The organism is Thalassospira sp. MCCC 1A01428 (assembly GCF_002115825.1).
Classification (GTDB): Bacteria; Pseudomonadota; Alphaproteobacteria; order Rhodospirillales; family Thalassospiraceae; genus Thalassospira.
Genome location: NZ_JFJZ01000016.1, coordinates 1 through 57,671, shown reverse-complemented (window position 1 = coordinate 57,671; position 57,671 = coordinate 1). Strand labels below are relative to the sequence as shown.

The following is a 57,671-nucleotide window of genomic DNA, read 5'->3' as shown; positions in this document are numbered from 1 at the left end:
GTTCTCGATATCATGGGGCGCGAGCCGAACCTGACAGAACTTGGCATTTTTTCGGTCATGTGGTCCGAGCATTGCTCGTACAAATCATCGAAAAAATGGCTAAAAACCCTGCCGACCAAGGCGCCCTGGGTTATTCAGGGCCCCGGTGAAAATGCCGGTGTCATTGACATTGGCGACGGCCAGGCTGCCATTTTTAAAATGGAAAGCCACAACCACCCGTCCTTTATCGAACCCTATCAGGGTGCGGCAACCGGTGTTGGCGGCATCATGCGTGATGTGTTCACCATGGGTGCGCGCCCGGTTGCCAACCTGAATGCCCTGCGTTTTGGTGCCCCCGAACACCCCAAAACCCGCCACCTTTTGTCGGGTGTGGTTGAAGGCATTGGTGGATACGGCAACTGCATGGGTGTTCCGACCGTCGGCGGAGAAACCAATTTTCATCCGTCCTATAACGGCAATATTCTGGTTAATGCCATGACCGTTGGTCTGGCTGACACCAACAATATTTTCTATTCCGCCGCTGCGGGTGTTGGTAATCCGGTGGTTTATGTCGGCTCGAAAACCGGGCGTGACGGCATTCACGGGGCGACCATGGCCTCGGCGGAATTTGATGATGATTCGGCCGACAAACGCCCGACCGTTCAGGTTGGCGACCCGTTTACCGAAAAACTGCTGCTTGAAGCCTGCCTTGAACTGATGGCAACCGACATGATCGTCGCCATTCAGGATATGGGCGCTGCCGGTCTTACGTCATCCTCGTTTGAAATGGCATCCAAGGGCGGCGTCGGTGTCGAGCTGTGGCTGGATAAAGTACCGATGCGCGAAGAAGGCATGACCCCCTACGAGCTGATGCTGTCAGAATCGCAGGAACGCATGCTGATGGTGCTTAAACCCGGTTGCGAAGATGCCGCCAAGGCCATTTTCGACAAGTGGGAACTGGACTTTGCCGTGATTGGCAAACTGACCGACAGCAAACGCATGACCCTGATGTGGCATGGCGATGTTGCCGGCGACCTGCCGATTGATCCGCTGGCCGAAGCCTCGCCGGAATATGACCGTCCGTGGGAAGAAACCCCGAAACAGGACCGCATTTCAGCCGACAGCATCGAACAGAAAATGCCGCACAGCGAAGCCCTGAAAACCCTGATGGGCTCGGCTGATTTGTCGTCGCGGCGCTGGATATGGGAACAGTATGACCATATGGTGATGGCCGATACGGTTGTCCGCCCCGGCGGTGATGCCGCTGTTGTCCGGGTTCACGACACCCGCAAGGGCCTTGCCGTCACCACCGACTGCACCCCGCGTTATGTTAAGGCCGACCCGGTACAGGGCGGTATGCAGGCCGTTGCCGAAGCCTACCGTAACCTGACAGCTGTTGGCGCAACCCCGCTTGCCATCACCGATAACATGAACTTTGGCAACCCCGAACGCCCGCGCATCATGGGCCAGTTTGTCGGGGCCTGTAAGGGCATTGGCGAAGCCTGTATTGCGCTGGACTTTCCGGTGGTTTCGGGCAACGTATCGCTTTACAACGAAACCAACGGCGAAGGCATTTTGCCGACCCCGGCAATCGGCGGCGTCGGCGTTATTCCCGATGTGGGCCGCATGGCAACGATTGCCCTGAAAAGCAAGGATTCGGTTCTGGTTATGCTGGGGTCGCCCACGGGCGAACTGGGCCAGTCGGTTTATCTTAAAAACATCGAATGCCGCGAAGAAGGCGCACCGCCCCCCGTTGACCTGAATTCGGAAAAACGGGTTGGCACGCTGGTGCGTGGTCTGATCACGGCCAACGTGGTCCGGACCTGCCACGACATTTCGGATGGGGGCCTTTTGGTTGCCGTTGCAGAAATGTGCCTGGCGGGCAATATCGGTGCCGATTTGCACCTGCCCGAAAGCGGTAGCGAAATTGCATGGCTGTTTGGGGAAGACCAGGGCCGTTACATTGTTGCCACCCGCGACCCTGACAGCGTGATCAACGCCGCAGCCAATGCCAATGTCCATGCCGTGATTATCGGCAATGCCGGTGGCACCGCCATCACCATCGAAGGCGAAGACCCGCTGGAACTCGATGATTTGCGCGACGCCCACGAAGGCTGGATGCCTACCTATATGGCAGAAACCATCAACTGATCATCGGTGATTTCACCAGTGTCAGACCAAACGTCAAACCCCGCCGCGGCATCGCCCGGCGGGGTTTTTCTTTACCCCTTTTAGAGCACGTCGCGTTTAATCTGCGCCATTTTGTTTGTTTTTGGCGAACCGTTTGGCAAGGCACAGCGTGCAGAGCGATGCGGCGCATCGGTCAAAAGGTGTAACGCCGCGAAACGTCGCCAAAATCAAACCCTTCGGGCCGAGACAGTCTTCTGTCGCACAAGGAAAGATCCGCAGAGCGTAGCGGGGCTACGGTCAAGGATCCTGACGTAGTGGGGCGGAAGACTGTCTCCGGCAAAATGGTGCAGATTAAACGCGACGTGCTCTAAACCAGCCCGCTGGCGACCTTCGCAGGAAAGACATCTGCCAGCCAGTCAATGAACACACGCAGGCGTGGCGTCACATACCGGTTTTGCGGGTAAACAACATGAAAGGGATAGGATGCAGGTCGCCAGTCCCTTAAAATCTCGACAAGGTTCCCGTTTTGCAAATCTGCCCCGGCGGCATAGGAAAACGTTTGAATAATCCCCAGCCCCGCCACCACGGCGGCAAGATGGGCGTTGCTTTCGTTCACACTAAAGCGGCTTTCAACCTTGATCTCCACCTTCTCGCCGTTCTGCAAGAAGCGAAATGGAAACGGCCTGCCGTCGCGGGTCGAATTATAACTGATCAATCTGTGCCCGTTCTTTAGTTCGTTCGGATAAGCCGGAATGCCATATTTTTTCAAATATGCCGGCGCGGCACAGGTGATCATGGGGGCCTTGCCGATCTGGCGTGCAATCAGCGACGAATTTTCCAACGGCCCACCGCGAATGACACAGTCAACATTATCGCTGATCATATCGACCGTGCGGTCGGAAACGCCCAGTTCTATTTTGATATCGGGGTAAAGATCAAAAAATACAGGCAGCAACGGAATTAAAACATCACGCGCGGTTGACCCGCCAATATCAATTCGCAGCTTGCCGCCGGGATTGCTGCGTGATGCGTTAAACGACGAATCAATCGCCTCCAGATTCCGTAATATACACAAGGCCTTGGCGTAATATTCGTCGCCTTCCGGCGTCACGGTAACCCGGCGCGTTGTCCGCTGAAGCAGTCTGACACCCAGATGAGCCTCCAGCTCCTGAACCAGTTTGCTCATGGTGGCATTGGGCATATTCAGTGAATCTGCCGCGCGGGTAAAACTGCCCGCCTCGACCACGCGGGAAAATGCCCGCATTGCCAGTAACTGGTCCATTCCGGATTTCCCTTTTGTTGTGTCCTTTATTATACACACAGGTGAATAGTCATTTCAATTTTAAGGGATTTATCAACAAACATTCCCCCTCTACCTTCTGGTCATTCACCGAACAACAGGCCGCAGGCCAAGGGCACATCCCCCGCTTGATGCGGTTGCCCGACCCGGCCAAAATTGAAAAGGAAATGACCATGACCAACCAGCTTGAAGGAAAAGTCGCACTTGTAACGGGTGGCAGCACCGGTATCGGTCTTGCTTCTGCACAGGAACTGGCGCGACAGGGGGCGCGCGTTTTCATTACCGGCCGTCGCGAAGAAGAACTGAACGCCGCCGTCAAGACCATTGGCGCAAATGCCACCGGTATTCGTGCCGATGCCGCAAACAACCAGGACCTTGATGCGCTATATGCGCAAATCGCCAAATCCGCTGGCAAACTCGATATTCTGTTTGCCAATGCGGGTGGCGGCGACATGCTGCCACTGGGTGCCATCACAGAAGAACAGTTTGACCGCATCTTTGGAACGAATGTACGCGGGGTTCTTTTTACCGTGCAAAAGGCATTGCCTTTGCTGACAAAGGGGGCATCGGTAATTTTAACATCCTCGACAACCTCCATCAAAGGTACTGAAAATTTCAGCGTCTATAGTGCAAGCAAAGCCGCCGTTCGTAACTTTGCCCGTTCCTGGGCCCTGGACCTGAAAGACCGCCAAATTCGCGTGAATGCCATCAGCCCCGGCCCGGTACGCACCCCTGGTTTAGGTGGACTGGTGCCCGACGATGCGCGGCAGGGCCTTTACGACTCCCTTGCCGCACTGGTGCCGCTTGGCCGTTTGGGTGAACCCGAAGAAATCGGCAAAGTTGTCGCGTTTCTGGCGTCTGACGCCGCAAGTTTTGTAAACGGTATCGAAATGTTTGTGGATGGCGGCCAGGCACAGGTCTAACGCCCGAAACGCCCCTCTCCAGGCACCCTCGTCAAACCCCGCCGCGTCATCGCCCGGCGGGGTTTTCGTTGGATGGCGATCTGTTGCAGGCACGCAAGAAAAAAGGCCGGTCAGCAAAACTGACCGGCCTTTACCTGAATTAAAAACGGCAATTCGCACGCCTTACAGCGTATTATCAACGAAAGCTGATTTTCGGAAACAGACTTTTCTTCGGCTTGGTTTTCGGGCCAACCTGTTCGTCAATTGAAGCAGCGATCTGGCGTGCGATGTTGGCGTAGGCCTTTGAGTGCGCGCCGTCGGGGTCGGTTTCGATAATCGGTTTACCCTCATCGGCCCCAAGGCGAATTTTAAGGTCCAGCGGGATTTCGCCCAAAAATGGCACACCCAGTTCATCGGCTGCCTTATGTGCGCCACCATGGTCAAAAACATGGTCCACATGCCCGCAATTGGGGCATTGATAATAACTCATGTTTTCGATCAGGCCGAAAATCGGCACATTGACCTTGCGAAACATGTTCAGACCCTTGCGTGCATCAAGCAAGGCAACATCTTGCGGGGTGGAAACAATCACCGCCCCGGTCACAGGTACGCGCTGCGCCATGGAAAGCTGAATGTCGCCTGTGCCCGGTGGCATATCAACCACCAGTACATCAAGTTCGCCCCAGTCAGTATCGCGCAATAATTGCTCCAGCGCGCCCATCGCCATCGGGCCCCGCCATATTACCGGCTGCTCTTCGTCAATCATAAAACCGATCGACATGATCTTTACGCCAAAGGCCGAAGGCGGCGTAATTTTGCCTTCCTTTTTCGAATGCGTCGGCTTGGCTGTGCGCAGCCCCATCATGCGTGGCAGTGAGGGGCCGTAAATATCGGCATCCAGCAGCCCCACCGACAGCCCCTGACGGGCCAGTGACAGTGCCAGGTTCACGGCTGTTGTCGACTTGCCAACACCGCCCTTGCCCGATGCCACCGTAATAACAGACCGGATCGCCCCCAGATCTAGCGGGCGTTGTCCGCCGCCGGGTCCGGCTGCCCCGGCAGATGGTCGCGTACCAATGCCCGGCGATGCGGGTTTATTGGCCGGGTCGTGGCTATGATTATGACCGTGATTATGACCGTGCGAATGTCCCGTATGGGACGGCGACGCGGGGGTCGAGGCGGCTTTTGCCCCGCCGCTGCGCTCTGCCGTCAGGGCGACGCGGGCTGTTGTGACCCCGTTCACACCATTTACGGCGCGCTCGGCGGCCTGGCGTAAATCTTCCAGTGACGGGCCACGCTCGGGATCGACACCGATCATAACTGTTACATTTTCACCACTTATATCAATGCCTTGCACCATATTTTTATCAACAATGCCTTTGCCATCAATCGGGTCCTGAACCTCGTTTAAAGCGGCAAGTATTGTTTCGCGTGTGGGGGAAGTCATATTGCGGTCTCCGATTTTTGGCTTATGTCCTTGATCAGTTGGGACATATGGGTGCCTATCGTTGTTTTGCGCGGCTAGCTGTCATATAAGGCGGAAGAGCAGCGTAATCAAAGAGAAACACGGAACGGCAAGGAGGGGAAGACACTCGATGCCATGGAATTCGCAAGGGGGCGGTGGCCCTTGGGGTAACGGCGGCGGCAATAATGGCGGCCAAAACCCATGGGGAAAACGCCCTTCAGGCGGGAACGGCGGCGGCGGAACGCCCCCCGATCTGGATGAAATGATTCGCAAGGGCCAGGACCGCCTTAAACGGCTGTTTCCTGGTGGCGGCGGCGGTGCCAAGGGTATTATCCTTATTGGTCTGGCCATTGTCGGTATCTGGTTGCTGACCGGTTTTTACCGTGTTCAACCAGGCGAACAGGGTGTCACCCTGTTATTTGGCAAATGGGTCGGCACGACGGGGCCGGGTTTGAATTATTTTCTGCCAGCCCCGATTGGCGAGGTCATTACCCCGAACGTCGAACGCACCAATCAGATCGAAGTTGGCTATCGCGGGTCAGGCATGGGGGCAAATTCCACCCGTGACGTCCCCGAGGAAAGCCTGATGCTGACCGGTGACCAGAACATTATTGATATCGATTATGTCGTTCAGTGGCGCATCCGCGACGCTGGCGCGTATCTTTTCAATATTCGTGACCCGGAAACCACGATCAAACTGGCCTCTGAAAGTGCCATTCGCGAAGTGGTTGGCAAAACCGATCTGGAAGCGGCGTTAACCATTGGCCGTGTTGAAGTTGAAGACCAGACACGGACATTGCTGCAAAGCATTCTGGATGGTTACAAATCCGGTATTTTCATTTCCGAAGTGAAAATGCAGAAGGTTGACCCGCCCAAAGAAGTTATCGACTCGTTTAACGACGTTCAGCGGGCCCGTCAGGACCGTGACCGTTCGCGCAACGAAGCCCTTGCCTATCGCAACGACATTATCCCGCGCGCCAAAGGTAATGCTGAACGCATGATCATGGAAGCCCGTGCCTACAAGGATCAGGTTGTGAAGGATGCACAGGGTGAAGCCGCACGTTTTGACTCGGTCTATAATTCCTATCTGACCGCCAAAGACGTGACCAAGCGCCGCCTGTATCTTGAAACCATGCAGGAAGTGCTGAAAAGCTCGACCAAGGTTATTCTGAACCAGAAAGATGGCAGCAACGGCGTTGTGCCGTATTTGCCACTGCCTGAAATTCAGAAAAACACCGCCAGCCAGAACACCGGAGGCGACAAATAATGGCCAGTACAAAACTTATTATCGCCGCTGTCGTTCTGGTCATTGTTGCGATTGTCGGCTCGATGTGCGTGTTTACCGTCCGTCAGGACAAACAGGCACTGGTGCTGCAGTTTGGTAACCCGGTTCACGCAATTTCCGAACCGGGCCTGCATTTCAAACTGCCGATCCAGAATGTCGAGTACTACGAACGCCGTATTCTTGACCTTGACCCGCCGGTACAGCAGGTTTTGCTGTCTGATCAGAAGCGCGTCAATATTGACAGCTTCGCGCGCTGGAAAATCGTTGATCCGCTTCAGTTCCGTAAACGTGCGCTGAACGCGGACCAGTTTGTCCAGATTTTTGGTCAGCGCCTGAATTCGGTTATCCGGGGTGAACTGGCGCAATCGCCGCTCATCGCCCTGTTGTCCGATAACCGGGCCCGCATCATGGAAAAAATCCAGGCGGCTCTGGTTGAACCGGCCAAGGATTTTGGTGTTCAGCTGATCGATGTCCGAATTGGCCGGACGGATCTTCCTCAGGAAACATCGCAGGCGGTTTATAACCGTATGCAGTCCGCCCGTATTGCCGAAGCCTCCCAGCTTCGCGCAGAAGGCGAGGAAATCAAGTCCAAGACCCAGGCCGACGCCGAACGTGAAAAGGTCATTCTTTTGGCCGAAGCACGCCGCCAGTCCGAAACCCTGCGTGGTGAAGGCGACGCGGAACGGAACAAAATCCTGGGTGAAGCCTATAACAAGGATGCGAAATTCTTCGAGTTTTATCGCTCCTTGCAGGCATACCGTGAAGCCCTTTCAAACGGGACAACCATGGTGTTATCGCCGGATTCTGAATTCTTCAAATATTTTAATCAGTCAGAACCCGACGCAAGCCGCTAGACAAATTGATAAGGCGACCGGCATACTCTGCCGGTCGCCTTTTTGATTCATAAATAAAAAACGGGAACGTCCGCCCCCATGAAAGAACTCGCCACAGCCATTCTTCTGGCAATCGCGCTGGAGGGAATGTTTTATTCGCTGTTTCCGCGCGGGGCGAAACGGGTCATGGAGCTGATGCAGGAAATATCCGAAACCCAGCTTCGCATCGGTGGTCTGGTTGCAGCTGTTTTATGTGTGGCGGCAATTTGGGCAATGCGCCAGTTCTGGCAATAATTCCCTCGTACAAACCTGCCATTACCTGCTTTCTGGTCACAAACAGGCCGGTTGACACAATATCCCCCACAGAAAACAGACTTCCACCTTACACTTGCCCTTTTTTCGCCAAACTCCCCCCTAATTTGGGAGAGGTGCGATGCAGTCCCTTGCATCGTCTGCTGCATAAATCATAAAAATCTCCGTGAACGCGGCAACAAACAGGATCAGAAACCATGCGAAAAGCATTTTACAATCCGGCCCGCAAGCTGTCTGCGGCGCTCGTGATTGTGTTATTCGGTGTGACCAGCATCGCGCAAAGCGCGTATGCCCGCGGCGCACCCGACAGTTTTGCCGATATGGCTGAGCGACTGCTGCCCGCAGTTGTCAATATTTCCACCAGTCAGCTTGTCGCTGATCGCCAGGGACCGGACTTCCAGTTTCCTCCCGGCTCGCCCTTCGAAGACCTTTTCCGTGATTTCATGGAACGCAACGGTCAGGGTAAAGGCGACGATCAGGGACAAAATGCGCCGAAAAAACACCGTGCCACCGCATTGGGTTCGGGCTTTATCATTTCGGCAGACGGTTACATCGTTACCAACAACCACGTGATTGATGGCGCGGATGAAATTTCCGTCACCCTGCATGACAACGAAACCCTTCCGGCAAAATTGATCGGCCGGGATACGAAAACCGACGTTGCCCTGCTGAAAGTCGAACCGAAAAAAGACCTGCCCTTTGTTAAATGGGGTGACTCGGACAAAGCCCGCGTTGGCGAATGGGCCATGGCCATTGGCAACCCGTTTGGCCTGGGCGGCACCGTTACCGCCGGGATCATTTCGGCACGTAACCGTGACATCAACCAGGGCCCGTATGATGACTTCATCCAGACAGATGCCTCGATCAACCGGGGGAACTCCGGCGGGCCGCTGTTTAACATGGATGGTGACGTGATTGGCATTAACAGCGCCATTTATTCGCCCTCTGGCGGGTCTGTCGGCATTGGTTTTGCCATTCCCTCGGCGATTGCCGAATCCGTTGTTGACCAGATCAAGGAATATGGCCGTCCGCGTCGTGGCTGGCTGGGTGTTCACATTCAGACCGTCACCGATGACATCGCCGATTCCGTTGGCCTTGATGAAGCCTATGGCGCGATGGTTGCCGGTGTCACCAAAGATGGCCCGGCCGAAAAAGCCGGCATCAAACAGGGTGACGTCATTTTGAAATTCGACGGTAAAAAAGTCGAAAGCATGCGTCGCCTGCCCCGCATTGTCGCCGAAACCAAAATTGGCAAATCGGTTGATGTGGAACTGTGGCGTGATGGTGCGAAAAAAGACATCAGCGTTGACCTTGGCGAAATGAAAGAAGACGCCACGGCCGACAGCAGCACCGATGACCAGCAGGAACAGGCACCGGCACAAACCTCAAGCGAAGCCACCATTGATGCGCTTGGCCTGAAAGTTGCCAATGTCGACGACGAGCTGCGTCAGCGTTTCAACCTGACCGCTGATACCGAAGGTGTGGTTGTGACCGATGTTGATACCGCCAGCTTCTCGGCTGAAAAGGGTGTTCGCCCGGGCGATATCATTCTCGAAGCATCGCATCAGTCGGTTAATACGGTTGATGAAGTTCAGAAAGCGGTTAAATCGGCACAGGATGATGGCAAACGCACCATTCTGATGTTGATCGAAACCTCCGCTGGCCCGCGTTACTTTGGCCTGACCCTGGACAAGCAAGACAAAAAAGACAAATAATCTGCCGGTAAATTCGCAGATTTAAACAATAAGGGGCGGCCTGAACAGGCCGCCCCTTTTGCATTATGGGCATTTATAAACCGGAAACAGACAGGTCTGCTGCGGGTCACCCGCCAACAAACTGATCGCGTGCATAACCTTGCAAATATAACAAAGCCGTCAGATCCCCATGGTTAATGCGAATGCGGGCCTGTTTTTGCACCGATGGTTTGGCATGAAAGGCCACCCCGGTTCCGGCAATCGAGATCATTTGCAAATCATTGGCCCCATCGCCAACGGCAATGGCATCGCGTGCCGTAATCCCGTTTTGTGCGGCCAGCATTTCCAGCGCGTCCACCTTTGCCTGGCGGTCCAGAACCGGTTTTTGCACCTTGCCCGTCAGGGTGTTGTCGTCGTTGGTTAACAAGACATTGGCCTGATCAAAATCAAAGCCAAGGTCTTGACGTACAGCGGATGTAAAAAAGTCAAACCCGCCCGACACCAGGGCGGCATAAGCCCCGTTTGCCCGCATGGTGGCAACAAGCACCCGGGCACCACCGGTATATTCAATGCGCTTCCAGGCTTCGTCCAGCATTGCGGTTGACATCCCGGCAAGCAAACCAACCCGTTCGTCAATCGCTTCTTCAAAATCAAGTTCGCCGTTCATGGCGCGTGCTGTAATGGCGGCAACACGGTCTTTAACACCGGCAAAATCGGCAAGTTCATCAAGGGTTTCGCCGGTTACCATTGTACTGTCCATATCGGCTATCAACAGTTTTTTGGCGCGTCCAGCAGCTTTCTGCACAACCTTGTCTGCAGAAAAAACACAATTTCCCAATGCCTTTTCGGCTTCCTCAAGCGTTATATTCTCAAAGGCAATATCGCAGGCTTCATTTTGTGCAAGCCAGCTTGTATCGCCAACCCTGGCCCCGGCCTGCGTTAGCGCGGCGGTTGCCTCGTTAATCATATCATGGGTCAGGGCGCCGGAATTTGGCGCGGTGATCAGGGTCAACACCAGATCCATTTAATGCAGGCTCCTTGCTGGCTGTATTGGGGGATTATTGCCGTCTTTATCCTGATTGCGCGCCACAAAGACAAGAAAAGTTTCGCCAAAGACGGAACATCACCGGAGTAGAAACATTGATACAAGTAAGACACCTGCTATTTTGACGTTCGTTTTGCAGCCACGAATAACAGAAAGCCCATCATGGAGATCAGCACATTCACCGCCCGCGAGTTTAACCAGGATACCAGCAAAGCCAAAAAGGCCAGCCATAAAGGACCGGTTTTCATCACAGACCGGGGCAAACCCGCTCATGTTTTGCTGTCGATTGAGCAATACCAGAAAATCCTGGGCCTTGCGCCGTCGATTGTCGACCTGCTGGCAATGCCGGAAACCGTCGAAATCGATCTGAACCCCCAACGCATAGAAAATATGTCCGACCTGACGGATTTTAAATAATGTATCTGCTTGATAGTGACGTTATCGTTGAACTGCGTAAGGCAGGCAGCGAAAAAGCCAACGAAAATGTTGTCAAATGGGCCAATTCTGTGCCCACGGCAGGAACATTTCTGTCGGCTATTACCATTCTGGAACTTGAAATTGCCATTCTGGAATTTGAATGGGAAGACGAGGACCGCGGGCCGCTCATGCGCAAGTGGCTGGATGACCACGTAATTCCCGCCTTTGATGGGCGTGTGCTCCCCATCAACGAAAAAGTCGCCCGCAAATGCGCCCAGTTTCACAGCCGCGCGCCCCATTCCGAAGGGGCAACCCTTCTTGCTGCAACTGCCCTTGTGCATGGCCTGACCGTGGTTACCCGCAACACCGACGAATTCAAACCAACAGGTGTCACCATTTGCAACCCGTGGGATGCCCCGGAAGAAGCCCCGTGCAACCCCGAAGGTTAGAACATTTCGGGCCTTTTTGGCCGAAACCGGCAGGTAGTGGTGTGCCTGCCTGCTAACTTCCTTTCACGCATAGCGCCAACAACGGGATAACGCCCCATCCATCGCAAAACATAAAAAGGCGGCAAACAGAATTGGCTAAACAAAAATCATGCCCTCAGGGCGTTAGGTAAGCCCGGGTCTGTTTCACTTAATAACGGGTTTTCTCGCATCACCTGCCACCATGCCGCCAACCTTGGAAATGTGGCAATCATCGCCTGGCCTTCAGAAGCGGCGGTAAAATAGGCAATCATTGCCCCTAAATGCAAATCGGCCAGGCTTAAACCGCCCCCGATCAGAAATTCCCCACCACTGGCAATATCCTCAAGCGCATGACAAACCTGACGAGAGGTTGCCAATCCCGCCTCAAATTCCGCATTATCGGGTGTCCCGCCCTCGGCCACTCTGAACACTCCCTGTGAAAAGACCTGCCGCACCATAGGCCAATAGCCATAATTATCCGTGATTGCGATGATCTGATTCATCCGTGCGCGGTCACGCGGGGCTTTGGCGCATAATGTTACCTTGCCTGAAACATCATCCAGATATCGGCAAATCGCCGCGGTTTCGTATAAAACAAAACCATCCTCCTCGATCACCTGCACCCGGCCAAACGGATGCAGGCCGCACCGGGCGTGATCGGATGTCTCGGTAAACGGATCAATTTCAACATAGCGATACGCAATCGACCTGGCGGCCAAGACCATTCTTACAATCCGCGTATAAACGCTATATTGATAACCGTGCAAAGTGATGAACATCTTGTGGCTCCGGTTGTAACTGCCCTCGGCCAAAGATCATAACATACGCCGCGTTACCCCGATGATGATTTGCCGATCTGACACCAAACGAAAGACGTTACCTTGACCCTGCCAGCACCATCCCCCAGCCAACCTGTCGTTATTGTTGCCGGCCCTACGGCCAGTGGCAAATCAGCCTTGGCGCTGGATCTGGCGCGGGAATTTGACGGTGTTATCATTAATGCCGACAGCATGCAGGTTTACCGCGAACTTCGCGTGCTAAGTGCCCGACCGGATGACGACGAGTTATCACGCGCGCCCCACCGTCTCTATGGCGTGCTGTCAGGGCGCGAGGCGTGTTCGGCAGGCAAATGGCGCGAAATGGCCCTGGCCGAAATTGCCGCCTGTCATGCCAACGGGCAGTTGCCCATCGTCACTGGCGGAACCGGCATGTATTTAAACGCCCTGACCAACGGCATTGCCCCTATCCCCGATATTGATAAATCAATCCGCGAAACCGTCACCGCCGAACTGGCCGAGCTGGGCCACGAGGCGTTTTTTGCCCGCTTGCAAAAAGACGACCCCGCAACGGCCGCAACGCTGGATTCTGCCAATACACAGCGGCTGATTCGCGCAGCCGAGGTTTTACGCGCCACCGGACACGGTTTGGCGCACTGGCACGGCGCTGCAATGCTGCCTCCACCAAATGGCATGGCTTTTCTGAAGTTCTGTTACATGCCGCCCCGCGACATTTTATATGACCGCTGCAACAGGCGTTTTGACCTGATGATCGAACAGGGCGCGATAGACGAGGTTAAATTTCTGATTGAACAAAAGCTGCCGCCCGAATCCCCGGTAATGAAGGCCGTTGGCGTGCGCGAGCTTGCATCCTGCCTGGCCGGGACGCTCTCGCTGGACGAGGCAAAGGCCCTGGCACAACGCGAAACCCGCCGTTATGCCAAACGCCAGTTAACGTGGTTTCGCCATCAAATGACTGACCGCGAGACCATCGACACGCAATATTCGGAAAGTCTGGAAGGCAAATTGCGTAATCTTGTTCACCAATTTCTGTTGACCGCGCCAAAGTGAGGCGATAGGTTGGCCTTTCCGCCGGTGAAATGGCGGAAAACCGCCGTTTCGGCGGCTTTTTCAACCCCAATCACAGGGTAGATCGATCATGTTTCAATCACGCGGTTATCACGCGACACGTTGTTGTCGCTAAACAAGAGGCTCGGAAAATCATGGCAGAACGTATTATGAATGGTTCGGAAGTAGTGTTGCAGGCCCTGACAGACCAGGGTGTGGAAGTCGTATTCGGCTATCCCGGCGGCGCCGTCCTTCCGCTATATGACGAAATATTCAAACAGAATCACATTCGTCACGTTCTTGTCCGCCATGAACAGGCTGCCGTCCACGCTGCCGAAGGCTATGCGCGCTCCACCGGCAAGGTTGGCTGCGTACTGGTCACCAGCGGCCCGGGTGCGACGAACGCCGTTACCGGCCTGACCGACGCGTTACTGGACTCGATCCCGATCATCTGCCTGACCGGCCAGGTGCCGACCCACCTGATCGGCAACGACGCCTTTCAGGAAGCTGACACCACCGGCATCACCCGCCCTTGCACCAAGCACAACTATCTGGTCAAGGAAAGCAGCAAGCTGGCCCGCACCATGCACGAGGCCTTTCATGTTGCCACCCATGGTCGCCCCGGCCCGGTCGTGATCGACCTGCCCAAGGATATTCTGGTTTCGCCAGCCCCGTATATTGACCCATCCCAGGTTCAGCATCGCACCTATAACCCGCCGGTGAAGGGGGATCGGTCCGAGATCGAAAAGGCAGTTGAAATTCTGGCCTCGGCGAAAAAGCCGGTTCTGTATTGCGGCGGTGGTGTTATCAATTCCGGCCCGCAAGCCTGCAAATTGCTGGCAGAATTTACCCGTCTGACCGGCGCACCGATTACCCTGACCCTGATGGGGCTGGGTGCCTATCCGGCATCGGATAAACAATATCTGGGCATGTTGGGCATGCACGGAACCTATGAAGCCAACCTGGCGATGCATGATTGTGATGTCATGGTTGCCATTGGTGCACGCTTTGACGACCGTGTGACCGGCAATATCGATTTCTTCTCGCCCGGCTCAACCAAAATCCAGATCGATATTGATCCCAGCTCGATCAATAAAAACGTTGCTGTTGATGTGGGCATTGTGGGCGATGTCGGCCATGTCATTGAAGACATGATGAAAATCTGGAAAGCCAAACAATACAGCATTAACCAGGCTGCATTGGATTCCTGGTGGAGCGAAATTGAAGGCTGGCGCGAAAAACGTTGCCTGTCTTATGTTCAGCCTGCCGATATTATCAAGCCACAGCATGTTATTCGCCGTATGCATGCGCTGACACGCGATCGCAAAACCTTCATCACCACCGATGTCGGCCAGCATCAAATGTGGGCCGCCCAGCATTTCGGGTTTGAACACCCCAATGAATGGATGACATCGGGTGGTCTTGGCACCATGGGTTATGGCCTTCCGGCTGCCATGGGCGTTCAGGTTGCCCATCCCGATGCGACGGTCATTTGCTTTAGCGGCGATGCCTCGATCATGATGAACATTCAGGAATGCGCGACGCTGACCCAGTATCGCCTGCCGGTAAAAACCATCATTCTGAATAACCGCTATATGGGCATGGTTCGCCAGTGGCAGCAATTGCTGCACGGATCGCGCTATTCCGAAAGCTATAGCGAAACCCTGCCCGACTTTGTCAAACTTGCCGATGCCTTTGGCTTTACCGGCCTGACCTGCAAGGACCCGGCCGATCTGGATGCCACCTTGCAGAAAATGCTCGATATTGACGGCCCGGTGATTGTCGACATTGCGGTGGATGACAAGGAAAACTGTTTCCCGATGATCCCGTCTGGCAAGCCGCACAATGAAATGTTGCTAGGCCATGAAACAAGTGGCGACCAGGCCATTGATTCCGATGAAGGGATGGTACTGGTCTGACCGGCCTGCTTTGTAAAAAGCACAGCCGGAACACCGATATTTTCATTATGACAGGTGGGGCTGGTTGCGATGGTTCATCGCCCGCCCCGACCGCAGCGGAGCAAGACCGTGAAAGAAACCGAAATTTCAAAACACACCATTTCTGTTCTGGTGGACAACGAAGCGGGCGTTCTGGCCCGCGTTATTGGCCTGTTTTCGGGCCGTGGCTATAACATCGAAAGCCTGACCGTGGCCGAAGTTGACGCCGGTTCGCGCCTGTCGCGCATTACCGTTGTCACCTCGGGCACCCCCATGGTGATCGAACAAATCAAGGCCCAGCTCGGGCGTCTGGTTCCGATCCACAAGGTCAGTGATCTGACCTTGGCCGGCCCCAGCGTTGAACGCGAGCTGGCATTGGTCAAGGTCATTGCGACCGGTGAAAAACGTGTTGAATCCCTGCGCATTGCCGATATTTTCAAGGCGCGTGCGGTCGATGCAACCAACACTTCCTTTATTTTCGAAATCATCGGCAGCCCTGAAAAGATTGATGCCTTCAATAAATTGATGGAACCGCTTGGCCTTTCGGAAATTTCCCGTACCGGTGTTGCCGCCATTTCGCGCGGCACCCTGATGATGTGAATTTGTCCCTCCCGGCATGGGTCGGGCGGCAAAAACATTTCAACCCTTTTAATCCAGCGGCCCTGCAAAATGATAAAAAAGCAGGGCCCCACGTCCAGAGGTATCGAAAGATGCGTGTTTATTACGACCGCGATGCAGATGTTAACCTGATCAAAACCAAAAAAGTTGCCATCATTGGTTACGGCTCACAGGGCCATGCCCATGCCCTTAACCTGCATGATTCCGGCGTTGCCGAAGTTGCAGTTGGCCTGCGTGAAGGGTCTTCTTCGCGTAAGAAAGCCGAAAAAGCAGGCCTGAAAACCATGACCCCGGCCGAAGCCGCCGCATGGGCCGATGTCGTCATGATCCTGACGCCGGACGAAAACCAGGCGGCCATTTATGCCAACGAACTGCGCGATAACCTTAAAGAAGGTGCCGCGCTGATGTTTGCACACGGCCTGAACGTTCATTTCGGCCTGATCGAAGCCCGTGCTGACCTTGATGTCATGATGGTTGCACCGAAAGGCCCGGGCCACACGGTTCGTTCCGAATATGCGCGTGGCGGCGGGGTTCCTTGCCTTGTTGCTGTCGAACAGAACGCATCGGGCAATGCCCTTGAACTGGCCCTGTCCTATGCCTCTGCTATTGGTGGCGGTCGTTCCGGCGTTATCGAAACCACCTTCCGCGAAGAATGCGAAACCGACCTGTTCGGCGAACAGGCTGTTCTGTGTGGCGGCCTGACCCAGCTGATCAAATACGGCTTTGAAACCCTGACCGAAGCTGGCTATGCGCCGGAAATGGCCTATTTCGAATGCCTGCACGAAGTGAAGCTGATTGTTGATCTGATGTATGAAGGCGGCATGGCCAACATGCGTTATTCGATCTCGAACACTGCTGAATATGGTGACTATGTTACCGGCCCGCGCGTGATCGATGCTTCGGTTAAAGAACGCATGAAAGATGTCCTCAAAGACATCCAGGAAGGCAAATTCGTACGTGACTTCGTTCAGGAAATGCATTGCGGCCAGCCGATGTTCAAGGCAACCCGCCGTCTGAACGCCGAACACGAAATCGAAGAAGTTGGCACCAAACTGCGCGCCATGATGCCGTGGATCGCTGCCAACCAGCTGGTTGACAAAGAAAAGAACTAATCTTTTCGATTTGAATTAAAAATGGCCGCCCATTTTGCAACGGGCGGCCATTTTTTTATAACTACGCGCTGCAATGTGCGCGGGCGTTTAGTGGGTTTTGCACCCACCATACATACAAAAATGGCCGCAGATATGGGGCTGTTAATGCAAGCCGGGTGCATGACGCATCCGCTTCAAAGGCATGCGAAATTCCGTCACGGCCCAAAACAGGAACGAAACCAGCGATACGGCAGCGCCGATCATGCAAACGCCGCTCCACCCTGCGATACCATAAAATGTTGCCGACAAAGCCGAACCAGCCGCCCCGCCCAGAAAATAGCAGGACATATAACCGGTGGTCAGGCGGCTTCGGGCATCGGGGTTCAGGCGGTAAATTTCGCTTTGATTGGAAATATGCGCGCCCTGCACACCAAGATCGAGAAACACGACCCCCAAGCCAAATGCAATGATTGACCATTGCCCGGAATATAACAGCCACCAGCTTAGTGTCGTCATCAGGATAAAGCCGCCAGTCCCCAACCGGGCCCAGCCCCGGTCAGCCAGCCTTCCGGCAAATTTTGCAGTCAACGCGCCAACGGCCCCTAACAGGCCGAACATGCCAATCACGCCTTCGCTGTAATGAAAGTTTTTGGCCAGCATAAAGGCCATCGACGTCCATAAAATGCCAAAGACGGCATATTGCATCCCGCCCAGAAAACCGCGCCGACGCAATACCGGTTCATCGCGAAACAGATGCAGGATCGAGACATAAAGCTGGCGATAGGTGGTATGGGACGTTGGCGCGATATGGGGCAAAAAGCGATAACAGGCGAGGGAAAACATCGCCATCAAAATGGCCGCAACCATATAAACCGCGCGCCAGCCGCCCCATTCGGCCACCAGCCCGGCAAATGTCCGTGCCAGTAAAATGCCAATCAAAAGGCCACTCATAACTGTGCTGACTGTGGCCCCCCGTTTGGCCGGGGTGGCAAGGTGGGCGGCCAACGGCACCAGAATTTGCGCCGTCACACTGGTCAGCCCCACCACAACCGCCACTGAAAGCAGGATGCCAAAGCTTTGTGCAAAAGCCATTCCCATCAGCCCGGCGGCGGTAAGGGCGGTTGTTAAAGTCAGCAGTTTGCGGCGTTCGTGATGGTCCCCAAGGGGGACGATGCAAATCAGCCCGGCGAGATAACCCAGTTGCGATACCGTCACAATCAACCCGGCCTGGGTGGAAGACAGGGCGAATTCCTGTGACAAAAGGTCAAGAAGGGGCTGGACATAATAGTTGCTGGCAACAGAAAGCCCACTGCCAACAGCCATTAATGCGATCAGTCCCGGGGTGAGTTCGGGTTTGCGCGACATATTCGGATGCCTGAAAAGTTTAATTGATCGTGATAACGATAGGGCTTTGGCACTTGCGGAACAATCGGGCAGGATGCACAGTATCTTTGCAATAACTGCAAAGAAAATAGTAAAAATGCCCCTGCCATGAATGATGAAATTAGTGATCTTCGACTTTTTTGCAAAATTGTCGATGCTGGCAACCTGTCCGAGGCAGCCCGCCAGTGCGACAGTTCCCCCGCCACCATGAGCCGACGCCTTTCAGCCATGGAAAAGCGCTTGTCCATCAGGCTGTTTCAACGGTCATCACGGCGGTTTTCGCTGACGGATGAAGGCATTTTATATTACGAACGCGCCCAGAATATATTGGCACAGCTTGATGCGGCCGAGGCGGAAATTACCGCCAAAACGGTAAAGCCCAGCGGCCTGTTACGCATTAGCGCGCCGATGCAGATCGGTCGCACCCTGATCACACCGATCATTGCAAAATTCAGTGCGCTTTACCCCGATATCGATATTCGCTTTACCCTGTCGGATGACCAGCCCGTTGTGAATGACGCCAATATTGATGTTTCCATTCGTATCGGCCTGCCCGAAGCCCCCGACATTGTTGTGCGCCAGTTAATCACCAGCCGCCGTGCCGTGTGCGCCACGCCGGAATATCTGGCAAAAAATGGCACACCCCAAACCCCGGAAGATTTGCTGACTCACCACTGCATTTGCCTGATGCGCAAGAACCGCAAGTTTGACCGCTGGGTATTTCAGGAAAATGGTAAAAAGCGCCACATACAGGTGAAGGGCCAACTGGCAACCAGCAGCGGCGAGGTTTTGCATGCCCTGATCCGGGCCGGGCGTGGCATTGGCCTGAAAGCCATGTGGGACATTGCCGATGACATTCAAACCGGGGCCCTGGTTGAATGTCTGGGCGATTATGCCTGCGATGACATTGCCCTTTACGCAACCTTTGAAAAACACCCGTTTTTGCCGCCACGCATTCGTCACTTTCTGGACGTTTTGAGCAGCGAATTACAACACACACCCGCAATGTAAGTCACACGCCGCAATACGAACCGGCCAACAATGACATGATGCCGACAAACTGGTCTATCAGCCCAAATCCTCGATCAGACGAAAGCGTTCCCATACGATTTGCATGTCCGGGGAAAAACCGCCATTACGCTCAAAATAGGCGCTGTGCCCCACCCGCCATTCTTCAAGGCTGTCATCCTCGCCTTCGGCCAGGGCCATTTCTTCGCTTATCTCGTCAAATCGGCACTGAATGATTTCAACGGTTTCAATGACAAGAGCGGGCGTATCATCCCAGTTAAGGGCAATATCCCGGCGGCCAACTTCCGGCATGGCCTCGCCGTTCTGATAATCGCGTAATGCCCCGCAGGTCGCGACTTTTTTCCCCGCACGCACCAGTCCAACAAGAGACGCACACAAACCGGCACTATCGCCAAATTTAAAAGTCGCAGCCGTCGGATAACGCTGTTTCAGGCATTTCAAGGCCTCGGACATAACGGCCATTCCCCTTTCTTCGACCCAGTGATTGGTCAGAACGCTTTTCGGCACAAAACGACCGCCAACCTGATTACAGGCTGCCCTACCTTACATCAAGCCACCTATCCGGAATTATAGCTGGCAAATGCAGAGCTCTTTATCTAATCCTGAACCTTAAAACTTTAACCGTGATATGAGCATGAGAATGTCCGAATTTATTGATCTTGCCCCCGAAGTTGCCGAAGCCTTTGCCAGCGGCGCGCCGGTCGTTGCCCTGGAATCAACGATCATTTCGCATGGCATGCCCTATCCGCAAAACCTGGAAACCGCACAGGCCGTTGAACAGGATGTGCGCGATAACGGTGCCATTCCGGCCACCATCGCCGTTATTGGCGGGCGCTGCAAAATCGGGCTTTCCCCGGCTGAGCTGGAATATTTCGCCAAAGGCAGCGATATTTTAAAATTGTCGCGTCGCGATATTCCCTATGCCATTGCCAAAAAATGCGACGGGGCAACCACGGTTTCCGCCACCATGATTTTGGCAGAAAAAGCCGGAATCAAGGTTTTCGCCACTGGCGGCATTGGCGGCGTTCACCGCGAACTTGCCACCAGCTTTGACATTTCGGCCGATTTGACCGAATTGGGCAAAACCAGCGTGGCCGTTGTGTGCGCAGGGGCCAAAGCGATTTTGGACATTCCCATGACGCTGGAACATCTTGAAACGCTGGGCGTGCCGGTTATTGCCTATGGCACCGATGAATTTCCGGCGTTTTACACGGTCAAAAGCGGGCAAAAAGCGCCCTTGCGCCTTGATACACCGGGCGAAATTGCCGCATTCCTGGCATCGAAATGGGAATTTGGCCTTGAAGGCGGCGTTGTGATTGGCAACCCGCCACCTGCCGACAAGGCCCTGGCACTTGAAGCCATTGAACATGCCATTGACTCGGCCCTGGTCGAAGCCAAGGGGCTGAACATTCACGGGCGTGATGTAACCCCGTTTTTGTTACAACGGGTAACGCAGCATACCAAAGGCAAAAGCCTGGAAGCCAACATTGCGCTGGTGCGCAACAATGCCCGGCTGGGCGCGCAAATTGCTGTTGCAATGGCGAAATAACGCCACCGCGACAAATCACAAATGCAAAAAATGCGGGCCACACGGGTCCGCATTTTTTTATGAAAATGGCGCAGGGCCAGCCGGTTGAGAGCAACCCTGCGCCAGTTCGCAGCTTCTAGGCAGGGGTGGCATCGCCTAAAATGCTGCGGTCAAGCCGGCTATCATCTATCGGCGCATCCCAAACAGTGCGACAGGGCAAAACCCCGGCCCAAACCGGCAAGGCATAATCTTCTTCGTCATCAACAGGGTCGCCCGCACGAATTTTCGCCGAAACTGCTTCCATGTCGAATTCCAGGAACATGGTCGCCTTTAGTTCCTGCGGGTTCGGATGGCGAATTTGCTCCCAGCGCCCCTTGGCCAGTTTTTCAATAAACAGGGCGGCCTGTTCCATTTTCGACGCCGGATCCTCAATGACACGTGCTTTGCCATACATCACCACCGAACGATAATTGGCCGTATGATGCATGGCGGCACGGGCCATTACCAACCCATCAAGATGGGCGATGCAAATGCAGGCCTCCGCCCCGTTGGCAAGCGCGGTCAATATGCGATTTTTTGACGACCCGTGAATATAAAACTGTTCGCCCACCCGCCAGTGTGCGGTGGGGATCATTACCGGGCGCCCATCCAGCACCGTGCTGACATGGCAAATGATTGCTTCATCAATAATGCGGTGCACCGCTTCACGATCATAGCTGGCGCGCTTGGCACCCCGAACCACTTTGGTATGAGGCTGAGTATCATAATTGGTCGCGCTCATTGCTCTCTCCCTGGCTGTCACGGGCCCACCGATATAAATTGCTTTGCCCGCATCATCGCCAAAATTGGACTTTTCATAAGAACCGATATAAGAAAATTGATAGAACCAATTTTGCAAAGCACAGCCCGGCATGAGCACCGTTTTCTCCTGGATATTCGCAAGCCGCCCTGATGAGGCCAGCCAACCGGCATATCGGCGGCTTTACCTGGGCATTCGCGCGGCCATTTTGGACGGCCGATTAAAACCGGGCGAAAAACTGCCTGCCACCCGCGACCTGGCGCAACAATTGCGCATGTCCCGCAATACCGTGGTCAATGCATTTGATTTGCTGATGTCGGAAGGCTATCTGGAAGGTCGTGTGGGCGCGGGCAGCTTTGTTGCCGCCAGCCTGCCTGACCGGTTATTTAATATGGGTGAAACGGTTACCCCACCCCGCACCGACGCAGCCGCCCATGCAAACCCGTTAAACACCCAAATTCCGGCCATCAGCCCGGCGGCAACCGGCACAACCGCCCCCCACCCCGAACACGGTAATAGCAAGGCCCCGCCACGGCCGCTTCGGATCAGCAAAAGTGCCCTGCGCAGCCTTGCTTACAACCGTCATCACCCGCATTTTCCCACATCAAGGCCATTTAACCCCGCCACCCCTGATTTATCGGCGTTTCCGTTTGATATATGGGCGCGGTTATTACGCCGGACGTGGCGCCTGCCCAAACAGGCCCTGTCCACCCCGACGGACAGCATGGGACTGCACGGATTGCGCAGCGAAATCGCGGCTTGGTTGCGGCAGTCACGCGGGGTGAATTGCGATGCCAGCCGCATCATGATTGTATCGGGCGCCCAACAGGCGCTTGATCTTATCGGGCGCGCCCTGATTGACCCGGGCGATGTGGTTGCCCTTGAAGACCCCGGATATGAAGGCATACGCGGGGTACTGGCCGCCAATGGTGCGGTTATTCACCCCATTGCCGTAGATCAGGAAGGCTTGCAGGTTAGCGCGCTGACAGCCGAAACAACCGCCCCCGTCCGCATGGTTGTCACCACGCCATCCCGCAACTACCCGATGGGCACCACATTGTCGCTGGCACGGCGATTATCGCTGCTACAATGGGCGCGCGATGTTGATGGCTGGATCATCGAGGATGATTACGACAGCGAATATCGTTATGACGGCCCGCCTTTGTCATCCCTGCAAGGGTTGGACCGGGATAACCGTGTGATTTATGTTGGCACGTTTTCACGGGTTCTGTTTCCGGGCATTCGACTGGGCTATCTGGTATTACCCCCCGATCTGGTGCCGGTTTTTCGTGGTTTGCGCGGCTTTGCCGACGGTGTTCCGGCCCCCACAGCCCAGGCAGCCCTGGCCGCATTTTTCACCGATGGCCATTTTGGAAGCCACGTTCGCAAAATGCGCCAGCTATACGGGGAAAGACGCCTGCATCTTTTATCGTTGATCACAACCCGGGCCCCTGACCTGCTTGATGTTGTGCCAACCGATGGCGGATTGCACGTTTGCGCCCGCCTGGTTAATGGCAAAGCAGACCAAACCTATGAACAGGCCCTGCTTGCCAGGCAAATCGACTGCCGGTTTTTATCGTCCTATTTCCATAACAGGGCAGCCCCTGTTAACGATCCTGCACGTCAGGGGCTGATACTGGGATTTGCCGGGTGGGAGAAAAAACTGCTGGACGAAAGTTTTCGTGATCTGGTTACGATTTTACGCCGTAAATCTTAATGTACCCCGAGCCAGAGCACGAGCGCGTCATATACTTCCCCTGGTATTGATAAAGTGACGCGCTCTGCTCGCCTTTGGACCCGCGATAACAAGAGGCCCGGATGCCCCGCCCCCCGATTGCCATTATGTGGTTTCGCAATGATTTGCGGTTAACCGACAATCCCGCCTTAGATGCTGCCATAACATGGGCCAAAGAGAACGATGGCGTTGTTCTGCCCGTTTATATTCTTGATAACGTTATGGAAAACCAGCTAGGTGGTGCGACACGCTGGTGGCTGGAAAAAAGCCTGACCGACCTTGAAATGGCCATCGCCACGCTAGGCGATCAGCCTGCGCCACAAACGCCGGGTAAAATCCTGCATCTGTTTCGCCAAAATGCAAAACAGACCCTTTCAAAACTATGCCACGACCACGATATCGCGGCGATATTCTGGAATCGCTGCTATGACCCGCAATCGGTCAAACGCGATACTGCCCTTAAAAACCATTGTCGCGATACGTTAAACCTGCTGTGCGACAGTTTTAACAGCCACTTGCTGTTTGAGCCCTGGGAAGTCAAAACCGGCGCGGGCACATCGTTTAAGGTGTTTTCCCCCTTCTGGCGGGCCTGCCTGAAAATGCCGCCACCCCGGCAGCCCAAACCGGCCCCCCAAAACATGCCGTTATCGGGCATCACGCCAGATGACGCGATGGCGCTGAGTGACCTGGACCTGTCGCCCGTACCGGTGAATTGGGCAGGCGGACTGGCCGAGCGATTTACCCCTGGTGAAAAATCCGCCCGCCAGAAATTACATGACTTTATCGACGATCGTCTGGTTGATTATGCTGACCTGCGCGACCGGCCCGATCATTTGGTGACATCCGAACTTTCTCCGCATTTACGTTTTGGTGAAATCAGCCCGCGCGAAATATGGCACGCGCTAACCCACCATGCCGAAGCCGAGCCCGGGCACGGCAAAACTGCATCAAAATTTTTATCCGAACTGGGCTGGCGCGAATTTGCCCATCATGTGCTGTTTCATGCCGATGATTTGCGCCACACCCCCCTGCAGGCGCAATTTGCCCACTTCCCGTGGCGTGACGACAAAGCCGACCTGAAGGCATGGCAACGCGGGCAAACCGGTTACCCGATTGTGGATGCCGGCATGCGCGAACTTTGGCATACCGGCTATATGCATAACCGGGTCCGCATGATTGTCGGGTCGTTGCTGGTCAAACATTTGTTGCAACACTGGCACCATGGGCTGGAATGGTTTGATGACACCCTGGTCGATGCCTGCCCGGCGGCGGACCCGTTTTCATGGCAATGGATTGGCGGTAGCGGGGCAGATGCAGCACCGTATTTTCGCATTTTCAACCCGGTTTTACAGGGTGAAAAATTTGATTCAAACGGCGATTATGTGCGCAGGTGGGTGCCGGAACTTCGCGAATTGCCAAACACCCACATCCATAAACCGTGGGAGGCCCCTGCCCTTATCCTACACGGGGCGGGTGTTAAACTGGGGCACACATACCCCGAACCGATTGTCGATTTAAAAGGGGGGCGCGACCGCGCTATGAATGCCTATCGCGACATGAAAGCCGCCAGCACCGGGGACGATACGCATTAAAGGGAAAGTGCTTTGGCCCCTACCCGGCCTGTCTCGATCTGACAGGACCGGGATGAATTGCCGGTTTGGCGGAACCAGACACCGCAAACAGCGAAAATCAGCGGTTCTTTAACGCCAAAACGGCTTTTGTTTATCAAAGGCTTTCCACGCGGCGGCTATTCCCTGCAACCGGTAATCGGCCCGCGCGCCATACCAGCCCGCAATTCGCCCGACGCCGATCAAACCTGCGGCATCAAGGTCGGGTTGCAGTACCGATAGTCTGGCTTCGGCAACGGCAGCATCATTTAACTGACCCAGAATATCCTGCAATTCGGCCAGGCTGCTGCGAAATTTTTTAACCGATTTACCGCCATAGATTTCATAGAAAAAATCACAGGCATAACGCATCTGTTTTACATCCAGCCGCCAGGCATGCAGGCCGGTGATGCTAAGTTCGGTCAAATTATCGCCGCGACGGGCCATGCGCTTGCGCGCTTTTTCCAAAAGCGGTGCGGCCAGTTCGCCAATCGGGGCGGACATGGCCCGCATTTGCGCCGCACTGGCCCCCGATGCCCAGCGCGAATAGCTCGACCATGCACCAAGCAGCAAACAAAGTTGCTGATAATCTGACGATTCCAGCATTGCAATTGCAGCCTTGAAGGCCAGCGCACGCTGCCCTTCGGCGGCTTTGCGCAATTCGGCATTCGGGCCGTGTTCGGTTTTGTCAGGAAACCGCAGCTCAATGGTCGGCAGGGTTTCATCCAAAAACACATCCCAGTCGCGCAAGGCATCCAGCCCCTTGGCGCAGGATTTTAACAGGCGGCGAATTAAAACAGCTTCGCCCGCCGGCAGGTTATGGCGAAACAGGCTAAAGGCAACACGCAACCTGCGCATTCCGACGCGCATCTGATGGCACCCTTCGGGGTGCAGGTCTTTGCGCACACAGACTTCGTTGCCCAAAATCATGGTTACACCCTGGGCAATCACCGCGCGAAAGGCTTCTTCCGCACTCATATCGGCCTGCAAACCAACCGGATCGGCACGATAAAATGTTGGCTGTTCATCAAAATAAAGCGACCGACCGCGTGATGCCTTGGAACGCAAACTTAAATACAGCGGCACGGTGCGCTGCAATTCCAGCGCCAGGTCAAACAGGGTGGCAGGGTGGCCTTCCTTTAATTCCAGTTCAACTTCGGAAATCGGGGATTCGCGGTTTCCGGCACGCACCACACCCTGGTCAATTGCCAGTTCCATCACCGCATCCCGATACCCCAGATCAACGCTGGTGCGCGCAAGATCGGTTTCAAAAATGCGTTCGATTTTCTTGCTTTTAACCATCTTGTCGAGCAAGGCGAGAACGTCCTGATCGCTGAATTTTGACAGATCAAGTTCACCGTTTTCAAGTTCGACCGTCCATTCCTGTCGCTCTGGCAGGGCGGCGCGCAGTCCGTTGGATGCCTTAACCGTCTGCTCCCATCCGGTGGCACCTTTTTTTCGCACCCGAATCGCAAGCCCTTTGCGTGACAGCGATAATTTCGGCGTATCGTAATAGATCGACACCAGTTGCGTTGTCGATAAACGCCGCCCTTCTTTTACTTCGCGCAGAACCGGCGCTTGTTTAAGACGATTCACATGCTTCGGATCGATCCGCATCTTTAGCTCGATCTCGATCTGTTTCTCCGCCATGCCGGATCCTTCTAATGCAACCTGTTTCTGATCAAGCGTCTAACGCCGCATCACACGGTTCGCTCAAACAGCTATTCTATCGTGAAACATATTTCAGCAATTTGAAATGATATCGCTCAAACATGCATCAATTCTTTGTAATATTCCTGTAAAAATCAGGGTAAATCGCGGAAATGCAAGCATTTTTACGCCAAAACACCGGTATGTGAAGCACGATGTTCATCTGAATATCGAACCCGGCCAAGTCATGTTCATACAGTCACGACTCCGGTCTGTTTCGCACATTTTCTACCCTGTTTTACGCAGGATAAAAAACAGGCCGGGCTATGACAAATCCCGAATGGCGGATTCTTGCAAACAGATGCATCGTTGCAAAAGAATAAAGTATTGTGGAAATTGCCCCTGAAAAAAGGCACAAAAAAACCCGGCCAAAGCCGGGTTTTTTTTGATCTTCAAGTGGTGCCCGGAGGCGGATTCGAACCACCGACACGCGGATTTTCAGTCCACTGCTCTACCAACTGAGCTATCCGGGCAACCTTGAAGCGTTTCCGTTTCCGGAAGCGTTCCCTGCGGAACGAGCGGGGTTATACAAGCTGGCTTTCACCTTGTCCAGCCTGTTTTCGCATTTTTTTTAAACTTAAAATTCGTCTTCATCTTCAAGGTCTTCAAGATACTCTGGCGGCTCGGTCGCGGGGACGGCATAGCTGGCGTTCAGCCATTTGCCCAAATCCAGATCCGCACAGCGTTTTGAACAGAACGGTTTGTATTTTTCCACCACCGGGGCGCCACACATCGCACATTCCGTAATCTTCGATTGCGCCTTGCTGGTTCCCGAAGCCGTCATTTTACCTGCCATACCCTAAACCCTTTCAATCACATATTGATCCAGTGCCAGATCGGCATCTGCCACCCGTTGCGGCAACACACCAAACAGGTCGGTTAAAATACGCTGGCAATTTTCCTGTTCGTTAAACATCCGGGCGATAACCGGATGCAGGCGCAAGCAACATTGCCCCATCGGCTGATGGCGCAAGGCACCTGCAATGCCACGCAAAACGGTGTTTTTGGCTGCGTCGTGCCCGGGCACACCCCATTGGGTTAACGAACCACCTTTATCAAACATCAGCGATGCCAAATCGGCCCCGCTGCGCTGGCGCGTCAGCTCATATAAACCTAACCGGGTGAAACCGCCCATTTGCACCGCACCATCCATTTCGGCGCCAAACCGGGTTCGCAAGGCTGCTTCAAACGCATCACGGGCGGCCCGGCCCGGCATGCGGATCGGGTCGATCACCACCAAACCGCCAATATTGCGTAAAATCACCTGATCAACAATTTCAGATGCCGCAGCCAGATTAACATCCAGATTGCGCCGGTCGGCATTTGCCCCGGTTCCGGTTTGCGCGCCGCCTGCATTAACATCGATGGCGCAAAGTGCTGTTGTTTGTTCAATTGCAATCCAGCCACCGCTAGGCAAGTCCACCCGCACCCCCAGCGCCTCGTCCAGCGCCTTTTCAACGCCTTGATGGGTAAACAGCAATGAATTGCCCTTATGTGCGCTCAGTGCCGCATCATCGGCCCCATGTGCGCGCAAAAGACCCCGCAGCCGGATATATTCAGCCATACCATCCACGATACATGGCACACCGGCCATGACATGGCGTTCAATCACCTGATCAACATCGGACAAGGCCCGAAAAACCTGCCGGGGTTTTTCGGCATTTTTATGCGCCGCCACCGCCTGTTTCCAGACCGATTTAAGCCGGGCAAATTCACCACGCAAGGCATCATCGCTCCAATCGGCGGCAGAACTGCGCAAGGTCAGGCTTTCGCCCTGTTGGGTCAGCGATTTTAAAAAACCCGCCAAATGGTCACGTCGTGCCGGGTCATTTATCTTGCGGGGAATATCAATAACATGGCCGGCGGGGCGAAAAATCATCGCCATGCCTTCAATGGCAATACGCCCGGTCAGTTTGGGGCCTTTGTCGTCAAATCCCAGGCGCGAGACCTGCACAACAACCCATTGCCCTTCATGCAAAGGGCCGTCTATCCGGTCAAGGGGCAACAATCCATCGTCGCCCCCCTCCAATACCACCATTGCAGCGGCCATTTCGGGCATAACGCGCGAAACCCGGCCAATATGAATATCAAACCGGCGCGGTCCGCCCCGATCCAGCCAAATACGCCTTACACGGTCATCGGCAACCAGGGCAACCCGGCGCTCATCGGCCACCGCATCAATCAGTAACAGCCTGTCGCGCCAGTTTGCCTGATCGGGCATTTATTCTGCCTCCGGGTAATATCCCAAACCACGTAGTAATGCATCGGCATCATACAGCGACAAACCAACCACGTTGCTATACGACCCGGAAACATGGCGAATAAAAACCGCTGCCTGCCCCTGGATGGCATAGGCACCGGCTTTTCCCTGCCATTCGTCCCCGGCAAGATAACGATTGATGTCGCCTTCGTTCAGGCCGCGAAAAATAACCTGTGTTTCCACCACACGTGATCGCAAGGTGCCATCAGGGGCGATCACACAAATGCCGCCATGCACCCGGTGACGCCGCCCTGACAACATACGCAAAAACTTGCGCGCCTCGGCGGCATCTTCGGGTTTGCCTAGGGCGCGCTGCCCGCAGGCCACCACGGTGTCAGCTGCCAAAACAAACGCCCCCTCGTGATTTTCCGCCACGGCACGGGCTTTTTCCTCGGCCAGGCGCAGGGCAAGGCGGCGCGGGCTTTCATCACGCTGCGGTGTTTCATCGATATCGGCAGGCGAAATCGCATCGGGTGTAATGCCGATCTGGGTCAGCAATTCAACACGCCTGGGCGATGCCGAGGCCAGAACAAGTTTGGATGAAACAGTCGTGGACAAAGGATGGCTCTCCGTTTGCAAAATGCGGTGCAAAGTCGAACCATAGCAGGACAAACGCCCCGATAAAACCGGCCCGGTTGCCCTTTGCCGTAAACAAAATGCGATTTAATAAAAAGGGCTATAAACAGACAAATGCCGCCAGATCAAAGATCATGCGGCATTGCGTCGGTTCGCGCAGGATAAAGACTGTTCCAGTTTTAACGGGGTGTTTGACACACCCCTAGCCGCCCTGTGAACAAGGCGGCAACAAACCGGAACTTCTGCTGCGGATTATTTAAAGCGGAAAGTGATCCGACCTTTGGTCAAATCATACGGCGTCATTTCAACGCTGACGCGATCGCCAGCCAGAACGCGAATACGGTTTTTCCGCATCTTGCCCGAAGTATGAGCGAGAATTTCGTGGTCATTGTCCAGCTTCACGCGGAACATCGCGTTGGGCAAAAGTTCTGTGACTGTGCCCTGAAACTCGATAACGTCTTCTTTAGCCATGTGACTCCTAAACTTTCGTGCTGCAACACCAACGACCGGTTGGCGCAAACTGCGCTGTTCACGCGAAAAGGTCAAGCCCTTTCGCATGTCGCACAGTGCGCCCCGGCAATGCGGTACGTGCATGTTTCGTTTAATATAGGTAACATCCCTGCACAGGGCCACCCCCGCCTGCGTTATTTATGCCAAAAGATGGATGTTTGATGAAAACGGTTCTAACCCCCGATCAATTCCCCAAAATTCGCCCCGCCACCGCCAAGGATGCCGGGCACATGCACGCCATGCTTAGGGAAATTGCCCGGGTCACCGACAGCCTGGATAAATTTACCAGCACAAAAGAAGACATCATCCGCGACGGATTTGGCAACATCCCCGCTTTTCATGCCCTGATTGGCGAAACAGATGCCGGAATGCCACTGGCGATGTGCCTGTATTTCGACAGTTATTCAACTTTTCGCGGCAAGGCCGGCATTTATATTCAGGATTTATATGTGGATTCGTCCCTGCGCGGCGGCGGATTTGCCCGTTACCTGTTTGCCCATGTCGCCGCCCACGCCCGGCAAAACAATCGGCATTACATTCGCCTGTCGGTGGATGCCGAAAACATGACCGGGCAAAAATTCTATCGTAAAATTGGAATGAAAAGTGCCGTCAATGAGCGCATTTTTGTTCTGGATGGCGATGCCCTGAGCAACCTTGCCAGCGAGGCCGAGATTCTGGAGTAAATATCCAGATAATCGGCAGGTCTTAAACCTTGGGCGGCGGAGCCAGCGGAAAACGTTCAAGAATGCGTTTTTTAAGCTGATCGCGCACCTGACGATAGGCTTCCAGCCGGTTTTCGCGCGATCCTTCGATCAAGGTGGCATCGAAGGTATTCCAGAACTCGACATCGCACGCCATGGTACGGGTCATCTCCATCGCCCGGTGCTGGGCTTCGGGCGACAGGGTGACAATCAAATCAAAAAAGCCGTCTTCAAGTTCGTCAAAGGTTTTGGGCTTGTAGTTTGAAATATCAAGGCCGATTTCATCCATGACGGCCACGGCAAAACCATCAAGGTCGCCCGCCCGCAACCCGCAACATTCAACATAAACCCGGTTACCGTGAAAATGCCGCATCAATGTTGCTGCCATAATGGAGCGAACGGCATTGTAACTGCAAGAAAACAGCACGGCACCGGGAATATCCTGCGCCACCTGCCCTTACCCCCGAATATGCAAAACACAAATCAGGGTAAACAGCCGCCGGGCTGTGTTTTCGTCCATCACAACCTTTTCCGACAGCACATCACGCAATTGTTCCGACCCCTCATTATGCAAGCCACGCCGTGCCATATCGATGGTTTCAATTTGCGCCGCCGACGCCTTTTTGATTGCATCATAATAGCTTTCGCAAATCATGAAGTAATCCTTCACGATGCGACGAAACGGCGTGAGCGGCAAAACAATGGTTGTCAGGTTTTCGCTGTCGTTGTCGCCGCGCACATCCATATAGATGCGGTTATCCTCGATGCGCATATGCACAGAATAGGGACCGGTAAAATCACCCGCCGGGGCAAAGTGATTTTCTTCCAGCAAATCATAAATCGCAACCGCCTGCTCGTGTTCCACTTCCGGGCGGCGGCGTATGGTATATTTCTGGTCAAGATATATACCGGCGATACACTGATTGTTTTCGGTGCGTGCCATCATCTTTTCCCCTATCCCCGGTGGGTGCATGTCATGCTGTGGTGCACAACCTTACATGCGGTTGGAGCGGATCGCTACTGAAAGTCCATGCGCATGCAAACCTTCGCTTTCGGCCAGGGCAATTGCCGCCGGGCCAATTTTAGCCAGGCTTTCGGGTGTGCATTTGATCAGGGATGACCGTTTGATAAAATCCAGTACCCCAAGCCCCGATGAAAACCGTGCCGAACGCGCCGTTGGCAACACATGGTTCGGCCCGGCAACATAGTCGCCAATGGCTTCAGGGGTATATCGGCCAAGGAAAATTGCCCCGGCATGGTGAATTTTATCGGCCAGCGCATCAGGGTCGTCGACCGCAAGTTCAAGGTGCTCGGGTGCCAAACGGTCAACCAGAGCCGGGGCCTGGTCAAGTTTTTCCACCACAATAATCGCCCCGAAATCGCGCCAGCTTGCCCCGGCAATTTCCGCACGCGGCAAGGTTTCCAGATGAACATCAATGGCTTTTTGCACCGCTTCGGCAAAATCGGCATCATCCGTAATCAGAATCGACTGTGCCACCGGGTCATGTTCCGCCTGCGACAGCAAATCGGCTGCCACCCACGACGGGTCATTGCTGCCATCCGCCACCACCAGAATTTCCGACGGTCCGGCAATCATATCAATGCCGACCTGGCCGAAAACCCGGCGTTTTGCCGCCGCAACAAAGGCATTTCCGGGACCAACAATTTTATCAACCGGGCGAATGGTTTGCGTACCATAAGCCAGCGCTGCCACTGCCTGCGCCCCGCCAATGCGGTAAATTTCATCAACCCCGGCAATGCGGGCGGCAGCCAAAACCAGCGGATTCATTTTATTATCCGGTGTTGGCACCACCATTACCAGCCGTTCCACCCCGGCAACCTTGGCCGGAATCGCATTCATCAAAACCGATGACGGATAGGACGCCAACCCGCCAGGCACATAAAGCCCCGCCGCACTAACAGGACGCCAGCGCCAGCCCAGTTCAACACCGGTTTCGTCAGTATAGCGTTCATCTGCCGGCAATTGCCGGTCATGATAGGCGCGAATACGCGCGGCAGCCGTTTTTAACGACTCCAGCAACGCCGGTTCAATGTCGGATAATGCCAGATCGACTTCTTCCGGCGTTACCGCCATGCCTTGCGCATCAATCGATAAACGGTCAAAGCGATTGGTATATTCCACGACCGCATCGTCGCCACGTTTGCGCACATCGGCAATGATATCGGCAACGGCAGCGTCAACATCGGCATCCGATTCGCGCTTCATCCCCAGAAGTTTGACAAACTCTTCTTCAAACCCGGCATCGGTAATCGACAGCTTAATTGGCATTGCGCACCTCGGAAAAACGGTCGATCAGGGGCTGAATTTCAGTCGGGCGGGTTTTAAGGGCAGCCCGGTTTACAATCAAACGCGATGAAATATCAGCGATATGTTCAATTTCACGCAAGCCATTGGCCACCAGCGTATTGCCGGTCGATACCAGGTCAACAATACGGCGGCACAGGCCCAGGGTCGGGGCAAGTTCCATCGCCCCGTTCAGCTTAATACATTCAGCCTGCACACCGCGCGCGGCAAAATGATTACGCGTAACATTGGGGTATTTGGTGGCCACCCGCACATGCGACCAGCGCGACGGATCATCCCCCTCGATCATATCTTCGGGTTCAGCCACGGCCAGGCGGCAATAGCCAATGCCAAGATCCAGCGGGGCGTAAATTTCGGAATAATCAAATTCCATCAGCACATCGTTGCCGCACACCCCGATATGGGCCGCGCCAAAGGCAACAAAGGTTGCCACATCAAAGCTGCGCACCCGAATAATATCAATATTTGGATGGTTGGTGGTAAAGCGCAACGCACGCGATTTGGAATCATCAAAGGCTGCTTCAGGCTCGATGCCCGCCGCCCGCACCAGGGGCATTACCTCGTCCAGAATGCGTCCCTTGGGCAGGGCCAGCACCAGCTTTGCGTCGTCAGTCATTGATCAGTCGCCTTGCGCTTTGTTATCTTGTCATATCCCGAACCGGGCCGGGCGAAATTACATATCGTTCCCACCCCGCAACCCGGGGCGGGTATCACATTTACGGGAAAATTATTCGCTTACCCGTTCAATTTTGGCCCCGCAGGCCGCCAGTTTTTCTTCCAGCCGTTCATAACCACGGTCCAGATGATAAACACGGTTAATCACTGTTTCGCCCTCGGCGGCCAAACCGGCCAAAACCATTGAAACCGACGCACGAAGGTCGGTTGCCATCACTTCGGCACCTGAAAGTTTGGCACTGCCACGCACAATGGCCGAACGGCCATGCACATTAATGTCCGATCCCATACGGCTTAGTTCGGGGACATGCATGAAACGGTTTTCAAAAATGGTTTCCGTAATCATCGATGCACCATTGGCGACCGTCATCAAAGCCATAAACTGGGCCTGCATATCGGTCGGAAAACCGGGATAGGGTTCGGTCATCACATCAACCCCTTTCAGGGTCGCACGATTACCGCGCACGATCATGCCGTCTTCGGTTTCGGTAACTTCAATACCGGCCTCGCGCAGGGCATCAATCAACGAACTGACCAGCGCAATCCGCGTCCCCACCAGTTCAATCTCGCCGCCGGTAATGGCGGCAGCAATGGCATAGGTGCCGGTTTCGATGCGGTCGGGCACCACCGAATATTCCGCGCCGTGCAGCCGCGGCTTACCGGTAACTTTCAGGGTATCGGTGCCAATACCTTCAATTTCGGCCCCCATCGCCACCAGGCAATGAGCCAGATCGGCAACTTCGGGTTCGCGTGCTGCATTGGCAATGGTCGTGACACCATCGGCCAGTGATGCCGCCATAATGGCATTTTCAGTCGCACCAACCGAAACCTGCGGAAACAAAATATGCCCGCCCTTAAGGCCACCGGGCGCACGCGCCTCGATATAGCCCTCGGTCAAATGAATTTCGGCCCCCATGGCTTCAAGTGCCTTTAAATGCAAATCAACCGGTCGGTTGCCAATGGCACAGCCACCGGGCAGCGAAACACGGGCAATGCCACACCGTGCCACCAACGGCCCCAACACCAGCACCGATGCGCGCATTTTGCGCACCAGATCATAAGGAGCGGTTGTCGAGGCGATTTCCTTTGCCTGCATATCCAGCACCCGGCCGGTATGCCCGCCATTGGGTGCATTACCGTTCATATGCAGGGCAACCCCGTGCTGGCCTAACAATTTCGCCATCGATGTAATGTCATCAAGATGGGGCAAATTGCTAAGGGTCAGGGTTTCGTCAGTTAACAGGGCTGCAGCCATCAGCGGCAGCGCCGCATTTTTGGCCCCGCCAATTGCGATTTTGCCCTGCAGACGACGACCACCGGAAATCTTGATTTTGTCCATTCAATCCTCGTTAAACCGCACAATGGTGCGGCATATATATTTTCAGGAGTGCGCCCCGGTCTTAAAGACGCGGCAGGGTCACACCTTTTTGGCCCATATATTTCCCGGCGCGGTCGGCATATGACGTGTCACATTCTGCCTCGGCCTTTAGAAAAATAAACTGACACGCCCCTTCATTGGCATAGATCCGTGCCGGAAGCGGGGTGGTATTTGAAAATTCCAGCGTCACATGCCCTTCCCATTCGGGTTCAAGCGGCGTGACATTGACGATAATGCCACAACGGGCATAGGTCGATTTTCCCAGACAAATCACCAGTGTGTCGCGCGGAATACGGAAATATTCCACCGTGCGCGCCAGGGCAAAACTGTTGGGCGGAATCACACAAACATCGGTTTTGCGATTCACAAATCCCTGATCGGAAAACTCCTTGGGATCGACAATTGCCGAATCGACATTGGTGAAAATCTTGAATTCATCGGCAACACGCGCGTCATAGCCATAGGAACTAACCCCGTAGGAAATGACACCATCGCGCTTGATACCATCGACAAATGGCTCAATCATGCCATTTTCTCGTGCCATCTGGCGTATCCAGTGATCCGGCCTTACCGACATATCCTCACCTCCGCCAAAAACATTACAATCGTCACCAAGGTTTTACCCGCCCCGGCCCTGCAAGATCAACCAGACGATGCCAACAAAGCGGCCTTTGCCTGCATTTTTATGCCGATCAGCCCCTACACATAACACACAAGCCGTTAATCAGGCGTTTGGGCCATGTTTTCAGGCCTTGTCATTTCCCGCATCCGGGGCTTCGTCCGTTGAAACATTATCGGCTGTGTCAGCAATATCGTCCGACTCATCATCCTTACGCCCGCGTTGCTGTTGCTTGCGTCGAGCAAGATTGGCCCGCAGGGCTTCTGCTTCACGTTTCAGACGTTGCGGCGAGGCAACGGGCTTGGCCTGTTTTTTCTTTTCACTCATGGTCACTTCTGATGTTTGAATTTCTCTGAAACAAGCAGGTCAATCCGCGCGAAACATACACGATAAGGTGGCAAAATCACGGCTATCACCCTGCCGATTTAAAAGGTGCATATTTCGGGCTTGACCAGACGCTAGGCAGTAGCCTATAACCCGCCCGCACCGCAAGGGTTCTTGCTGCCGTAGCTCAGGGGTAGAGCACTCCCTTGGTAAGGGAGAGGTCGAGAGTTCAAATCTCTCCGGCAGCACCATTTGCCCGAAATCGGCCTGTTACAGGCTGCCGTAGCTCAGGGGTAGAGCACTCCCTTGGTAAGGGAGAGGTCGAGAGTTCAAATCTCTCCGGCAGCACCATTTTCCAGACATTGCTGATCTTCAAAAAACATTTGACCCTGGCTTTAACAGTCAACCGGGTTTTATGCTGCGTGCCTTCCGGCAGCTTTTTCCTACACTTTTGGTCGGGCCGGTAATTTCGCCCCTCCCTTTTGTGGCCTTTGCCCTGTTTTACCCCACACCAACACGCGCAAAGCACTGCAAAACCGGCATATTCTTTGCTTGTTCCTATCAGTTTCACTGTTTGGGAAAGGCAGGATCATGTCAGGGATCGAATCTGCAACCAGTGCCTATTATGCCACCACACAATCCGGTAGCGGGGCCGGTGCCACATCGGGCAATGATGACAGCTTTGCTGACAATTTTGATTTCAGCGAGGCAATGTATTCAGACCCGGCGATGCGTCCCTATCTGGAAAAATATTACGAAAAAGCTTATGCCCCGATGCGCGAGCGGATCGCTGCGATGCGCGACAGCGATTATGAACCTGTCACCGTGACAGGGCCGGACGGATCAACCGCAACCGAGCTTTCCGCCGATCAATATGAAAGAATGATTCCCGGCTTTGACAAATGGCTGGAACTCCAGCAGCAATTTTCGCCGTTTGATTTCGAGCAACAACAGGCTGCGATGCTGGAACATGCCAAGCAATCGGTGGCGACACTCGAAGCAAGAAGTCCTGATTCACCATCTGACGTGCGGGTGGTCTTTTCCAATGGCGACCAGATTTTGGGTTACATGGATGAAGCAGGCGGTGTTGCATCCCATAGCGGTGGGCATGCCTTACAAAGCGTCGTCCAAAAGGCCAATGAATTAGGGCTGCGCGGCCAGGCCCGCGAAGATTACATCACCCGTGAAGGCACCAAAGCCCTGTCCGGGCAATATCCGAACTTGACCGTGAACCACTATAGCGACGAAACCGCCCCAACCCGGCGCGAATTTTCGCAAAAATGGTATCCAAACCACGATATTGACCAGAACTATGCCACGGCCCTCGCCGACGCACGCGAACATCTGTCCCAACAACAAAGCCAGTATGACCGTATGCAGTCCAACATGCGTGACATGCAGACTTTTCTGCTCGGCCTGATGGAGCAAAATGCGGCTTAAATTTACCGGCCAAAACCGCTTTAAAACACATCAGGCACGATTGCCTTATGTGCAATCGTGCCTGAAAGCCATTTAACCGGATTAAACCGTTACCCGTAAAATTTGCGATACCATTCGACAAAATTGCCAATGCCGGTTTCAATCGATGTTTCGGGTTTGAAACCCACCGCATCAATCAGGGCATCGACATCGGCATAGGTGGCGGGCACATCACCCGGCTGCATTGGCAACAGATTTTTTTGGGCTTTCTGGCCCAGTTTATCTTCCAGCGTTTCAATCATGTGCATCAGCTCTACCGGGCTGTTATTGCCGATATTAAACACCCGATACGGGGCGGAGCTGCTGGCCGGGTCCGGGTTGGCCGGGTTCCAGTTCGGGTTCGGCTGGGCGATGGTGGAAATGCAGCGATAAACGCCTTCGACGATATCATCGATATAGGTGAAATCGCGGCGCATTTTGCCTTCGTTAAACACATCAATCGGCCGGCCTTCAAGGATGGCCTTGGTAAACAGAAACAGTGCCATGTCCGGGCGGCCCCACGGGCCATATACGGTGAAAAACCGCAAACCCGTTGTCGGCAAACGATAAAGATGGCTATAGGTATGGGCCATCAATTCGTTGGCTTTTTTCGATGCAGCATACAGGCTGATCGGATGATCAACATTGTGATGCACGGAAAAAGGCATTTCCGTATTCATGCCATAGACCGAACTGCTTGAGGCATAAACCAGATGCTTCACACCATTGTGGCGGCAGCCTTCAAGAATATTGGTAAAACCAACCAGATTGGCATCAATATAGGCATGGGGGTTGGTCAGCGAATAACGCACCCCGGCCTGTGCGGCCAGATTCACAACATAGGTCGGCTTTTCAGTGGCAAACAAATCGGCGATACCGTCGCGATTTTCCAAATCCATGCGGACGAACCTGAAACCATCACGACCTTCCAGCCGGGCCAGGCGGGCTTCTTTCAACGTCACATCATAATAATCGTTAACATTGTCCAGCCCGATAACCTGCGCCCCCTGATCCAGCAGCTTGTGGCTAAGATGCGAGCCGATAAAGCCCGCGGCCCCGGTAACCAGCACAGTTTCATTGGCAGGAATAACAAACGACGTCATATGGATTGCCCTGTTCAAGCTGTTTTGCTGCGACCATCGCCCGCAGACCAATAACTTTACCCGTTTCACAGATGAGGGCGTATAGCATAAGCAAACGCCCCCGGAATGACCATGATCTAGCAGCGGACCATACAAGGTGCAAGCCTTTGCCCGGTGCACACATAGTGCGTTCTGTGTTCACCGTCACAAGACTCCCGGGCAAAAATGCGTTATGATTTCGCTGTTCAGTTTTTAAAACAACGCATGAAGGCTTTTAGACGGTCATGATCGGACCCGGTGGTGTGGTAACAAATGCGGCCAAAGGCAGTTTGGGAGTTATCCTGAATGTCCGCGAGATCGCACGCACGGCCAGTGGCGATATTCTGACTGAATATGAAGCAACCGAAATCCCGTCGCAAGGCAGTGGCAGCAGCAGTGGCACAGGTGCCTATGGTGGTATTGAAGCCAAACGAACCCGGCTGGTCGATGCCAGCAATCTGACGGCGGCACAGGCCCGTGAAGGCGGCATTTCAACAGCCGAATATCAGGAAGCCCGCGACGCGGCGACCCAAAAGGGGGCGGGCGCAGCCAATGACGCGGCAAAAACGCCTGCCGAAATGACAGACGCCGAACGAGCCGAACTTTCCCGCCTTCAGGCCCGGGATTCGGCAGTGAAGCAGGAAGAAAAGGGCCACGCCGCAGCCGCAGGGCAATATGCATCTGCCCCGCAATATCAATATGAAATCGGCCCGGATGGCAACGCTTATGCCGTTGGCGGCCATGTCGATGTCAGCATTGCCTCGCAAGGTGGCAGCGATACCAGGTCGGCCCTGGCAGCCTTGCAAAATGCGGCTCTGTCACCCAATGCCCCATCGGGGGCGGATATGGCAGCTTTTCGTCAGGCGACGATGTTGCTTGGAATGCAGGACCAGCAAAGTCCCCCCACATCCGACGCCAAGCCCGACATGGAACCAGCACAAATTGCCTTAAATACCAACAATACCCCGGCGTCGGCGCAATCCCTCGTTAATACGGCATTATCTGCATATGCGGCAGCAGGCCAGAAGCCGGATGCAGATGAAAACGAATCCCCCTTTGCCAGTTTGGCAGGCACGGCAGCGCAAGACCGTCAGCAACGCGGCAGTTTTTTCAACTCAAAAGCGTAACCCCAGCCAATCAAACGCATTTTAGGGTTTTAAATTGCGACTCCCCTATACCATTACATTATGCTGATGTTGAGGAAGCCGATTTTGTTTAGGATTGCATGCCACCCACCCGTATAATCATGCTAACACCGTAATCTTCATCCGTTTGACAGCGGTTCGGTTTTATTTAATTCTACGGCCACACTTAGTGAAAGTGTGGTTTGGGAAAATGTACAATATCGCGCTGCAATGCACTTTTCCCGGTGCGGCAGCGCCAGATGTGTGAATGTAATGTATGTTCACACGTCAAAGAAAGAATATGGCAAATAACATGAACATCCTGCTTGCGGACGACCACGATCTTGTCAGGGATGGCATCACGTCATTTCTGCAAACTGCGGCACCAGATGTAACAGTTGCCCAGGCGAAGGATTTCGCCGAAGCACTGGCAATTGTAAATGGTGAACGATCAATCGATTTGACCATCCTTGACTTGAACATGCCTGGCATGAACGGGCTTTCGGGCCTGACTGTTATGCGTCAGAAATACCCGGATGTTCCGGTGGTCATCCTTTCAGGGTCGGTTAAACGCAGCGATGTCTTGAACGCACTGGAACATGGCGCATCGGGTTATCTGCCCAAAACATTGTCTGGTAAATCGCTGATCAATGCCTTGCGACTGGTTTTGTCGGGCGAAAAATACATTCCGTCGGCTCTGCTTGAAGATGACGGCGGCACCATCCGCCCCGGCGAGATTGACCTTGACGGCCTTGAACCTGATAACCCCCTGCGTCAGTTGACCAACCGCGAACGCGAAGTTCTGGCATTGTTGACCAAGGGCCTGTCAAACAAGGAAATCGCCAAACAGCTTAGTGTGCGGGAAATTACCGTTAAGGTGCATTTGACCGGCATTTTCAAAAAGCTGGGCGCGGCAAACCGGACCCAGGCGGTTAAAATTGCCATGCAGTTAGGCTGGGAAGCCTGATCATCACAAGCTATCGGCAAGTTTTGGTACTCGCTTAACCTGTCGTACCTTACTTGCCCCCTGACCGGTTCGACATAACAGGCGCCTTTGTGCGCCTGTTTGTATGTCCGGCCCTGGCCAGGTTGATCTTTTCAAAATCAACTTAATTCAGTCCTGCCTGCCCATCAGCTGCCATACAGGTTCTTGTCTGGCGGGGCCTCAATGCGACAATTTAAAATCGCCCCTCAGCCACCAATATCAAGTGCCAGTACCAGTTCATCAATAATCGCGTGCAATTCCTTAAGGTCCAATGGCTTGGCCATAACCATGACCGGCGCATCCTCGCTGGTATCATGCGGCATTTCGGCATCCCCCGGGTGCCCCGTCATCACAATAACCGGGATCATCGGGTTGCGCTCGCGAATGGACCGGATCAACTGGTTTCCATCCATCTGGGGCATCCGAATATCGGTAATTAAAATATCCGGGGCAATAATACCGGCAATGGCCAGGGCATCTTCGCCGTCATTGGCCGCACTAACCGCGTATCCCTGCCCTTCGAGATAGGCCGATATAATTTCCATCGCATCGATTTCGTCATCCACGACCATAATGCGAATATTGCTGCGCCGTAAAATCTGGTCCGGGTCTTTGTGGTATTTTTCACGCGCGGTTGCGTCAACATCAACCGCAGCCGGTGCTGCAATTTTCTGGCCGATATTTACCGCCGGCAAAATAATTTCAAAACAGGCGCCATCGCCTTCGTTCCGGGCTTCAATTTCACCGCCCATGCCTTCGACAATGCCATAACTCACCGAAAGCCCAAGGCCCGTGCCCTTACCCACATCCTTGGTGGTGAAAAAAGGATGAAAAATCAAATCAATGGCGTGTTGAGGGATACCTCCCCCATTATCATTAACCGCAATGCGTAAAAGCTCGTTTTCCTCATCCACCGTGGCGGTCACCCGGATCAAACCATCAATATTGCCCAGATCCTCGTGACTTTCGACAATGGCATCGCGCGAATTGGTCAGCATATTGACCAAAACCTGTTCAAGCTGCACCAGCCGCCCTGACACCTGACAGGGGATGGGCGATATCACCACATCCACATTAATTCCGGCCAGGTGGCAATCATGCTCCACCATGTTTACAGCCCGCTCAATGGCCTGCATCGGCTCAAACAATTCGAAATCGTCTTCATCCGGGCGGCTATAAACCCGCAAATGGCGAATAATTTCAGCCATGCGTTCGGTTTGCCCGCTAATCAGGTTCAGCTTTTCGCGTTGAAACGCAGGGGAAACGCCGTCCATGTCATATTGCAATGCACAGGTATCAGCCGCCATACGAATAACATTCAATGGCTGGTTCATCTCGTGGGCAACGGATGCTGCCATTTCACCCAGGGTCGCCAGTTTTGATGTTTGCACCAGCTGGCGTTCAATTTTGCGTTTTTCCGTCACATCCTCGGCCACGATCAACATCGCCGGGTCGCCTTCGTGGGTAAAGGCGATGGCCGAAACTTCCAGTTCCACCGTCACGCCATCGCCACGACGGCACAAAATCACAAAATCTGCCCGGCCATTATACCCGCGCGCATAACGCTCGATATGTTCCTCGGCAATTTCGCGGCTATCAGGCAACAGCAATTCAAAAATGCTTTTACCAATCAGGGCGTCGGTATCTTCCACCCCTAAAATGGTAAGTCCTTGCTGATTGACATAGGAAATACGATCCCCCGTCAGAACCGCAATCAGTTCCGGGGCCAGTTCCACCAGCTTGCGATAACGCTCTTCACTTTCCTTAAGGGCCTGTTCCGAGCGCGAACGCTCGATCGCATACCGAATAGAACGGCGGATCATTCGGCCATCGGGAAATTCCTTGGTCAGGTAATCTTCGGCACCATGCTGAAGGGCATCAAATGCCAGTTCTTCGTCTTTATGTCCGGTTAAAACGACAATCGGCACGCGGCTATCTGCGTCACGGATGCGGCTAATGGTTTGCACCCCCGATGAATCGGGCAATGTCAAATCCAGCAAAACCACATCGAACCGCGGGTCTGTTCGCTGGCGCGATAACAGTTCCAACGCGCTGGCCAAATTAATCCGATGTTCAATGTCAAAGGTTTCGCCGGCTTCTTCCAGCAAGGTTTTCACCAGAAATGCATCACCGGGATTATCCTCGACCAGCAATATGCGAAAACGGTTCTCGTTCATCTGTTCTGGCACCCAACCAACGAATATGCACAACCGGCACCCCGGTTTGCCAATAACAAAAGACCTGCCCGGTCAAACCGGCGGCAGGCCATATTAATTCATTTTAATTTTCTTGCCACAAAAGACAACTCAACCCAACCGGGTAGAACCACACATACAACAACACCATCGTCAAAAATCCACGACCCGGTTTCGGGTTTATTCACCCCCAAAACACCCCGGATATCGATGATCGGACCAGATCATGTTTCCGCACGATCCTGTGCGGAAACAACAATATTGATCATGGCATTAAGTCTGCCTGGCGGATGGAGCCCCAACGGATGCGATAAAACTTCCAGCCGGCCATTATCCCTCAACCCTAGCAGGCTTTAACATCAATCACCAGACGCCCGCGCACTTCGCCTTTCAGGATTTTTTCGCCGTAAGGTAGAATATCGGCCAGTGCTACGATCTGTGTGGCTTCGGTTAACCGCTCCTTTGGCAGGTCGGTTACCAGTCGCTGCCATGCACGTACCCGCTTTTCATAGGGGCACAGAACCGAATCAATCCCGATCAGGCGAACACCGCGTAATAAAAACGGAATAACGGTGGCAGGCAAATCCGCCCCCCCGGCCAAGCCACATGCAGCGACAGCCCCATGATATTTCATTTCAGCCAATATATGTGCCAATGTTGTGCTGCCAACACTGTCAATCGCGCCCTGCCAGCGTTCGCTTAACAATGGACGCGAAGACGGCTCTGCCAGTTCGGCACGATCAACAACACCACTGGCACCCAGATGTTTTAAATAATCGCTATTTTCCGGTCGCCCGGTCGAAGCCACAACCCGGTATCCCAAATGGGCAAGAATGGAAATTGCAACCGAGCCAACACCTCCTGCTGCACCGGTTACCAGTATTTCGCCATCCAGTTGTGGTGAAATACCCTGTTCTTCAAGGGCCATGACCGCCAGCATCGATGTAAAGCCAGCTGTGCCAATTGCCATTGCCTGTGCTGTGGTCAATCCCTCGGGTAACGGCACCAGCCAGTCGGCCTTGACCCGCGCCATTTGCGCATAACCACCCCAATGGCTTTCACCGACCCGCCATCCCGTCAGAATCACCTGGTCACCTGCTGAATATCGATCATCGGACGATTCAACAACTTCACCGGCAAAATCCACTCCTGGAACATGCGGATACTGACGCACCAACCGACCCAATCCGTTAAGGATCATGCCGTCCTTATAATTCAGGGTGCTGTGGGAAACACGGATCAGAACCTCACCCTCAGGCAAGTCATTAACCGATAATGTTCGAAATTCCGGGGTGACTTTTTTGCCGTCATCTGACGCATTTAACATCAATGCACGAAAATCGCTGCTCATTGTCGCCTCCCGGAATGAATAACCAATCGGGCAAGGTAGGAAGCATGAACAAGGTTTGTCAAACACGAACCCCGTCAATACGACTTGTTACTAAGACACCGATGAAACCGGCACAACAGATGCAACCCGCACCGCGATTCCGTCGCACATATGCGGTAAAATGATAAAATTTGAAAATCAGACGGGTAAAGAATGGATATTGCGAGGGTAAAGCACGCTTAACGTCACGAAAGATTAGTCTTTTTTCATGTCGTTTTGAACAACAGGTGGCAAAACCCGCCAGGAAAACCAGCCCAGCAACGGCACAATCACCAAATCGTCAATCCAGCCCGCACCGACAATAAAATCCGGTATCAAATCAACAGGACTGACCAGATAAACCAACCCGGCCAATAACAGGGCTTTGCTACGCATCGGCACATCCCGACGCACCAACCCTTTAATCAGATTTGGAACAATTGCTAATCCGCTTCGCGCCAAAATCGGCCCCTGTTGTTAAACCTGATCTGGCAAAACACCACCACAAAACCGCGAACCAGGCTTTCTGCACGGATCTTTTATTTAACCTGAAAATCGGCCTTCACAAGATCTGACGACATTGACAGGGCCGTTTCTGTGCCATCCTGCTGCGCACGGCGTACCACCATCATCTCACAACCTGCAAGACACGCCTGCGTCGAACTTCTGTGCAGCTTGTCAAAGTTATACATGCTAACGCCGCTGGCGCGTGCCATTGACGGTGCCAAATTCGGGTCTTGCATCATATTGCTGGCTGCCAGCAGGGAAACAGTAGCGGCAAAAACCAGAATGCCGCCCAAGGCGAAATGCTCTATCCACGACATCATTGTATCCTCCGGCCACGTTCTTTAACAAAACATTACCAGATAAACATTTGGGAATTAGAAAGGTTCCCAAACAGATGCCACATAGGTTTTATTTTAAAAACAACACCCTGGATCGCAATACCGACGTCTATACAATCATATCCCTACGGATAAGAATGCATTATTTTCCCGGAAAAAATCTATACGACATACCTTCATCACCTTCCTTTGGTGACACATTCCTATTTGGGAATAAGGTTGATAAAAGCCTGCGCCGCATCTTCCCAGCCCCAATTGCGCTGCCGTGACAGGGCGGCCTTATGCTGCTGCAACCACAAACTGTCATCATTCAAAAGTTCTGCGGTCCGTGCCGCAAAAATATCGTCCGTACTGGCAACAAACCCTGTTTCACCATCGACGATACGCTCCGCAACGCAGCCAACATCCTGAATAACACAAGGAATGCCCATTGCCTGCGCTTCGCCCAGGGCCAGGCAAAATGTTTCGCCCACGTCTCCGCGATAAGGCATCACACGTGCGGCCTGCATTTCATCAAGCAACCGGGCCTTTGGCACCGGGCCGCGCAACACAACACCGCGATCCGCCAAAGTTGCCGCATGGTCCAGAATTTTCTTCATCACCATTGCCTTGCGGTCGCCCGCGGCACCATATGTTTGTGGCCCGGCAAACACGTGCAATTCCGCATCGGGTGCCAGCGGGTGAATTTTTTCTGCCCACAAATCCACCAGCCAATCAAGTGATCGCAAAGGGTTGGATGTGAAGATTGCCCGTTTGGGGCGTATGTCGTCCGTCACGTCGGCATGAAGAAACCGGTTTTCGATACCGCACGGTATGATCACTTTTTCACCAGACGGCACCCACCCGGGCATTGTTGCCATATGATGCTGTCCTGAAAAAACAATTGTCGGGCGCTTAACCAGAAGGCGGCGAAAAAAACGCCATTTTTTTAGAAATCCGGCCGGGTTATGAATCCAGAAAACCGTCCGTCGCGCCCCTGGCATTCTGGTAATCAGCTTGTCGCCACGATTGGCGATATACAAATCTGCCGTTGCCGGAAAATCATGGTCCAGCGGCTGCCAGTTGACACCATTACGATGATGTGGCGCATCGCATCGATTACATATTGTCACGTCATGGCCAAGGGTCGCCATGCTTTCGGCCAGTGAAATAACCGCTGTTTCTGCCCCGCCAAGTGCCTTTTGATCCAGCGTATAGGCGTCGAACTTTATGCCGTCATCGGCCAGTACAATTTTCGCCATGTCGTTAGTTGTCCTCGTACCTGGCCTTAAGATAGGAAATCATGGGAAACAGTGCGGCGCAAATCGCCACCAAAAACCCCATTCCCCCTTCCCTGTATCCTTTGCGTCGGACATAACATTTAAAAAACCGCGAAAACATACGGCGCAAATTATTTGAAAAACTGCCGATATTTCCACTCTCTCGCAAATCGGCGGCACGGGCTGTGCTATAACTGTCTAGCCGGCGAATCATATCGGAAATATTGCGATCAACGTAATGACGCACCCGATATTTCAACTCGAAGCCTTTGCGACCCTGGAATTTAACGGCCGGATGAACCCGTTGAGGCCCCCAATGTTTCGCCCCCCGGCGAAACAACCCGGCATAGCCCGGCTTGCCAAAGGACGCGCCCCAGCCATATCGCACCAAACGATCCCCGATATAATTATCTACCAGCAACTGGTGATAATCATAGTTGGTAGTGGCAATTACCTGACGAATTTCATCGGCCAGTTCCGCCGAAACATGTTCGTCGGCATCCACTTCCAATATCCAGTCACCGCTGGCCTGGGCCAGGGCAAAATTGCGCCGTTCACCTTCGATATGCCAGCTTCCGGCAAATGTCTTTGCCCCGGCATCAATGGCAATCTGTTCGGTTTGATCATTGCATTTATCGCAAACAACAATGATTTCATCGACAAAAGCAACATGCGTCAAACACGATGCCAGCCGGTCTTCCTCGTTATGGGCGACAATAACGGCGGACAATTTTACCGCTGGGGTAGAAATACCGGTTTTGACAGCTTCGGTCTGTACCATGCAATCAGCCCCTTTCCCGGCGCAGCAGTTCGGATGCAGCGGAAATAACCTTTTCAACAGCCAGGTCGTACATTTCGCTATCCCGGGCCCGATAATTCGCTGTTGACCATATTTCGTCGTAACTGCGATCTGTGCTTACATAAGCCGTCATTTCGCCAAACGGGCCATAATTTTCCACCCGCGACGGCCCAAACAGGCCCAATGTTGGTACGGCTGCCGCGGCGGCCATATGCATCAAACCGGAATCATTGCCGACATACAAACTGGCGCGCGACAAACAGGCCTGTACGGTTAACAACGAATGTTCACCAAACAAAACCGTTCTTTCCGTTTCTGCCACACACTCAATCACCGGCATAGCCGCCTCACGTTCGTTCGGGGCCCCGGCAATCAGCACATGTGCATTGGGCAACACCCCATCGGGTGCACGTAGTTGTTTCACCAGGTCAACAAACCGCTCAACCGGCCACATTTTGCCCGGCCAGTTGGCCGTCGGCCCAATCGCAAGAACCGGGTGGGGTGCCGCTGGCAACAGGGTGTTTGCCTTGGCAATATTATCCGGTCCTACCCAGATATGCGGCTTTAACGGCGGTGTAACACCAATCAACCGTCCCAGTTGTTCGACCCGATGAATGCTGTCATCGTTGCCTGAAAGAACAATGCGTTTACGCCCGGGCAAGACAAATGCCGTGGCACTGCCGCGCAAATCGATAATCACGTCCCACCAGGTCGTCACCACCGATTTCCATAAACGCCACCAATGCCCGCCGCGTTTTTGCTTGGGCATTGTAATAACACGTTCCAGGTTGGGCACGGCTTCAAATATCGGGGCGGCAACCGGGCCACAGGCCACGGTAATGCGTAATTCGGGGCGGGTTTCAACAAAGTAACGCAAAACCGATGTGGAAAGCACCGCATCGCCCAGCCGGTTTGACGTAATGAACAGCAAACGCACGATTAGATCTTCTCCAGATCAGCGGCAACATTTAGCCATTCGCGCCGCCCGTTTCGCGCCGCTTCCGATTGTGTTGCGAAAAACGCATCATCGCCCAGCATTTGCGCCACCAGGTTACCATAGGCCGCATCATCGGGCACGATATAGCCATTGCGACCATTCTCAATCCGCGCTTCGGCAACCCCGCCAAAGGACACAACCGGTGTCCCGGCAGCCAGGGCATCACATAGCCAGGTACCCGCATGGTCCCGTGTGGTTTTTGTTGTGCCGTGGTGCATAAACACCCGCGCCGTGGCAATTTTTTCTGCCATTTCATTTTCGGCCAGCGGCATGCACACCCGAACACCGTCAGATAATGCATCGCGCACCAAACTCACCAGCACATCGGGCACCGGGCTATCCAGACCGGCCAGTGCATTGGACAGGGCGGCTGAATATATTTCAAACCGGGCGTTAGCCGGTTTAACGGGCATTTCTTCACACCACACGCGGATCAACTGGTCGATGCCATCTTTCCAGCCCGCCACACTGATCGCCAGCGGCTCACGGGTATCCACCGCGATATGATCATTCCCTGCTGCAACAAACGCCGGACACGCCCCCGGTGCAATCATGCGCGGGATAAAACCCAGATCATTATGATAATGCTCGCGCTGGCGGGGGTCGGTAAAAACCAGTCGGGCAAGGCTGCTCAGCAATGCCATGCGGGCGTCGTTCTGGTCCAGTCGCAACACATCACCGTCATACCACAACCAGCGCAGCCCATCCTCGGCCACGGGGCGTTCATCAAGCAATAACGGATCGCGCCATGCCAAAATCCGGTCTGGCAACGCATCGCCAAAGGCAGGTGCGCTATCATCAAGTCGGCCCCAGCGAACGCCATTATGTGTAACATATGCGCCGCTGCTGCGCCGTGCGACCACATCATGGCCACGCGCAACAAAGGCTTCTGCCAGGGCAATAAAGCCTCTTTGGCGCGCCCCAAGCGGGCGTGCGGTAATATCGTCGGGTTCAAACCCGATAGAACGATCAAGCATTAATATTTTCATAGCTGGGTTTTATCGCGTTGTTTCGGGTTAATGAAGGGTTTTCTATAAAGGCACGGTTAAGGTGATACGCCCCAATCAAGTTTTTGACCTGTCAGAATAGCAGACCCGCAAAACACCTCGGACCTTGCTAAACCATCGCACTTGCCCCACATTCCGGCAATGAATTCCGACATTACGGAGCCACCCTGGAAATGAGCGAAACTTTATACACCCCCCTGCCCAATCGCGCCGTGATCCGCGTTAGTGGTGCAGACCGCATCGATTTTTTACAAGGGCTTGTTTCAAACAACGTCGAAAAAATCAGCCCGGATCACTCGGGCTATGGGGCTTTGCTAACCCCGCAGGGTAAATTCCTGTTTGATTTTTTCATGTATCATCAGGATGACAACAGCTTGCTGATCGACGGCGAAGGCGGGGATCGCGCTGAAAACCTTTTTAAAAAACTGCGCATGTATAAATTACGCGCCAAGGTCGAACTAACAGACGTTAGTGCCGAATACGACGTGTTTGCGGTTTTTGGCGACAACGCCCTGGCATCCCTTTCCCTGCCGCAACAATCGGGCGCGACGGCGCCCTTTGGCAATGGCATCAAAGCCGTTGATCCGCGTCTGGCGGCTATGGGCGCACGGGTATTGTTACCACACGGCGAAGAATCCACTCTGGCAGGCATCGGCGCAACCCAAAGCACGCCAGACGCCTATCACGCGTTGCGCGTCCGCCTGGGCCTGCCCAATGGCAGCGAGGAGCTTGAGGTCGACAAAGCCATTCTACTGGAAAACGGGTTCGAGGAGTTGAACGGCGTTGATTTCAAGAAAGGCTGCTATATGGGCCAGGAATTAACCGCACGAACCAAATATCGCGGACTGGTGCGCAAACGCCTGCTGCCCATCGAAATTGACGGCCCCACACCGGAAATTGGCAGCATCATCATGAATGATGACCGCGAAGCAGGCACCATCAAAAGCATCCACGGCACGGCCGGGCTGGCGATGATCCGCCTCGAACGCATTTCAGACGATGCCAGCTTAAAAGCCGGGGATGCAACCATCACCGTCAAAGTACCCGATTGGGTCCAGTTGCCCGCCGCTGAATAAGCAATGGTTACGTAATTACGATTTATCCCCCGAATGACATATTCGGGGGATTTTGCGTTTAAAACGATAATTTATGCCGCTGCAATATCAAGGGACGCCGCATCCAAATCCCCTAGTGCCAGTCGGGCATTTAATCGTTGCGCCCCTTGTCCCGCCGCGAACCATGGCTTTGCATGATCAATATCGAAGCGTGCACCGGGTTTTTCCGTTAGCTGTTGCGTAAGAACGCCAAATATTTCCGTGACGCGATAAAGCCCGTGCGTTACCGGCTGTGGCATCGGGCGTTTTTGTAAAGACTGGCGTTTAATTTGCAGCCGCCCGGCCACATCGGCCAAGCTTACCAGATCAGGGCGAACTTCACGCAACCATGAACCTGCTGGCAAGTGCGGCAATATTGCACGCGCGGCCTGGCGAATGACAGTTTCGGCGTCCTCGCCCTCGCATTCCAGCGAAGCGGCTAAAAGTCCAGGCTGCCCTGTTCCAATTACGGCGTCGTCAAAGCCTGCGGCATAGATGCAATCAGCAAGAGCAAACGCATCATGCGTGCTGCCTTCAGGAAGGGAAAAAACAAGATCAAATTCAAACAATTCCATCATCTTTTTCCTTTTCATCTCGCAGGTAAATACAGCTCAAAGCCTTGTTTTCAAGTTTCGCCGCGTGGCTTGCGGGGTTTTGCGGTGTAGAGGAAATTGACATCTGACAGAACTCACCACACCGGCAATCTCGATCATTATTAGGGCATCGTAAAAGACCCCACGCATGTCCGCTGCTATGGCGAACTTCAACAACCCAACCAATGGATTCCAGATGTGACAAAACCTTTTCCACATCTTTCTTAGGATGTCGTTTCCTGCTCACACTGATACTCCCCGCCAAAGAAGTTGTCAAACGACAACTTCTCCAAAGCAAAACCTGAAATCGAAAAATGCCCGCCCCGATCCCTTATAAGGATCAAGGCGGGCATCAATCAATACAGTCGTCAAAGCGAACCATACCGGCGGGGCGTTATTTCTTCAAAGCGGCCTGTGCTGCGGCCAATCGCGCGATTGGCACCCGGTAAGGCGAGCAGGAAACATAATCAAGGCCCTGTGCTTCACAGAACGCAATTGATGACGGGTCGCCGCCATGTTCGCCGCAAATGCCCAGTTTGATGTCAGCCCGGGTTTTGCGGCCGCGTTCTGCCGCCAGCGCAATCAACTCGCCCACCCCTTCCTGATCAAGCGATACAAACGGGTCGCCTGCGAAAATGTCCTTGGCGATATAAGTATCAAGGAAGCGCGAAGCATCGTCACGCGACAAACCAAAGGTGGTTTGGGTCAAATCGTTGGTGCCAAAGCTGAAAAATTCGGCTTCCTCGGCAATATCGCCAGCACGAAGGGCCGCACGCGGCAATTCGATCATGGTGCCAACCAGATAAGTCAGTTTCGCCGATTGTTCGGTTTCGACTTCACCGGCAACCTTAATAATCGCGGCCTTCAGGATTTCGAGCTCCTTTTTGCCAACCACCAGCGGAATCATGATTTCGGGAATAACAGGATCACCCCCATCCTTTGAAACCTCGATTGCAGCTTCAAAAATAGCGCGAGCCTGCATTTCATAGATTTCAGGATAGCTAATCCCAAGGCGGCATCCACGATGACCCAGCATCGGGTTTGCTTCGGCCAGATCCAGCAACCGGCGGCGAACAATGCTTTCCGATACGTCCGCAGCCTTGGCGACCTCCGCAATTTCATTGTCGCCATGCGGCAAAAATTCATGAAGGGGCGGGTCGAGCAACCGAATGGTAACCGGCAGGCCCTTCATGATGCGAAACAGGTCGATAAAGTCCTGACGCTGATAAGGCAGAAGTTTGGCCAGCGCGGTGCGACGCCCGGCTTCGGTTTCCGCCAAAATCATTTCGCGCATAGAAATAATACGCGCCGGATCAAAGAACATATGTTCGGTCCGACACAGGCCAATACCTTCAGCACCAAATCCGCGTGCGGTTTCGGCATCGTCCGGGGTTTCGGCATTGGTGCGGACTTTTAAGCGGCGCACATCATCGGCCCATTCCATCAATTGCGAAAAATCGCCTGACAGATCAGGTTTCAGAGTGGCAACCTCGCCCAGCATCACTTCGCCAGTGCCGCCATCAATGGTGATAACGTCGCCTTCTTTCAGCATTACCCCGCCGGCATTCATGGTGCCGCCGCGATAATCAATCTTGATCGCGCCTGCCCCGCAAACACAGGGTTTTCCCATACCGCGGGCAACAACGGCTGCATGGCTGGTCATGCCGCCGCGCGCGGTTAGAATGCCTTCAGCCGCGTGCATACCGGCAATATCTTCGGGGCTGGTTTCAATACGCACCAGCACAACCTTGCGGCCCTTGTTATGCGCCCAGTCTTCGGCGACCTCGGCGGAAAACACGATCTGGCCCGAAGCAGCGCCCGGCGATGCCGGAAGCCCCATGCCAATCACCTGCTTTTCCGCATCCGGGTCCAGCGTCGGGTGCAACATCTGGTCAAGCTGGGCCGGGTCAACGCGCATCAGGGCATCGTCACGGCTAATCACACCGTCCTGGCACATTTCAACGGCAATGCGCAAAGCAGCCTTGGCCGTCCGTTTGCCCGACCGGGTTTGCAGCATGTATAAACGGTTGGATTCCACCGTAAATTCCATGTCCTGCATATCGCGATAATGCGCTTCCAGCTTGTCGCGCACCGCCACCAGATCGGCAAAAACCGCCGGCATCGCTTCTTCCATCGACAGAAGGTCCGATCCCGATTCTTCACGTTCAATTTTGGTCAAAGGTGCCGGGGTGCGAATACCGGCAACCACATCTTCGCCCTGCGCATTGATCAGATATTCGCCGTAAAAACGGTTTTCCCCGGTCGAAGGATTGCGCGAGAAGCAAACACCGGTGGCGCATTCATCGCCCATATTGCCAAAGACCATCGCCTGAACATTCACCGCCGTGCCCCAGCTTGCGGGGATGTTGTGAAGACGGCGATAAGTATTGGCCCGCGCGTTCATCCAGCTGCCAAAAACGGCACCAATGGCACCCCACAACTGTTCACGCGGGTCTTGCGGAAACGGGCGGCCCAGTTCTTCGGCAACCTTGGCCTTGAAACCTTTGACAATATCCTGCCAGTCATCGGCCGACATTTCAGTATCAAGGACATAACCCTTGTCTTCCTTGTGGATCTCAAGGATCTCTTCAAAATTGTAATGATCGACACCCAAAACGACGTCGCCATACATCTGAATGAACCGACGATAGCTGTCATACGCAAAACGGCGATCCCCAGAGACCGCCGCCAAACCTTCTACCGTGTCATCATTGAGGCCCAGATTAAGAACCGTGTCCATCATGCCCGGCATCGAGGCACGCGCGCCCGAACGGACAGAAACCAGCAAGGGGTCGGCACTATTCCCAAATTTGCGCCCGACCAGGTTCTCAACCGCCTTTAAGGCGGTTTCAACTTCATCATTCAAATCCGCCGGATAATTACGGTCGTTGTCATAAAACGCCGTGCAAACCTCGGTTGTGATGGTAAATCCTGGTGGAACCGGAAGCCCGAGATTGGACATTTCGGCAAGGTTTGCCCCCTTGCCCCCCAACAATTCGCGCATATCCGAACGTCCCTCGGCGCTACCGCCACCGAAGCCGTACACCCATTTGGTCATCTTGCCTGTTCCTCATCTGGCATTGGTATTTCAGTCCGCAGCCTTATTCACGATTCGATCTTTGAAAAATCCGCAATGTCATGCAAAGCAGCACGGATCTGCGCAAGAAGCTTCAAACGGTTGGCCCGTTCATCGGCATTGTCGCTATTGACCGTTACTTTTTCAAAGAATGCGTCAACCGGTCCGCGTAACTCTGCAAAACCGGCCATCGCCGCGGCATAATTCTCGGCCCGCATCAGCGGCAAAGCCTTATGCCGGACGTCGATGAGCGCCTCATACAAACGGCGTTCCTCGTCTTGCGAAAGAAGCGCGACATCCACTGTCGCGTCATAGGAAACATTGTCCTTTTTCTCTTCGATCCGCAAAATATTGGAAGCCCGCTTATAGCCAGCCATAAGGTTGACGCCGCTTTCGCCCGATACAAAATCGGCAAGCGCGTCAACCCGGGCCAGCAGGCGTACAAGATCGTCCTCGCCATCCAGCGCAAATACGGCAGACACCAGATCATGGCGCACGCCCTGTTCACGCAGATGAACTTTCAAACGGTCAGCAAAGAAGGCAAGAAGTTCTTCAACTGCCGCATCCCGGCGAATAGACGCCGGGTATTGGGACACCGCATAGGCAAACAAACGCCGCAACGGTAAACGCAGGCCGTTCTCCAGCACCAGGCGAATAACGCCCAATGCCGCACGACGCAGCGCAAACGGGTCTTTCGACCCGGTAGGTTTTTCATCAATGGTAAAGAAACCCGCCAAAGTGTCGAGTTTCTCGGCCAACGCCACGGCCACCGAAACCGGGGCCGTCGGGCAGGTATCAGACGGACCGGCGGGGGCATAATGCTCGGCAATGGCCTGGGCCACTTCGGGTTTTTCGCCGTCATTTTCGGCGTAATATTTCCCCATCAGGCCCTGAAGCTCGGTAAATTCAAACACCATGTTTGACACCAGGTCCGCCTTGGCAATTTCTGCCGCGCGGTCTGCCAGCTTCACGTCACAATCGGGAATGGAGGACGACACTTCACGTGCCAGTCCACGCATGCGCAAAACACGTTCGGCAACCGTGCCCAATTTGGCATGGAACACAATGGTTTCAAGTTTGGGCAAACGGGATTCCAGCGTAACCTTGCGGTCCTGATCCCAGAAAAACTTGGCATCATGCAAACGGGCGCGCAAAACGCGTTCGTTCCCGGCAATGATTTGCGCATTGCGGTCCATCGTTAGCATATTGGAAATGGTAATAAAGCGGGCCGCCAGCTTGCCACTGCTATCTTCGAGAACAAAATATTTCTGGTGTTCGCGCATCGAGGTTTCCAGAACCTCGCGCGGGACATCCATAAAATGATCGTCAATTTTGCCCATGACCGGCACCGGCCATTCCACCAGCCCGCACACTTCATCAAGCAAGCCCTGATCATCGACCAGTTTTAGCCCCGCATCACTTGCCAGTTTTTCGCAACCTTCAGCAATCACACGTTTGCGTTGTTCGCGATCCAGCATCACCTTGGCAAAGTTCAGCTTGGCTTTGTATTCACTGGCATTTTTAACCGCGAAAACAGCCGGGGCCAAAAAACGATGGCCACTGGTCACATCGCCTGCCGTCACCACACCGTAGCTTGCCGGGATGACTTCGCCGTCAAACAGGCACAAAATGCGATCAAGCTGGCGCACCCAACGCACCTTGTGATCCGCCCAGCGCATGGATTTCGGCCAGGGCAGCTTGTTCATCGCATCTTCAATGATGTCTTTTAACACGACCGAGGCCGCACGCCCTTTCTGTTCGACAATTGCGAAAAGGAAAACACCTTTGGGCGTTTCGCGCTTTTCACACTGTTCCAGCGTCACGCCATTGCCTGCCAAAAAGCCGTTAATCGCCTTTTCCGGCGCATCGGCGCGCGGACCACGGCGCTCTTCGCGCAGGTCAGGCTGTTTATCGGGCAGGCCATCAATAATCAAAGTCAGACGACGCGGGGTGACCAGGCTTTCAACCTTATCGAAGCCAAGATCAGCAGCCTTCAAGCCATCGGTGACCAGTTTTTCAAGGTCAGCACTGGCACGGGCCTGCATCCGGGCCGGAATTTCTTCGGAAAACAGTTCAAGCAGTAATTCGGCCATGTCTTATGCCTCCTCTTTCAGATGTCCGCGCGAACGAAGCCACGCCTCGCAGCAGGATTTGGACATCTCGCGCACACGGCCGATATAAGCGGCACGTTCGGTAACAGAAATTACACCGCGCGCATCAAGCAGGTTAAAGATATGGCTGGCCTTCATCGCCTGCTCGTAAGCAGGCAGTGCCAATCCGCGTTCAATATTCACCAAACATTCCGCCTGGGCATCCTTGAAATGGCGGAACAGCATTTCGGTATTGGCAACCTCGAAATTATAGGTCGATTGTTCCTTTTCATTTTGCAGGAACACATCGCCATAGGAAACGCCATTGCCGTTGTAATCAAGGTCGTAAACATTTTCGACACCCTGAATATACATCGCCAGACGTTCCAGCCCATAGGTCAGCTCGACCGGGACCGGGTCACATTCAAACCCGCCGACCTGCTGAAAATAGGTAAACTGCGTGACTTCCATGCCATCGAGCCACACTTCCCAGCCCAGGCCCCAGGCGCCCAAAGTCGGGCTTTCCCAGTCGTCCTCGACAAAGCGGATGTCATGTTCCATCGGGTCGATCCCCAGATGCGCCAGCGACCCCAGATACAGATCCTGGGCATTGGGCGGCGAGGGCTTCATCAACACCTGAAACTGGTAATAATGCTGCAACCGGTTGGGATTTTCCCCATAGCGACCATCGGTCGGGCGGCGCGATGGCTGCACATAGGCAGCATTCCAGCTTTCCGGGCCTAACGCGCGCAAGGTGGTTGCGGTATGAAACGTACCGGCGCCAACTTCAAGGTCATAAGGCTGAAGAATGACACATCCCTGATCAGCCCAATAGCTTTGCAGACGAAGGATAATTTCCTGGAATGATGGAGGACGTTGCGACCCGTCAAGCGCCATTGCGCAAACTCTCTGTAAATGTTGGCGGTAAATTCAGAGCGGCAAGCTACCGTCCCACCCTGCCGCGGTCAAGCAGTCAAACCCGCAAACGGCAGCCAAATATCAGCTTTTGGCACCTGCCGGAATGTTTTACACCGCACCGCAACACAATTGTTTCACCATTTACCCGTCGTTTCCATGCAAATCTGCGCTCTCATACGAATGGCCTGCTTTGGGGCCGCCCCGTATGCGCGTCGAAAACGGCAGGACAAATTGCTTTTATAAACACCCAAAACAAAACCCC

53 protein-coding genes and 3 tRNA genes (1 of these 56 running past the window's edge) are annotated in these 57,671 nt (G+C 54.0%); 23 read left to right on the top strand and 33 right to left on the bottom strand.

Annotation, left to right across the window (positions count from 1 at the left end; translation table 11 throughout):
• A protein-coding gene (gene purL, locus THS27_RS13810; RefSeq protein ID WP_085591812.1) for a phosphoribosylformylglycinamidine synthase subunit PurL crosses the window boundary here: on the top strand, positions 1-2,130 show its 3' portion. 63 nt of this gene lie to the left of the window's left edge; the window shows 2,130 of its 2,193 coding nt (coding positions 64-2,193); its start codon lies off the left edge, out of view; the stop codon is at positions 2,128-2,130.
• A gap of 346 nt (positions 2,131-2,476) precedes the next feature.
• Here purL and THS27_RS13805 read toward each other — a convergent pair whose 3' ends face one another.
• Positions 2,477-3,391: a LysR family transcriptional regulator gene (locus THS27_RS13805; RefSeq protein ID WP_085591810.1), complete on the bottom strand. Its 915-nt coding sequence runs from the start codon at positions 3,389-3,391 to the stop codon at positions 2,477-2,479.
• A 191-nt stretch (positions 3,392-3,582) separates the two neighbouring features.
• Between THS27_RS13805 and THS27_RS13800 the strand changes: the two genes are divergently transcribed.
• A complete protein-coding gene (locus tag THS27_RS13800) occupies positions 3,583-4,332 on the top strand; it encodes an SDR family NAD(P)-dependent oxidoreductase (RefSeq protein WP_085591891.1) in 750 nt (249 codons plus the stop codon).
• Between the two features lie 175 nt (positions 4,333-4,507).
• Here THS27_RS13800 and THS27_RS13795 read toward each other — a convergent pair whose 3' ends face one another.
• Positions 4,508-5,758 carry an Mrp/NBP35 family ATP-binding protein gene (locus THS27_RS13795; RefSeq protein WP_085591808.1) on the bottom strand — a complete coding sequence of 417 codons (1,251 nt, stop codon included), beginning with the start codon at positions 5,756-5,758 and terminating at the stop codon, positions 4,508-4,510.
• A gap of 148 nt (positions 5,759-5,906) precedes the next feature.
• Here THS27_RS13795 and hflK point away from each other — a divergent pair, with 148 nt between their 5' ends.
• The 4 genes from hflK (at position 5,907) to THS27_RS13775 (ending at position 9,921) form a co-directional block, all read left to right on the top strand.
• On the top strand, positions 5,907-7,043 hold the full coding sequence (hflK, locus tag THS27_RS13790; protein ID WP_085591807.1) for an FtsH protease activity modulator HflK: 1,137 nt from the start codon (positions 5,907-5,909) through the stop codon (positions 7,041-7,043).
• Positions 7,043-7,915, top strand: a complete 873-nt coding sequence (hflC, locus tag THS27_RS13785; RefSeq protein WP_085591805.1) for a protease modulator HflC — start codon at positions 7,043-7,045, stop codon at positions 7,913-7,915. Before hflK ends, hflC begins: the two co-directional genes overlap by 1 nt.
• 78 nt (positions 7,916-7,993) lie before the next feature.
• The gene (locus tag THS27_RS13780; RefSeq protein ID WP_085591803.1) at positions 7,994-8,188 is read left to right on the top strand and encodes a DUF2065 domain-containing protein; all 195 of its coding nucleotides are present in this window, start codon (positions 7,994-7,996) and stop codon (positions 8,186-8,188) included.
• A 215-nt stretch (positions 8,189-8,403) separates the two neighbouring features.
• Entirely contained in the window at positions 8,404-9,921 is a 1,518-nt protein-coding gene (locus tag THS27_RS13775; protein ID WP_085591801.1) for a DegQ family serine endoprotease, read from the top strand.
• Between the two features lie 106 nt (positions 9,922-10,027).
• On the opposite strand, the gene serB is transcribed toward THS27_RS13775, so the two are convergent.
• The gene (serB, locus tag THS27_RS13770; protein ID WP_085591799.1) at positions 10,028-10,924 is read right to left on the bottom strand and encodes a phosphoserine phosphatase SerB; all 897 of its coding nucleotides are present in this window, start codon (positions 10,922-10,924) and stop codon (positions 10,028-10,030) included.
• A gap of 183 nt (positions 10,925-11,107) precedes the next feature.
• Between serB and THS27_RS13765 the strand changes: the two genes are divergently transcribed.
• Both THS27_RS13765 and THS27_RS13760 read left to right on the top strand, forming a co-directional pair.
• Complete coding sequence (locus THS27_RS13765) at positions 11,108-11,362, top strand: type II toxin-antitoxin system Phd/YefM family antitoxin (RefSeq protein ID WP_085591797.1); 255 nt, start codon at positions 11,108-11,110, stop codon at positions 11,360-11,362.
• Positions 11,362-11,811: a type II toxin-antitoxin system VapC family toxin gene (locus THS27_RS13760; RefSeq protein WP_085591795.1), complete on the top strand. Its 450-nt coding sequence runs from the start codon at positions 11,362-11,364 to the stop codon at positions 11,809-11,811. Before THS27_RS13765 ends, THS27_RS13760 begins: the two co-directional genes overlap by 1 nt.
• A gap of 146 nt (positions 11,812-11,957) precedes the next feature.
• On the opposite strand, the gene THS27_RS13755 is transcribed toward THS27_RS13760, so the two are convergent.
• Positions 11,958-12,608: a glutathione S-transferase family protein gene (locus tag THS27_RS13755; protein ID WP_085591793.1), complete on the bottom strand. Its 651-nt coding sequence runs from the start codon at positions 12,606-12,608 to the stop codon at positions 11,958-11,960.
• A 102-nt stretch (positions 12,609-12,710) separates the two neighbouring features.
• Here THS27_RS13755 and miaA point away from each other — a divergent pair, with 102 nt between their 5' ends.
• The 4 genes from miaA (at position 12,711) to ilvC (ending at position 17,340) form a co-directional block, all read left to right on the top strand.
• Positions 12,711-13,676: a tRNA (adenosine(37)-N6)-dimethylallyltransferase MiaA gene (miaA, locus tag THS27_RS13750; protein ID WP_085591791.1), complete on the top strand. Its 966-nt coding sequence runs from the start codon at positions 12,711-12,713 to the stop codon at positions 13,674-13,676.
• A gap of 152 nt (positions 13,677-13,828) precedes the next feature.
• The gene (locus THS27_RS13745; protein WP_085591789.1) at positions 13,829-15,592 is read left to right on the top strand and encodes an acetolactate synthase 3 large subunit; all 1,764 of its coding nucleotides are present in this window, start codon (positions 13,829-13,831) and stop codon (positions 15,590-15,592) included.
• A gap of 108 nt (positions 15,593-15,700) precedes the next feature.
• On the top strand, positions 15,701-16,210 hold the full coding sequence (gene ilvN / locus THS27_RS13740) for an acetolactate synthase small subunit (RefSeq protein WP_371455627.1): 510 nt from the start codon (positions 15,701-15,703) through the stop codon (positions 16,208-16,210).
• A gap of 62 nt (positions 16,211-16,272) precedes the next feature.
• Entirely contained in the window at positions 16,273-17,340 is a 1,068-nt protein-coding gene (ilvC, locus tag THS27_RS13735; protein ID WP_256376800.1) for a ketol-acid reductoisomerase, read from the top strand.
• Positions 17,341-17,481: 141 nt separating this feature from the next.
• Here ilvC and THS27_RS13730 read toward each other — a convergent pair whose 3' ends face one another.
• Positions 17,482-18,684 (bottom strand): MFS transporter, encoded by a 1,203-nt coding sequence (locus THS27_RS13730; protein ID WP_085591785.1) that lies wholly within the window; start codon positions 18,682-18,684, stop codon positions 17,482-17,484.
• 126 nt (positions 18,685-18,810) lie between these two features.
• On the opposite strand from THS27_RS13730, the gene THS27_RS13725 reads away from it, so the two are divergent.
• Complete coding sequence (locus THS27_RS13725; RefSeq protein WP_085591783.1) at positions 18,811-19,713, top strand: LysR family transcriptional regulator; 903 nt, start codon at positions 18,811-18,813, stop codon at positions 19,711-19,713.
• 57 nt (positions 19,714-19,770) lie between these two features.
• On the opposite strand, the gene THS27_RS13720 is transcribed toward THS27_RS13725, so the two are convergent.
• Positions 19,771-20,238, bottom strand: coding sequence for an ASCH domain-containing protein (locus THS27_RS13720; RefSeq protein WP_210402908.1), 468 nt, complete (start codon positions 20,236-20,238; stop codon positions 19,771-19,773).
• 133 nt (positions 20,239-20,371) lie between these two features.
• Here THS27_RS13720 and THS27_RS13715 point away from each other — a divergent pair, with 133 nt between their 5' ends.
• Entirely contained in the window at positions 20,372-21,280 is a 909-nt protein-coding gene (locus THS27_RS13715) for a pseudouridine-5'-phosphate glycosidase (protein WP_085591782.1), read from the top strand.
• Between the two features lie 115 nt (positions 21,281-21,395).
• On the opposite strand, the gene THS27_RS13710 is transcribed toward THS27_RS13715, so the two are convergent.
• A complete protein-coding gene (locus THS27_RS13710) occupies positions 21,396-22,040 on the bottom strand; it encodes a pyridoxamine 5'-phosphate oxidase family protein (protein WP_085591885.1) in 645 nt (214 codons plus the stop codon).
• Positions 22,041-22,170: 130 nt separating this feature from the next.
• Here THS27_RS13710 and THS27_RS13705 point away from each other — a divergent pair, with 130 nt between their 5' ends.
• Positions 22,171-23,775 carry a PLP-dependent aminotransferase family protein gene (locus THS27_RS13705; RefSeq protein WP_085591780.1) on the top strand — a complete coding sequence of 535 codons (1,605 nt, stop codon included), beginning with the start codon at positions 22,171-22,173 and terminating at the stop codon, positions 23,773-23,775.
• A gap of 101 nt (positions 23,776-23,876) precedes the next feature.
• The gene (locus tag THS27_RS13700) at positions 23,877-25,385 is read left to right on the top strand and encodes a deoxyribodipyrimidine photo-lyase (protein WP_085591778.1); all 1,509 of its coding nucleotides are present in this window, start codon (positions 23,877-23,879) and stop codon (positions 25,383-25,385) included.
• A 108-nt stretch (positions 25,386-25,493) separates the two neighbouring features.
• On the opposite strand, the gene THS27_RS13695 is transcribed toward THS27_RS13700, so the two are convergent.
• The 6 genes from THS27_RS13695 to infA all read right to left on the bottom strand — a co-directional run bounded on the left by THS27_RS13695 (position 25,494) and on the right by infA (position 30,417).
• Positions 25,494-27,050 (bottom strand): CYTH and CHAD domain-containing protein, encoded by a 1,557-nt coding sequence (locus tag THS27_RS13695; protein WP_085591776.1) that lies wholly within the window; start codon positions 27,048-27,050, stop codon positions 25,494-25,496.
• 457 nt (positions 27,051-27,507) lie between these two features.
• Positions 27,508-27,583 (bottom strand) — tRNA-Phe (locus tag THS27_RS13690).
• 104 nt (positions 27,584-27,687) lie between these two features.
• On the bottom strand, positions 27,688-27,906 hold the full coding sequence (locus THS27_RS13685) for a DNA gyrase inhibitor YacG (RefSeq protein ID WP_246832960.1): 219 nt from the start codon (positions 27,904-27,906) through the stop codon (positions 27,688-27,690).
• Between the two features lie 3 nt (positions 27,907-27,909).
• Complete coding sequence (locus tag THS27_RS13680; RefSeq protein WP_085591774.1) at positions 27,910-29,331, bottom strand: ribonuclease E/G; 1,422 nt, start codon at positions 29,329-29,331, stop codon at positions 27,910-27,912.
• A complete protein-coding gene (locus THS27_RS13675) occupies positions 29,332-29,928 on the bottom strand; it encodes a nucleoside triphosphate pyrophosphatase (RefSeq protein WP_085591772.1) in 597 nt (198 codons plus the stop codon).
• 270 nt (positions 29,929-30,198) lie between these two features.
• Positions 30,199-30,417 carry a translation initiation factor IF-1 gene (gene infA / locus THS27_RS13670; protein WP_073955974.1) on the bottom strand — a complete coding sequence of 73 codons (219 nt, stop codon included), beginning with the start codon at positions 30,415-30,417 and terminating at the stop codon, positions 30,199-30,201.
• Between the two features lie 200 nt (positions 30,418-30,617).
• Between infA and THS27_RS13665 the strand changes: the two genes are divergently transcribed.
• Positions 30,618-31,139, top strand: a complete 522-nt coding sequence (locus THS27_RS13665; RefSeq protein WP_085591770.1) for a GNAT family N-acetyltransferase — start codon at positions 30,618-30,620, stop codon at positions 31,137-31,139.
• Positions 31,140-31,161: 22 nt separating this feature from the next.
• Here the strand turns inward: THS27_RS13665 and THS27_RS13660 are convergent, their stop codons facing one another.
• The 7 genes from THS27_RS13660 to THS27_RS13630 form a co-directional block, all read right to left on the bottom strand.
• Positions 31,162-31,608, bottom strand: coding sequence for a low molecular weight phosphatase family protein (locus THS27_RS13660; protein WP_085591768.1), 447 nt, complete (start codon positions 31,606-31,608; stop codon positions 31,162-31,164).
• Between the two features lie 6 nt (positions 31,609-31,614).
• Complete coding sequence (locus THS27_RS13655; RefSeq protein WP_085591881.1) at positions 31,615-32,100, bottom strand: UPF0262 family protein; 486 nt, start codon at positions 32,098-32,100, stop codon at positions 31,615-31,617.
• Between the two features lie 51 nt (positions 32,101-32,151).
• Positions 32,152-33,447: a histidinol dehydrogenase gene (hisD, locus tag THS27_RS13650; protein WP_085591766.1), complete on the bottom strand. Its 1,296-nt coding sequence runs from the start codon at positions 33,445-33,447 to the stop codon at positions 32,152-32,154.
• Positions 33,437-34,099 (bottom strand): ATP phosphoribosyltransferase, encoded by a 663-nt coding sequence (gene hisG / locus THS27_RS13645; RefSeq protein ID WP_085591764.1) that lies wholly within the window; start codon positions 34,097-34,099, stop codon positions 33,437-33,439. The genes hisD and hisG overlap by 11 nt, the downstream gene beginning before the upstream one ends.
• Positions 34,100-34,210: 111 nt before the next feature.
• Complete coding sequence (murA, locus tag THS27_RS13640) at positions 34,211-35,497, bottom strand: UDP-N-acetylglucosamine 1-carboxyvinyltransferase (RefSeq protein WP_085591762.1); 1,287 nt, start codon at positions 35,495-35,497, stop codon at positions 34,211-34,213.
• 61 nt (positions 35,498-35,558) lie between these two features.
• Complete coding sequence (gene dcd, locus THS27_RS13635) at positions 35,559-36,113, bottom strand: dCTP deaminase (RefSeq protein WP_085591760.1); 555 nt, start codon at positions 36,111-36,113, stop codon at positions 35,559-35,561.
• 168 nt (positions 36,114-36,281) lie between these two features.
• Entirely contained in the window at positions 36,282-36,482 is a 201-nt protein-coding gene (locus THS27_RS13630; protein ID WP_085591758.1) for a hypothetical protein, read from the bottom strand.
• 173 nt (positions 36,483-36,655) lie between these two features.
• Here THS27_RS13630 and THS27_RS13625 point away from each other — a divergent pair.
• The 3 genes from THS27_RS13625 (at position 36,656) to THS27_RS13615 (ending at position 37,919) form a co-directional block, all read left to right on the top strand.
• A tRNA-Thr gene (locus tag THS27_RS13625) sits at positions 36,656-36,730 on the top strand.
• Between the two features lie 25 nt (positions 36,731-36,755).
• Positions 36,756-36,830, top strand: a tRNA-Thr gene (locus tag THS27_RS13620).
• Positions 36,831-37,070: 240 nt separating this feature from the next.
• Complete coding sequence (locus THS27_RS13615) at positions 37,071-37,919, top strand: hypothetical protein (protein WP_085591757.1); 849 nt, start codon at positions 37,071-37,073, stop codon at positions 37,917-37,919.
• An 89-nt stretch (positions 37,920-38,008) separates the two neighbouring features.
• On the opposite strand, the gene THS27_RS13610 is transcribed toward THS27_RS13615, so the two are convergent.
• On the bottom strand, positions 38,009-39,040 hold the full coding sequence (locus tag THS27_RS13610; protein ID WP_085591755.1) for an NAD-dependent epimerase: 1,032 nt from the start codon (positions 39,038-39,040) through the stop codon (positions 38,009-38,011).
• A 263-nt stretch (positions 39,041-39,303) separates the two neighbouring features.
• On the opposite strand from THS27_RS13610, the gene THS27_RS13605 reads away from it, so the two are divergent.
• Together THS27_RS13605 and THS27_RS13600 are read left to right on the top strand one after the other, a co-directional pair.
• Positions 39,304-40,185 (top strand): putative metalloprotease CJM1_0395 family protein, encoded by an 882-nt coding sequence (locus tag THS27_RS13605; protein WP_085591753.1) that lies wholly within the window; start codon positions 39,304-39,306, stop codon positions 40,183-40,185.
• Between the two features lie 310 nt (positions 40,186-40,495).
• Positions 40,496-41,149: a response regulator transcription factor gene (locus tag THS27_RS13600; RefSeq protein ID WP_085591879.1), complete on the top strand. Its 654-nt coding sequence runs from the start codon at positions 40,496-40,498 to the stop codon at positions 41,147-41,149.
• A 224-nt stretch (positions 41,150-41,373) separates the two neighbouring features.
• Here the strand turns inward: THS27_RS13600 and THS27_RS13595 are convergent, their stop codons facing one another.
• From THS27_RS13595 to THS27_RS13560, 8 genes are all read right to left on the bottom strand, one after another.
• Entirely contained in the window at positions 41,374-43,344 is a 1,971-nt protein-coding gene (locus THS27_RS13595; RefSeq protein WP_085591751.1) for a response regulator, read from the bottom strand.
• 361 nt (positions 43,345-43,705) lie between these two features.
• On the bottom strand, positions 43,706-44,713 hold the full coding sequence (locus tag THS27_RS13590) for an MDR family oxidoreductase (RefSeq protein ID WP_085591749.1): 1,008 nt from the start codon (positions 44,711-44,713) through the stop codon (positions 43,706-43,708).
• 234 nt (positions 44,714-44,947) lie between these two features.
• The gene (locus THS27_RS13585; RefSeq protein ID WP_246832959.1) at positions 44,948-45,127 is read right to left on the bottom strand and encodes a YkvA family protein; all 180 of its coding nucleotides are present in this window, start codon (positions 45,125-45,127) and stop codon (positions 44,948-44,950) included.
• Between the two features lie 143 nt (positions 45,128-45,270).
• Positions 45,271-45,558 (bottom strand): hypothetical protein, encoded by a 288-nt coding sequence (locus THS27_RS13580; RefSeq protein WP_085591746.1) that lies wholly within the window; start codon positions 45,556-45,558, stop codon positions 45,271-45,273.
• Between the two features lie 221 nt (positions 45,559-45,779).
• Complete coding sequence (locus THS27_RS13575) at positions 45,780-46,817, bottom strand: glycosyltransferase family 4 protein (RefSeq protein WP_085591744.1); 1,038 nt, start codon at positions 46,815-46,817, stop codon at positions 45,780-45,782.
• A gap of 4 nt (positions 46,818-46,821) precedes the next feature.
• Positions 46,822-47,616 carry a glycosyltransferase family 2 protein gene (locus THS27_RS13570; RefSeq protein WP_085591742.1) on the bottom strand — a complete coding sequence of 265 codons (795 nt, stop codon included), beginning with the start codon at positions 47,614-47,616 and terminating at the stop codon, positions 46,822-46,824.
• A gap of 4 nt (positions 47,617-47,620) precedes the next feature.
• Positions 47,621-48,571: a glycosyltransferase family 9 protein gene (locus THS27_RS13565; RefSeq protein WP_085591740.1), complete on the bottom strand. Its 951-nt coding sequence runs from the start codon at positions 48,569-48,571 to the stop codon at positions 47,621-47,623.
• 2 nt (positions 48,572-48,573) lie between these two features.
• Positions 48,574-49,608 carry a glycosyltransferase gene (locus THS27_RS13560; RefSeq protein ID WP_246832958.1) on the bottom strand — a complete coding sequence of 345 codons (1,035 nt, stop codon included), beginning with the start codon at positions 49,606-49,608 and terminating at the stop codon, positions 48,574-48,576.
• Between the two features lie 203 nt (positions 49,609-49,811).
• Between THS27_RS13560 and THS27_RS13555 the strand changes: the two genes are divergently transcribed.
• Positions 49,812-50,714, top strand: coding sequence for a folate-binding protein YgfZ (locus THS27_RS13555; protein WP_085591737.1), 903 nt, complete (start codon positions 49,812-49,814; stop codon positions 50,712-50,714).
• Positions 50,715-50,785: 71 nt separating this feature from the next.
• On the opposite strand, the gene THS27_RS13550 is transcribed toward THS27_RS13555, so the two are convergent.
• From THS27_RS13550 to THS27_RS13530, 4 genes are all read right to left on the bottom strand, one after another.
• Positions 50,786-51,310 (bottom strand): hypothetical protein, encoded by a 525-nt coding sequence (locus THS27_RS13550; RefSeq protein WP_085591735.1) that lies wholly within the window; start codon positions 51,308-51,310, stop codon positions 50,786-50,788.
• Between the two features lie 409 nt (positions 51,311-51,719).
• Positions 51,720-54,383, bottom strand: coding sequence for a pyruvate, phosphate dikinase (gene ppdK, locus THS27_RS13540; RefSeq protein ID WP_085591732.1), 2,664 nt, complete (start codon positions 54,381-54,383; stop codon positions 51,720-51,722).
• A 47-nt stretch (positions 54,384-54,430) separates the two neighbouring features.
• Positions 54,431-56,494 (bottom strand): glycine--tRNA ligase subunit beta, encoded by a 2,064-nt coding sequence (glyS, locus tag THS27_RS13535; protein ID WP_085591730.1) that lies wholly within the window; start codon positions 56,492-56,494, stop codon positions 54,431-54,433.
• Positions 56,495-56,497: 3 nt separating this feature from the next.
• Entirely contained in the window at positions 56,498-57,388 is an 891-nt protein-coding gene (locus THS27_RS13530; protein ID WP_085591728.1) for a glycine--tRNA ligase subunit alpha, read from the bottom strand.
• Between the last annotated feature and the right edge of the window lie 283 nt (positions 57,389-57,671).

Excerpts from the sequence above, each read along its gene's own strand:
- THS27_RS13805 (WP_085591810.1), bottom strand. The coding sequence starts at position 3,391 with ATGGACCAGTTACTGGCAATGCGGGCATTTTCCCGCGTGGTCGAGGCG.
- THS27_RS13800 (WP_085591891.1), top strand. The coding sequence starts at position 3,583 with ATGACCAACCAGCTTGAAGGAAAAGTCGCACTTGTAACGGGTGGCAGC.
- THS27_RS13795 (WP_085591808.1), bottom strand. The coding sequence starts at position 5,758 with ATGACTTCCCCCACACGCGAAACAATACTTGCCGCTTTAAACGAGGTT.
- hflK (WP_085591807.1), top strand. The coding sequence starts at position 5,907 with ATGCCATGGAATTCGCAAGGGGGCGGTGGCCCTTGGGGTAACGGCGGC.
- hflC (WP_085591805.1), top strand. The coding sequence starts at position 7,043 with ATGGCCAGTACAAAACTTATTATCGCCGCTGTCGTTCTGGTCATTGTT.
- THS27_RS13780 (WP_085591803.1), top strand. The coding sequence starts at position 7,994 with ATGAAAGAACTCGCCACAGCCATTCTTCTGGCAATCGCGCTGGAGGGA.
- THS27_RS13775 (WP_085591801.1), top strand. The coding sequence starts at position 8,404 with ATGCGAAAAGCATTTTACAATCCGGCCCGCAAGCTGTCTGCGGCGCTC.
- serB (WP_085591799.1), bottom strand. The coding sequence starts at position 10,924 with ATGGATCTGGTGTTGACCCTGATCACCGCGCCAAATTCCGGCGCCCTG.
- THS27_RS13765 (WP_085591797.1), top strand. The coding sequence starts at position 11,108 with ATGGAGATCAGCACATTCACCGCCCGCGAGTTTAACCAGGATACCAGC.
- THS27_RS13760 (WP_085591795.1), top strand. The coding sequence starts at position 11,362 with ATGTATCTGCTTGATAGTGACGTTATCGTTGAACTGCGTAAGGCAGGC.
- THS27_RS13755 (WP_085591793.1), bottom strand. The coding sequence starts at position 12,608 with ATGTTCATCACTTTGCACGGTTATCAATATAGCGTTTATACGCGGATT.
- THS27_RS13745 (WP_085591789.1), top strand. The coding sequence starts at position 13,829 with ATGGCAGAACGTATTATGAATGGTTCGGAAGTAGTGTTGCAGGCCCTG.
- THS27_RS13730 (WP_085591785.1), bottom strand. The coding sequence starts at position 18,684 with ATGTCGCGCAAACCCGAACTCACCCCGGGACTGATCGCATTAATGGCT.
- THS27_RS13725 (WP_085591783.1), top strand. The coding sequence starts at position 18,811 with ATGAATGATGAAATTAGTGATCTTCGACTTTTTTGCAAAATTGTCGAT.
- THS27_RS13715 (WP_085591782.1), top strand. The coding sequence starts at position 20,372 with ATGTCCGAATTTATTGATCTTGCCCCCGAAGTTGCCGAAGCCTTTGCC.
- THS27_RS13710 (WP_085591885.1), bottom strand. The coding sequence starts at position 22,040 with ATGAGCGCGACCAATTATGATACTCAGCCTCATACCAAAGTGGTTCGG.
- THS27_RS13705 (WP_085591780.1), top strand. The coding sequence starts at position 22,171 with ATGAGCACCGTTTTCTCCTGGATATTCGCAAGCCGCCCTGATGAGGCC.
- THS27_RS13700 (WP_085591778.1), top strand. The coding sequence starts at position 23,877 with ATGCCCCGCCCCCCGATTGCCATTATGTGGTTTCGCAATGATTTGCGG.
- THS27_RS13695 (WP_085591776.1), bottom strand. The coding sequence starts at position 27,050 with ATGGCGGAGAAACAGATCGAGATCGAGCTAAAGATGCGGATCGATCCG.
- THS27_RS13685 (WP_246832960.1), bottom strand. The coding sequence starts at position 27,906 with ATGGCAGGTAAAATGACGGCTTCGGGAACCAGCAAGGCGCAATCGAAG.
- THS27_RS13680 (WP_085591774.1), bottom strand. The coding sequence starts at position 29,331 with ATGCCCGATCAGGCAAACTGGCGCGACAGGCTGTTACTGATTGATGCG.
- infA (WP_073955974.1), bottom strand. The coding sequence starts at position 30,417 with ATGGCTAAAGAAGACGTTATCGAGTTTCAGGGCACAGTCACAGAACTT.
- THS27_RS13665 (WP_085591770.1), top strand. The coding sequence starts at position 30,618 with ATGAAAACGGTTCTAACCCCCGATCAATTCCCCAAAATTCGCCCCGCC.
- THS27_RS13655 (WP_085591881.1), bottom strand. The coding sequence starts at position 32,100 with ATGGCACGCACCGAAAACAATCAGTGTATCGCCGGTATATATCTTGAC.
- hisD (WP_085591766.1), bottom strand. The coding sequence starts at position 33,447 with ATGCCAATTAAGCTGTCGATTACCGATGCCGGGTTTGAAGAAGAGTTT.
- hisG (WP_085591764.1), bottom strand. The coding sequence starts at position 34,099 with ATGACTGACGACGCAAAGCTGGTGCTGGCCCTGCCCAAGGGACGCATT.
- murA (WP_085591762.1), bottom strand. The coding sequence starts at position 35,497 with ATGGACAAAATCAAGATTTCCGGTGGTCGTCGTCTGCAGGGCAAAATC.
- dcd (WP_085591760.1), bottom strand. The coding sequence starts at position 36,113 with ATGTCGGTAAGGCCGGATCACTGGATACGCCAGATGGCACGAGAAAAT.
- THS27_RS13630 (WP_085591758.1), bottom strand. The coding sequence starts at position 36,482 with ATGAGTGAAAAGAAAAAACAGGCCAAGCCCGTTGCCTCGCCGCAACGT.
- THS27_RS13615 (WP_085591757.1), top strand. The coding sequence starts at position 37,071 with ATGTCAGGGATCGAATCTGCAACCAGTGCCTATTATGCCACCACACAA.
- THS27_RS13610 (WP_085591755.1), bottom strand. The coding sequence starts at position 39,040 with ATGACGTCGTTTGTTATTCCTGCCAATGAAACTGTGCTGGTTACCGGG.
- THS27_RS13605 (WP_085591753.1), top strand. The coding sequence starts at position 39,304 with ATGATCGGACCCGGTGGTGTGGTAACAAATGCGGCCAAAGGCAGTTTG.
- THS27_RS13600 (WP_085591879.1), top strand. The coding sequence starts at position 40,496 with ATGAACATCCTGCTTGCGGACGACCACGATCTTGTCAGGGATGGCATC.
- THS27_RS13595 (WP_085591751.1), bottom strand. The coding sequence starts at position 43,344 with ATGAACGAGAACCGTTTTCGCATATTGCTGGTCGAGGATAATCCCGGT.
- THS27_RS13590 (WP_085591749.1), bottom strand. The coding sequence starts at position 44,713 with ATGAGCAGCGATTTTCGTGCATTGATGTTAAATGCGTCAGATGACGGC.
- THS27_RS13585 (WP_246832959.1), bottom strand. The coding sequence starts at position 45,127 with ATGCGTAGCAAAGCCCTGTTATTGGCCGGGTTGGTTTATCTGGTCAGT.
- THS27_RS13580 (WP_085591746.1), bottom strand. The coding sequence starts at position 45,558 with ATGATGTCGTGGATAGAGCATTTCGCCTTGGGCGGCATTCTGGTTTTT.
- THS27_RS13575 (WP_085591744.1), bottom strand. The coding sequence starts at position 46,817 with ATGGCGAAAATTGTACTGGCCGATGACGGCATAAAGTTCGACGCCTAT.
- THS27_RS13570 (WP_085591742.1), bottom strand. The coding sequence starts at position 47,616 with ATGGTACAGACCGAAGCTGTCAAAACCGGTATTTCTACCCCAGCGGTA.
- THS27_RS13560 (WP_246832958.1), bottom strand. The coding sequence starts at position 49,608 with ATGCTTGATCGTTCTATCGGGTTTGAACCCGACGATATTACCGCACGC.
- THS27_RS13555 (WP_085591737.1), top strand. The coding sequence starts at position 49,812 with ATGAGCGAAACTTTATACACCCCCCTGCCCAATCGCGCCGTGATCCGC.
- THS27_RS13550 (WP_085591735.1), bottom strand. The coding sequence starts at position 51,310 with ATGATGGAATTGTTTGAATTTGATCTTGTTTTTTCCCTTCCTGAAGGC.
- ppdK (WP_085591732.1), bottom strand. The coding sequence starts at position 54,383 with ATGACCAAATGGGTGTACGGCTTCGGTGGCGGTAGCGCCGAGGGACGT.
- glyS (WP_085591730.1), bottom strand. The coding sequence starts at position 56,494 with ATGGCCGAATTACTGCTTGAACTGTTTTCCGAAGAAATTCCGGCCCGG.
- THS27_RS13530 (WP_085591728.1), bottom strand. The coding sequence starts at position 57,388 with ATGGCGCTTGACGGGTCGCAACGTCCTCCATCATTCCAGGAAATTATC.